Source organism: bacterium, assembly GCA_024226335.1.
In the GTDB taxonomy this organism is placed as follows: domain Bacteria; phylum Myxococcota_A; class UBA9160; order SZUA-336; family SZUA-336; genus JAAELY01.
Window position 1 is genome coordinate 1 of sequence record JAAELY010000029.1, and the last position, 57527, is coordinate 57527.

Annotated in this window: 55 protein-coding genes (1 of these 55 running past the window's edge); 35 read left to right on the plus strand and 20 right to left on the minus strand. The window is 61.1% G+C overall.

Going from position 1 to position 57527, the window contains the following annotated elements:
• Positions 1–183: 183 nt before the first annotated feature.
• A complete protein-coding gene (locus GY725_00995) occupies positions 184–498 on the plus strand; it encodes a hypothetical protein (protein MCP4002746.1) in 315 nt (104 codons plus the stop codon).
• 77 nt (positions 499–575) lie between these two features.
• On the opposite strand, the gene GY725_01000 is transcribed toward GY725_00995, so the two are convergent.
• From GY725_01000 to GY725_01010, 3 genes are all read right to left on the minus strand, one after another.
• Positions 576–1397, minus strand: coding sequence for an enoyl-CoA hydratase (locus tag GY725_01000; GenBank protein MCP4002747.1), 822 nt, complete (start codon positions 1395–1397; stop codon positions 576–578).
• Positions 1398–1524: 127 nt separating this feature from the next.
• Positions 1525–2442 carry a ribonuclease Z gene (locus tag GY725_01005; protein ID MCP4002748.1) on the minus strand — a complete coding sequence of 306 codons (918 nt, stop codon included), beginning with the start codon at positions 2440–2442 and terminating at the stop codon, positions 1525–1527.
• Positions 2443–2686: 244 nt separating this feature from the next.
• Entirely contained in the window at positions 2687–3553 is an 867-nt protein-coding gene (locus GY725_01010; GenBank protein ID MCP4002749.1) for a fumarylacetoacetate hydrolase family protein, read from the minus strand.
• 74 nt (positions 3554–3627) lie between these two features.
• On the opposite strand from GY725_01010, the gene GY725_01015 reads away from it, so the two are divergent.
• Complete coding sequence (locus tag GY725_01015) at positions 3628–5070, plus strand: thioredoxin (protein MCP4002750.1); 1443 nt, start codon at positions 3628–3630, stop codon at positions 5068–5070.
• A gap of 9 nt (positions 5071–5079) precedes the next feature.
• Here GY725_01015 and GY725_01020 read toward each other — a convergent pair whose 3' ends face one another.
• Positions 5080–6015 (minus strand): alcohol dehydrogenase catalytic domain-containing protein, encoded by a 936-nt coding sequence (locus tag GY725_01020; GenBank protein ID MCP4002751.1) that lies wholly within the window; start codon positions 6013–6015, stop codon positions 5080–5082.
• Positions 6016–6165: 150 nt separating this feature from the next.
• On the opposite strand from GY725_01020, the gene GY725_01025 reads away from it, so the two are divergent.
• Positions 6166–7242, plus strand: coding sequence for a glutathione S-transferase family protein (locus tag GY725_01025; GenBank protein ID MCP4002752.1), 1077 nt, complete (start codon positions 6166–6168; stop codon positions 7240–7242).
• Positions 7243–7274: 32 nt separating this feature from the next.
• On the opposite strand, the gene GY725_01030 is transcribed toward GY725_01025, so the two are convergent.
• The 4 genes from GY725_01030 to GY725_01045 form a co-directional block, all read right to left on the minus strand.
• Positions 7275–7958, minus strand: a complete 684-nt coding sequence (locus GY725_01030) for a glutathione S-transferase (protein MCP4002753.1) — start codon at positions 7956–7958, stop codon at positions 7275–7277.
• 52 nt (positions 7959–8010) lie between these two features.
• Positions 8011–8622 carry a colanic acid biosynthesis glycosyltransferase WcaL gene (locus GY725_01035; protein ID MCP4002754.1) on the minus strand — a complete coding sequence of 204 codons (612 nt, stop codon included), beginning with the start codon at positions 8620–8622 and terminating at the stop codon, positions 8011–8013.
• Complete coding sequence (locus GY725_01040; protein MCP4002755.1) at positions 8511–9227, minus strand: glycosyltransferase family 4 protein; 717 nt, start codon at positions 9225–9227, stop codon at positions 8511–8513. Before GY725_01040 ends, GY725_01035 begins: the two co-directional genes overlap by 112 nt.
• Positions 9228–9291: 64 nt before the next feature.
• Positions 9292–10665, minus strand: a complete 1374-nt coding sequence (locus tag GY725_01045) for an oligosaccharide flippase family protein (GenBank protein ID MCP4002756.1) — start codon at positions 10663–10665, stop codon at positions 9292–9294.
• Between the two features lie 243 nt (positions 10666–10908).
• On the opposite strand from GY725_01045, the gene GY725_01050 reads away from it, so the two are divergent.
• Positions 10909–11709, plus strand: a complete 801-nt coding sequence (locus GY725_01050) for a glutathione S-transferase family protein (protein ID MCP4002757.1) — start codon at positions 10909–10911, stop codon at positions 11707–11709.
• A gap of 208 nt (positions 11710–11917) precedes the next feature.
• The gene (locus GY725_01055; GenBank protein ID MCP4002758.1) at positions 11918–13822 is read left to right on the plus strand and encodes a DUF3604 domain-containing protein; all 1905 of its coding nucleotides are present in this window, start codon (positions 11918–11920) and stop codon (positions 13820–13822) included.
• A 16-nt stretch (positions 13823–13838) separates the two neighbouring features.
• On the opposite strand, the gene GY725_01060 is transcribed toward GY725_01055, so the two are convergent.
• Positions 13839–14960 carry a glycosyltransferase family 4 protein gene (locus GY725_01060; protein ID MCP4002759.1) on the minus strand — a complete coding sequence of 374 codons (1122 nt, stop codon included), beginning with the start codon at positions 14958–14960 and terminating at the stop codon, positions 13839–13841.
• A 155-nt stretch (positions 14961–15115) separates the two neighbouring features.
• Positions 15116–15733: a glutathione S-transferase family protein gene (locus GY725_01065; protein MCP4002760.1), complete on the minus strand. Its 618-nt coding sequence runs from the start codon at positions 15731–15733 to the stop codon at positions 15116–15118.
• A 68-nt stretch (positions 15734–15801) separates the two neighbouring features.
• Here GY725_01065 and GY725_01070 point away from each other — a divergent pair, with 68 nt between their 5' ends.
• The gene (locus GY725_01070; GenBank protein MCP4002761.1) at positions 15802–16317 is read left to right on the plus strand and encodes a hypothetical protein; all 516 of its coding nucleotides are present in this window, start codon (positions 15802–15804) and stop codon (positions 16315–16317) included.
• Positions 16318–16422: 105 nt separating this feature from the next.
• Positions 16423–16710: a hypothetical protein gene (locus GY725_01075; protein ID MCP4002762.1), complete on the plus strand. Its 288-nt coding sequence runs from the start codon at positions 16423–16425 to the stop codon at positions 16708–16710.
• Positions 16711–16717: 7 nt separating this feature from the next.
• Here GY725_01075 and GY725_01080 read toward each other — a convergent pair whose 3' ends face one another.
• Both GY725_01080 and GY725_01085 read right to left on the minus strand, forming a co-directional pair.
• Complete coding sequence (locus GY725_01080) at positions 16718–17065, minus strand: hypothetical protein (GenBank protein MCP4002763.1); 348 nt, start codon at positions 17063–17065, stop codon at positions 16718–16720.
• 70 nt (positions 17066–17135) lie between these two features.
• Positions 17136–18077 carry a cyclase family protein gene (locus tag GY725_01085; GenBank protein ID MCP4002764.1) on the minus strand — a complete coding sequence of 314 codons (942 nt, stop codon included), beginning with the start codon at positions 18075–18077 and terminating at the stop codon, positions 17136–17138.
• A 182-nt stretch (positions 18078–18259) separates the two neighbouring features.
• Here GY725_01085 and GY725_01090 point away from each other — a divergent pair, with 182 nt between their 5' ends.
• From GY725_01090 to GY725_01105, 4 genes are all read left to right on the plus strand, one after another.
• Positions 18260–19609 carry a 3-hydroxyacyl-CoA dehydrogenase family protein gene (locus GY725_01090; protein MCP4002765.1) on the plus strand — a complete coding sequence of 450 codons (1350 nt, stop codon included), beginning with the start codon at positions 18260–18262 and terminating at the stop codon, positions 19607–19609.
• 38 nt (positions 19610–19647) lie between these two features.
• Positions 19648–20883, plus strand: a complete 1236-nt coding sequence (locus GY725_01095; GenBank protein MCP4002766.1) for a thiolase domain-containing protein — start codon at positions 19648–19650, stop codon at positions 20881–20883.
• 39 nt (positions 20884–20922) lie between these two features.
• The gene (locus tag GY725_01100) at positions 20923–22800 is read left to right on the plus strand and encodes an adenylate/guanylate cyclase domain-containing protein (protein MCP4002767.1); all 1878 of its coding nucleotides are present in this window, start codon (positions 20923–20925) and stop codon (positions 22798–22800) included.
• Positions 22801–23002: 202 nt separating this feature from the next.
• Positions 23003–25030: a TonB-dependent receptor gene (locus tag GY725_01105; protein MCP4002768.1), complete on the plus strand. Its 2028-nt coding sequence runs from the start codon at positions 23003–23005 to the stop codon at positions 25028–25030.
• Positions 25031–25053: 23 nt separating this feature from the next.
• On the opposite strand, the gene GY725_01110 is transcribed toward GY725_01105, so the two are convergent.
• Complete coding sequence (locus GY725_01110) at positions 25054–27237, minus strand: glutamine synthetase type III (GenBank protein MCP4002769.1); 2184 nt, start codon at positions 27235–27237, stop codon at positions 25054–25056.
• Between the two features lie 453 nt (positions 27238–27690).
• Here GY725_01110 and GY725_01115 point away from each other — a divergent pair, with 453 nt between their 5' ends.
• The 6 genes from GY725_01115 to GY725_01140 all read left to right on the plus strand — a co-directional run bounded on the left by GY725_01115 (position 27691) and on the right by GY725_01140 (position 33931).
• Positions 27691–28164 (plus strand): hypothetical protein, encoded by a 474-nt coding sequence (locus GY725_01115; GenBank protein ID MCP4002770.1) that lies wholly within the window; start codon positions 27691–27693, stop codon positions 28162–28164.
• On the plus strand, positions 28161–29132 hold the full coding sequence (locus GY725_01120) for a hypothetical protein (protein MCP4002771.1): 972 nt from the start codon (positions 28161–28163) through the stop codon (positions 29130–29132). Before GY725_01115 ends, GY725_01120 begins: the two co-directional genes overlap by 4 nt.
• A gap of 2 nt (positions 29133–29134) precedes the next feature.
• Complete coding sequence (locus GY725_01125; GenBank protein ID MCP4002772.1) at positions 29135–31237, plus strand: hypothetical protein; 2103 nt, start codon at positions 29135–29137, stop codon at positions 31235–31237.
• Positions 31234–31767 carry a hypothetical protein gene (locus tag GY725_01130; GenBank protein ID MCP4002773.1) on the plus strand — a complete coding sequence of 178 codons (534 nt, stop codon included), beginning with the start codon at positions 31234–31236 and terminating at the stop codon, positions 31765–31767. The genes GY725_01125 and GY725_01130 overlap by 4 nt, the downstream gene beginning before the upstream one ends.
• Positions 31767–32357, plus strand: a complete 591-nt coding sequence (locus GY725_01135; GenBank protein ID MCP4002774.1) for a hypothetical protein — start codon at positions 31767–31769, stop codon at positions 32355–32357. The genes GY725_01130 and GY725_01135 overlap by 1 nt, the downstream gene beginning before the upstream one ends.
• Positions 32358–32473: 116 nt before the next feature.
• Positions 32474–33931, plus strand: a complete 1458-nt coding sequence (locus tag GY725_01140) for an FAD-binding protein (protein ID MCP4002775.1) — start codon at positions 32474–32476, stop codon at positions 33929–33931.
• A gap of 24 nt (positions 33932–33955) precedes the next feature.
• On the opposite strand, the gene GY725_01145 is transcribed toward GY725_01140, so the two are convergent.
• Positions 33956–34357, minus strand: coding sequence for a DUF2087 domain-containing protein (locus GY725_01145; GenBank protein MCP4002776.1), 402 nt, complete (start codon positions 34355–34357; stop codon positions 33956–33958).
• Positions 34358–34501: 144 nt separating this feature from the next.
• On the opposite strand from GY725_01145, the gene GY725_01150 reads away from it, so the two are divergent.
• From GY725_01150 to GY725_01165, 4 genes are all read left to right on the plus strand, one after another.
• The gene (locus GY725_01150; GenBank protein MCP4002777.1) at positions 34502–35260 is read left to right on the plus strand and encodes a glutathione S-transferase family protein; all 759 of its coding nucleotides are present in this window, start codon (positions 34502–34504) and stop codon (positions 35258–35260) included.
• Between the two features lie 324 nt (positions 35261–35584).
• Positions 35585–37228 (plus strand): ABC-F family ATP-binding cassette domain-containing protein, encoded by a 1644-nt coding sequence (locus GY725_01155; GenBank protein ID MCP4002778.1) that lies wholly within the window; start codon positions 35585–35587, stop codon positions 37226–37228.
• Positions 37229–37280: 52 nt separating this feature from the next.
• Positions 37281–38714, plus strand: coding sequence for a DUF2142 domain-containing protein (locus GY725_01160; protein ID MCP4002779.1), 1434 nt, complete (start codon positions 37281–37283; stop codon positions 38712–38714).
• Positions 38715–38983: 269 nt separating this feature from the next.
• Positions 38984–40225 (plus strand): acyl-CoA dehydrogenase, encoded by a 1242-nt coding sequence (locus tag GY725_01165; protein ID MCP4002780.1) that lies wholly within the window; start codon positions 38984–38986, stop codon positions 40223–40225.
• Between the two features lie 74 nt (positions 40226–40299).
• On the opposite strand, the gene GY725_01170 is transcribed toward GY725_01165, so the two are convergent.
• On the minus strand, positions 40300–40812 hold the full coding sequence (locus GY725_01170; protein ID MCP4002781.1) for a hypothetical protein: 513 nt from the start codon (positions 40810–40812) through the stop codon (positions 40300–40302).
• A 31-nt stretch (positions 40813–40843) separates the two neighbouring features.
• Between GY725_01170 and GY725_01175 the strand changes: the two genes are divergently transcribed.
• Positions 40844–41389 (plus strand): hypothetical protein, encoded by a 546-nt coding sequence (locus GY725_01175; GenBank protein ID MCP4002782.1) that lies wholly within the window; start codon positions 40844–40846, stop codon positions 41387–41389.
• A gap of 54 nt (positions 41390–41443) precedes the next feature.
• On the opposite strand, the gene GY725_01180 is transcribed toward GY725_01175, so the two are convergent.
• Positions 41444–42244 (minus strand): enoyl-CoA hydratase/isomerase family protein, encoded by an 801-nt coding sequence (locus tag GY725_01180; protein ID MCP4002783.1) that lies wholly within the window; start codon positions 42242–42244, stop codon positions 41444–41446.
• 162 nt (positions 42245–42406) lie between these two features.
• On the opposite strand from GY725_01180, the gene GY725_01185 reads away from it, so the two are divergent.
• From GY725_01185 to GY725_01200, 4 genes are all read left to right on the plus strand, one after another.
• Positions 42407–42976 (plus strand): histidine phosphatase family protein, encoded by a 570-nt coding sequence (locus GY725_01185; protein MCP4002784.1) that lies wholly within the window; start codon positions 42407–42409, stop codon positions 42974–42976.
• 48 nt (positions 42977–43024) lie between these two features.
• A complete protein-coding gene (locus GY725_01190; protein MCP4002785.1) occupies positions 43025–43507 on the plus strand; it encodes a hypothetical protein in 483 nt (160 codons plus the stop codon).
• 72 nt (positions 43508–43579) lie between these two features.
• On the plus strand, positions 43580–44137 hold the full coding sequence (locus GY725_01195; protein ID MCP4002786.1) for a heme NO-binding protein: 558 nt from the start codon (positions 43580–43582) through the stop codon (positions 44135–44137).
• Positions 44134–46317 carry an EAL domain-containing protein gene (locus GY725_01200; protein ID MCP4002787.1) on the plus strand — a complete coding sequence of 728 codons (2184 nt, stop codon included), beginning with the start codon at positions 44134–44136 and terminating at the stop codon, positions 46315–46317. The genes GY725_01195 and GY725_01200 overlap by 4 nt, the downstream gene beginning before the upstream one ends.
• 45 nt (positions 46318–46362) lie before the next feature.
• Here GY725_01200 and GY725_01205 read toward each other — a convergent pair whose 3' ends face one another.
• The gene (locus GY725_01205; GenBank protein MCP4002788.1) at positions 46363–47280 is read right to left on the minus strand and encodes a lysophospholipid acyltransferase family protein; all 918 of its coding nucleotides are present in this window, start codon (positions 47278–47280) and stop codon (positions 46363–46365) included.
• 163 nt (positions 47281–47443) lie between these two features.
• Here GY725_01205 and GY725_01210 point away from each other — a divergent pair, with 163 nt between their 5' ends.
• Both GY725_01210 and GY725_01215 read left to right on the plus strand, forming a co-directional pair.
• Complete coding sequence (locus tag GY725_01210) at positions 47444–47866, plus strand: nuclear transport factor 2 family protein (protein ID MCP4002789.1); 423 nt, start codon at positions 47444–47446, stop codon at positions 47864–47866.
• Between the two features lie 36 nt (positions 47867–47902).
• Positions 47903–49138 (plus strand): saccharopine dehydrogenase, encoded by a 1236-nt coding sequence (locus GY725_01215; protein MCP4002790.1) that lies wholly within the window; start codon positions 47903–47905, stop codon positions 49136–49138.
• Here GY725_01215 and GY725_01220 read toward each other — a convergent pair.
• Complete coding sequence (locus GY725_01220) at positions 49122–49763, minus strand: hypothetical protein (GenBank protein MCP4002791.1); 642 nt, start codon at positions 49761–49763, stop codon at positions 49122–49124. The genes GY725_01215 and GY725_01220 overlap by 17 nt on opposite strands.
• Before the next feature lie 233 nt (positions 49764–49996).
• Here GY725_01220 and GY725_01225 point away from each other — a divergent pair, with 233 nt between their 5' ends.
• The 4 genes from GY725_01225 to GY725_01240 all read left to right on the plus strand — a co-directional run bounded on the left by GY725_01225 (position 49997) and on the right by GY725_01240 (position 52800).
• Positions 49997–50683, plus strand: coding sequence for a hypothetical protein (locus GY725_01225; protein ID MCP4002792.1), 687 nt, complete (start codon positions 49997–49999; stop codon positions 50681–50683).
• Between the two features lie 203 nt (positions 50684–50886).
• Positions 50887–51459: a PEP-CTERM sorting domain-containing protein gene (locus tag GY725_01230; protein MCP4002793.1), complete on the plus strand. Its 573-nt coding sequence runs from the start codon at positions 50887–50889 to the stop codon at positions 51457–51459.
• A 106-nt stretch (positions 51460–51565) separates the two neighbouring features.
• The gene (locus tag GY725_01235) at positions 51566–52003 is read left to right on the plus strand and encodes a nuclear transport factor 2 family protein (GenBank protein ID MCP4002794.1); all 438 of its coding nucleotides are present in this window, start codon (positions 51566–51568) and stop codon (positions 52001–52003) included.
• Positions 52000–52800 (plus strand): SDR family oxidoreductase, encoded by an 801-nt coding sequence (locus GY725_01240; protein MCP4002795.1) that lies wholly within the window; start codon positions 52000–52002, stop codon positions 52798–52800. Before GY725_01235 ends, GY725_01240 begins: the two co-directional genes overlap by 4 nt.
• A gap of 120 nt (positions 52801–52920) precedes the next feature.
• Here GY725_01240 and GY725_01245 read toward each other — a convergent pair whose 3' ends face one another.
• Positions 52921–53829, minus strand: coding sequence for a hypothetical protein (locus tag GY725_01245; protein ID MCP4002796.1), 909 nt, complete (start codon positions 53827–53829; stop codon positions 52921–52923).
• A gap of 49 nt (positions 53830–53878) precedes the next feature.
• Here GY725_01245 and GY725_01250 point away from each other — a divergent pair, with 49 nt between their 5' ends.
• Both GY725_01250 and GY725_01255 read left to right on the plus strand, forming a co-directional pair.
• Entirely contained in the window at positions 53879–54352 is a 474-nt protein-coding gene (locus tag GY725_01250) for an FxsA family protein (GenBank protein MCP4002797.1), read from the plus strand.
• 23 nt (positions 54353–54375) lie between these two features.
• Complete coding sequence (locus tag GY725_01255) at positions 54376–55719, plus strand: glutathione S-transferase (protein ID MCP4002798.1); 1344 nt, start codon at positions 54376–54378, stop codon at positions 55717–55719.
• Here the strand turns inward: GY725_01255 and GY725_01260 are convergent.
• The gene (locus GY725_01260; protein MCP4002799.1) at positions 55716–56582 is read right to left on the minus strand and encodes an HDOD domain-containing protein; all 867 of its coding nucleotides are present in this window, start codon (positions 56580–56582) and stop codon (positions 55716–55718) included. The genes GY725_01255 and GY725_01260 overlap by 4 nt on opposite strands.
• Before the next feature lie 244 nt (positions 56583–56826).
• Between GY725_01260 and GY725_01265 the strand changes: the two genes are divergently transcribed.
• Positions 56827–57527, plus strand: the 5' portion of a protein-coding gene (locus tag GY725_01265) for a hypothetical protein (GenBank protein ID MCP4002800.1). 427 nt of this gene lie beyond the right edge of the window; 701 of the gene's 1128 nt are visible here — the first part of the coding sequence; it begins with the start codon at positions 56827–56829; its stop codon lies beyond the right edge, outside the window.

The following is a 57527-nucleotide window of genomic DNA, read 5'->3' on the forward strand; positions in this document are numbered from 1 at the left end:
ATGAACTTCCAACCCTGCGAAGTTCGGTGGAAATCACATTCAGGGTTGGGGCAGAAGGGCGGCTTGCGACAGGCCGGGAGTTCGCGCATTCCCGGTCACTACGCACACCCCGTGCCAGGTACATTCTTCGGACCACAACTCATTGCTCACCCCGTCTGAACCGACTGCTGCCGATCCGTCGGATTGGTATCGCGGGCCATCGAAGCAGCCGGAATCCCGACCGTTACCCTCAATATGATCTGGCCATTTCAACGCGTCGTCGGAATGCCGCGGGTGGCGGTGATCGAACACCCGTTCGGGCGTCCCTACGGAGATGTGGGGGATTCGAGCGGGCAGACGGCGGTCCTCGAAGCGGCGCTTTCGCTTTTTGAAAGCGCAAAGACGCCCGGGCAAATCGAGCACCTTCCCTTTGTCTGGCCTGAGGATCCCAAGGATACGAAGTGGCACCCCGCCGAGCCCTCGCCAATCAACGCATTGATGAAATCGCGCCGGTGTTGATCGTTACCGAACGGGTCTGATCGGGACAGATCGGGAGAACTACGCGGATTGCCGGGACCCGAGCCTGGATCGGTTTCCTACTTGCCTACACGTCCGAACTTCGGCGGGCGGCGCTTCACGAAACTCTGCACGCCTTCCTTGAAATCCGGTTGCTTGAGAGTCTGTTCCATCAGCCGATTGGCCTCGCGCATGGCGTCGCCAAGGGGTTGCATCAATGCCTGGTAGACCTGCTGCTTCATGATGCGAAGCGAAGTAGGCGAACAGTTTGCGGCCAGTTCTCGCACGTACTCTCGGGCGGCCTCGGCGACGTCTCCTTCGACCACGCGATTGACCAGTCCGAGTTGCAGCGCTTCCTGCGCGTCTACCTTGCGGGGATGCCAGAGCAGATCGAGTGCTCGTGAAGGACCCAGGAGGCGAGGCAGAATCCAGCTCGAACCGTGTTCAGCGATCAGTCCGCGTTGCGAGAACGAGGTGCGGAACACGGCAGTTTGCGCTGCGAATCTCAGGTCGCAGAGGCACGCGATGACCAGGCCCAGGCCCGCCGCGGGTCCGTTGATCGCGGCGATTAGCGGTTTTCGGATCGAAAGCAGATAGCCGAAGGTCACCTGGAAGTCGGGACCCATCTCGGGGTCGCCGGGATGCGCTTTCAGGGCGGGATCGTCTTGCGGGCGGTTCAACTCCTGATCACCGGCCAGAGCGTCCATGTCCATGCCTGCGCTAAATCCACGGCCTTCGCCGGTGAGCACGATCCCGACCACGTCTGCATCATCTTCCGCTCGTGCGATCGCGTGGCGGATTTCGGCCAGCAGGCGGCTGGTCAGCGCGTTGAGGCGATCCGGACGATTCAAGGTGATCGTCGCGACCGGCTCTTCTACCTCGTAGCGGATTTCCTGGTACATGCGTGGCCTCCTCGCTTCCGCGATTATCTCACGGCTGCGAGGACGTTTCCCAGTTGGTGCACCCAGGCCGTGGCCGGGCGGCCTGGAGGTCGCGTCCGGCGCTGGCTCGCGCGCAGGGAAAGGGCGCTCAGAGTCCCGCGTCTGCGAAGCCGCGGTGCATGCGATCGTCCGACGCTTTCCTCGCTCGGGTCGGCTTCGAGATAGCCGGTGTGAAACGGAAACTCTGCAGGGTCTGCCCGACTGTCATGCCGGAGACGCGCTCTGGATTCTCGCGAATCCGGCCGTGGTGAATCAATACGATTGAATCCCGCAACTCTTCCGGCAGTTCCCGGAGATCTTCGATGTGTGTGTGAACTGTGGTCTGGAAGTGCGGATCGAAACTGCACTCGTGGAACAGCAGATCGCCGCGTTCCGCATCGAAGTCGTCGAACAGCCGACTGTCGCGACTGAAGGTCGTATCACCACTCCAGCGGATTACCGGGCCTGTGCCGCGTTCGGGATCGAGTTCGAGAGTCAGGCCGCAAGCGGGGAAATCGGGGAGGTGGGGTACCGGGAACATGCTCAGATGCAGACGTCCTTCCGCCAGCTTCGCTCCTGCCTCACCGATCGGATGGGCTTCAAAGTAGTCCTTGATCGTGGCGGTGCGCGACTCGTTCTGCCCGACCTTGATCCGGCCCATCTTTCCTTCGAGGCTGGCCCAGGCAGCGTGAAGTACCGCCGAACTCGAGTACAGAGCACCGGTTCGTGGGCACTGAAAACAGCCCCGGTAGCCGAAGTTCTCGAGGCCGTTCATGTGGTCGCCATGCGTGTGGGTGAGCAGAACCCCATCCACATCGTCGTAGGTCAATCCCAGCCGATCGAGTTGTCGCCCACAGGTGCTTCCGCAGTCGATCAAGTAGCGATACAGGACGCGGGCGTCCTCGACGATTTCGATCAGGGCGCCCGTATTGGCGATCCCGAGGTCGGCATCGAACGCGGCTCCAATGCCCAGGAGCGTGAGCTTGAGTTGCCAGTCTCCCGGATTCGAGGGTTCATTCGACGCCATACGGGTTCCTTCTCCGCGGTCTTCTTCTCGGGACCGCTGCTCGGCCATCGCCGGGCAATCACCGGGCAATCGCCGTAGCGGAATTTTCGACCTCTTTCCGGGTTCCAGGCTGTGAACTGGTTCACAGTTGGAGGATTCCAGGGCGATTTTCCCGCAATTGCGTCCATGCCAAAAACCCATTCCCGCCATATTGCCCAGATCGGCCCGTCTAGGAGGCCGTCGGGTTGCTCCTGGGCCGGGATCTTCAGATCAGGCGGGTGTTCTCCGGTTCGTCGATGACCGGGTTCTCGAGTGCTCCGATTCCCTCGATCTCCACACGGCAGACATCGCCGGGCTTCAGCCAGGCCGGCGGCTGCATGTAGTGTGCGACGCCTCCCGGTGTTCCGGTGAAGATCAGATCCCCCGGTTCCAGCGTGAAGGCAGTGCTGAGATGCTCGATGATTGCCTCGGCATCGAAGACCAGTTCCCGGGTATTCGACTCTTGCCGCAACTCGCCGTTGACCCAACAACGAATATCGTAGGCGGAAGCTGCGCCGATCTCTTCGTGGGTGACGATTGCAGGTCCGATCGGCGCGTGGGTATCGAAGGATTTGCCCATCGTCATGGTCTGAACGCGGTCTTGCCAGTCGCGCACACTCACGTCGTTGCCGATCGTGTAACCGGCGATCACTTCGTGCGCGCGATTGCCAGGTACGTGACGGCAGCGGCGGCCGATCACGATGACCAGTTCGGCTTCGTAGTCCAGTTGTTCGGAAACCTTCGGTCGGTGAATCGCCTGGCCCGGCCCGATGATCGCAGTCGATTGCTTGTTGAACACGAGGGGAACCTTCGGAGTGTCGCGTCCTGTCTCCGCAATATGATCCGCATAGTTGAGCCCGACAGCCAGGATCTTCGGGGGGCGCTGAATCGGAGCTTCCAGTTCGATCTCACCGAGAGCCAGTGTCGGCCCAGAAGCGTTGCTGGCCGTTTGCAAAGCTGTCTCGCCAGCCGCAAATAGAGCGCTCATCTCGCTGGGCAACGCGGGCGCGGCGGCCGAGAGATCGACAATCTCGTCGCCGCGCTGAACTCCGATCCGAGTGCGGCCGGAATGTGTGAACGTCACGAGTCTCATGGGAACTCCAGAAGATCTGATGGGGTAGGGTTGGCGCGCTGCAGGAGGATGCCCGCGGGCAGTATACTCACGCCATGTCGAATACAGCGCCTCCTCCGCCTCTGCCTTCGGGAATTGTTGCATTCGTAAAGCGGGACTGTCCTACTTGTGAGCTGGTCGTACCCGTCCTTACTCAACTTGCGGCCAAGACGCAGCTCACGGTCTACACACAAGACGATCCCGCCTTTCCCGAAGGTGTGAACGCGAGCGACGACACATCTCTCGCGATGTCCTGGCATCACCGGATCGAGGCGGTGCCCACGATTGTTCGGGTCGAGGACGGAGTGGAGACGGAACGCCGGCTCGGCTGGCATCGCGGTGAGTGGCAGGAGCTTACGGGGGTATCGGATCTGGGAGCCGGATTGCCCGCAGAGCGACCCGGCTGCGGCTCTCTCTCCGTGGATCCGGATATCGAGGTCGAGTTGCGCGTCCGCTTCGCGGGTTCGAGCCTGCGGGCGCGACGAGTCGAGATTGCGGACCTCGAAGATGAAATGGAAGCGGTCTTCGCGCGGGGCTGGAGTGACGGGCTGCCGGTCGTTCTTCCGACAGAGAAACGAGTGTTCTCGATGCTGGAGGGAACGACGCGCGCACCCGATGAGATCGTCGCGGTCGTCCCTCCCGACCTGGTCGAGTGTACGGTCGAGAAAGTCGCGATCAACGCGGTGATGGCGGGGTGCAAGCCGGAGTACCTGCCGGTGGTTCTGGCTGCGCTCGAAGCTGTGTGCAACGACCAGTTCAATATGCACGGTGTGCTGGCCACGACCATGGGAGTGGGGCCGATCGTCGTGGTGAACGGTCCGATTCGCCGTGCGATCGGCATGAACTCGGATGAGAACGTTCTAGGGCAGGGCAATCGCGCAAATTCCACGATCGGTCGTGCGTTGCAACTGGTGATTCGCAATCTGGGTGGCGGTCGTCCGGGAGAGGTCGATCGTGCGACCTATGGAAATCCGGGGAAGCTCGGCTTCTGCTTCGCGGAGGCTGAAGAGACGTCTCCATGGCAACCGCTTTCAACGGATTTCGGCTTCGAAGTGGGTGAGAGCACCGTGACCGTGTTCGCAGGAGAAGGGCCGCGTAACGTGGTCGATCAGCTCTCGCGCGACCCGGAATCACTCGCGCGAACCCTCGCGGTCAATTTGCGAACGGTCCAGCATCCGAAGCTCGTCATGGCGTTCGACTGTATGTTGGTCATCGGTCCCGAACACGCGCGTGTTTTCAAACAGGCGGGCTGGAGCAAGAAGGACCTTCAGGCGAAGCTCCAGGAATTGCTGATGATCCCGGGTGAGGAACTGGTACGCGGAGCGGGAGGAATTGCAGAAGGTCTGCCCGAGTCCGTTCGCCCGGCGACGCTGCCGAAACTGCGCCCGGGTGGGCTCTTGATCGTTCACGCAGGTGGGGGTGCGGGTCTGTTCTCCGCCATCATAGGTGGCTGGGTGAACGGAGAGATGGGAAGTCAGCCCGTTTCCCGAAAGATCTAGGCGGCTGGCTCAGCGCGGCCGGAGCAGGACCTTCAGGATGCCGTGTTCTCGGGCGCGCTCGAAAGCGTGGACGGCGTCTTCAAGGTCGTAGCGCGAGTCGATCAAGGGGCGCGGATCGACAAGGCCTCGTTCGAGAGCTTCGATTGCGGGCGGAAACAGGCCGCAGCGCGAGCCGATGATCGTCAGTTCATCGATTACGATCCCGGCGGCCTCGACGGGCGTCGCGCCGTGGAACGTGCTCTTCAGTACCACGGTCCCGCGCGGACGAGTGCGCTCGATCGCAAGCTGCAAACCGGCGGCAACGCCCGTTGCCTCAACGGTGACATCGAATTCTCCATCGGGTACCGAGTTCGCTGCCCATGTGTGCGCTCCGACTCGCTTTGCGAACTGCAGTTTTTCGGGGTGGTGACCCGCTGCATGCAACTCGCAACCGGTTTGAGCCAGCACCATCGAGATCAGCAGGCCGAGCTTGCCGTCGCCCAGAACCAGTACCCGATCCCGTTCCGTGATCTCGACTTGTTCCAGGATCTCGAAAGCGGCTGCGAGGGGTTCGATGAAGACGGCGCAGTCGTCGTCGATCGCTTCGGGAACGACGAGCAGATTCCCGACAGGCACGACCACGTACTCTGCAAAACAGCCGTCTTTTCCCAGGATCCCGAGCACGCTGCGCTTTGCACAGTGGCGGGCCAGGCCCGTATTGCAGCGTTCGCAAGCTCCGCAGCCCAGATTGATCTCAGAGGTCACGCGTTGGCCCAGCCAGGATGGGTCCTGGCACTCGACCACTTCGCCGACGAACTCGTGGCCCAGCGTGCCGCGGAAGTCCATATAGCCGCGCACGATCTCGAGATCGGTGTTGCACACACCCGCGAGTCTGACGCGGACCAGTGCATCGCCGGGACCCGGAGTTGGCCTGGGGACTTCTTCGATCACCAGATCTGGGTGCATGCGAAGCGCGCGCACGGATTTGCTCCCTTCGTACTAGAGGTGCTCGAAGACGGAGTCTGTTCGCTGCGCTGGATTCGTCACCTCGAGTTCTAGATACTGCCACAGACAGAGCGCTCCACGGAGTCTGTTCTGAGCGGGAGAAGTCGGTTGATGGACAAGCTACGCGTTCACGGTGCTGAGGTTTCGTACTTCACGGGAAAGCTCGAGGGCTATCTGAGGTACAAGGAGATTCCTTACGAACTCGTCGTGCCCGATATGCGCGTGCTCGCACGCGAGACCGGGGCCGCACAGATTCCTGCGATCGAACTGGCGGACGGTCGTTGGCTGACGGATACGACGCCAATCCTTCACTGGCTGGAAACTCAGCACCCCAAGCCCGAAGTGATTCCCGCAGACCCTCTACAGGGGTTCTTCTCGAAACTGGTCGAAGACTACGCGGACGAATGGATGTGGCGACCGGCGATGCACTACCGCTGGAGTTACAAGCCCGACTCGATCCTGCTGCGCCGGCGCATTGCCGAAGAGTTGGGCGGGGGAGTCCCATTGCCCGGCTGGCTCAAGCGCTTCTTCATCTACCGGCGTCAACTCGGCTGGTACGTAAAAGGGGATGCGGTTACGCGCAAGACACGCGCCCACGTAGAATCCGTGTACCTGAAGACGCTCGCTCACCTGCAAGTGATCTTCGAGCGACGCCCGTTCATGCTCGGACGGATTCCGACCCTTGCCGACTTCGGTTTCTTCGCTTCGATGTGGAGGCACTTCGCATTGGATCCGACGGCGAGTGCGATCATGAGGCGTCGAGCACCGGCCGTCTCTGAGTGGACGGCGAGGCTTTGGAATGCGCGCGCCAGTGGCACACAGGGATCCCTCGTTCCGGGAATTCCGGAGGACTGGTCACCCCTGCTAAACGAAATTGGCTCAGCCTATCTTCCCTATCTGTGCGAGAACGCGGAGGCCTGGAAGCGCAAGCAGAAGCGTTTTGACGCCGAGATCCAGGGAGTTCCCTATCGTCGCATCCCGATGTCCCGCTACCGGGTGTGGTGTCTCGAGCGGTTGCGGGCAAACTTCCAGGGCCTGCCCTCATCCGAGAGCAATCGCGCACAGGCAATCCTCGAAGCGCACGGTTGCTGGGAGCCACTCTGGCGGGTCGCGGAAACGGCGTCGGGGATCGACCCGGAAAATCGCGCGCCCTTCGCGCGCAGCATCAGGGTGCACTACAGCGAATAGCCCGAACGGGTGATGCTTTCCGTCATACGGGATCAGCGTTGTAGGATGCTCGAGGCTCCCTTTGCGAAGTCTTCTCGGGCCTTCTCGTCCTTGAGCATGTTGGGTTGCTTGAAGGGCACTTCGACACCTCTACGGCATCCTGGCTTTTCCTTCATCGCGTCGAGCCAGCGGCGCAGGTTCGGCAGTTCGTCGATCGAAACTCCCGACCAGCGGTAAGTGCGCACCCAGCACCAGTTCGCGATGTCCGCGATCGAGTAGTCATCGCCAAGCCATTCACTCTGCCCAAGGCGTGAATCGAGCACTTCGAACAGTCGCCGAGACTCGTTCTGGTAGCGATCGATGACGGGTTGGAGTTTCTCGGGAAAGTAGCGGAAGAAGACATTGGCCTGTCCCATCATCGGGCCGATCCCACCCATCTGGAACATCAGCCATTGGATGACCCGCGCTCGCCCCTTCGCGTCCGTCGGCAGGAGTCTTCCGGCCTTTTCGGCCAGGTAGAGCATGATCGCTCCGGTCTCGAAAACCGCAAAGTCGTCCTCGTCGCGGTCGACGATTACGGGTATGCGACCGTTCGGATTGAGTTCGAGAAACGCGGCTTCTTTCTGCTGGTTCCGGGTCAGGTCGATGGCGTGGGTCTCATAGGGCATTCCCAGTTCTTCCAGGGTTACCGAAGCCTTGTGGCCGTTTGGAGTGGGCGAGGTGTAGAGATCGATCACGATGTCCTCCGCGTGCTGATTGCAGCGGGCGATAGTGGCACAAGCTTCGCTCTCAGGTGCTCGGCGGCGAATTCGCGATACTGGTTCCCGAGGGTTGGTGGCTTTTCTCGAGTGCTGCTTTCAATGTCTCGAGGATGCGCTGATTCGCCTGCTCGGTGCGAAATGCCGTGTCTGCGCGTTCCCAGGCCTGGCGACCCATGGCGAGTCGCAGGTCCGGATCGTTGGCCAGTGTCGCGATGCGTTCTGCCATCGTTTCGACATCGTGCTCGTCGACCAGGAATCCGGTTTCTCCGTCGATCACGCTATCGCTGATGCCTTCGTGGCGCGTAGCGACGACCGGCACTGCGGCCGCAGCGGCTTCCATTACCGCCACTGGACTGCCCTCGCGATCTCCGTTTGAAGCGACGACCGAATGTTGCAGGAACACGTCTCCATCGCGCATGAAACTCAAGACTTTGTCGTGGGGCTGAGCGCCGTGAGCGAATACCCACTGGCCGAGTTCCTGTTCCGCAATCATACGCTCCACGTCTTCGAATAACGGGCCATCGCCGATCAAGTCGAGTCGCAACGGGGGCTGCGTTTGTGCTTTGGCAAGGACGGCGGATTCAATGCAGCGAAGGGGTGTTTCTTCTCCGTCATACGACCGACGACGAGCAGGCGACATGATTGAGTGTCTGCGTGGCGTTGTGGCAGTTCATCGGGAACGCTGACACCGCAAGCGTTGACTTCGAAGTGGACGTTTTTCACCAGTTCAGAGAGTCGACGGCGCATGGCCTGGCTCACGACGAGAATTCCGTGAGCTGCCGAGAGTATGTGTTTCAAACTTTCGCGGTAGGTGTCGTTGCGGAGCGCAGCGGATGCGTCGACGCCGTGAAACTGGATCACAAACGGAACACCTGAAGATCGAATTGCCGGGAAGGCCCATGAGGCGATCGTGCCGAATTGCACAAAGATCACGTCGGGTTCGAAGGTGCGAATCTGCTCGAGGAGACGATCCTGCACATCGGGTGCCCAGGAGGCTTCGCATCCGGGGACGCGACGTTGCTCTCTCCAGCGCGCCTTCAATCGCGGTGCATTCCAGAAACCACGCGATGGTGGATCAGGTGCAAGTTCCACGACAGGTGGCAGGCCCTCGAATCGGTCCAGCAAATCGGAATCGATCTGTGTCGCCGCAATTCCCACTAGTCGATCCCCGAGTCCGCGGGCGTGCTCGATCACGAAGGTTTCGGAGAGCACTGGAAAGCGCGGGCAGAGCATCAGTACTCGCATCGAAGCTCTCGACGTCTGATTGGAATACTCAAGCGATTTCCGTTCGCTGACCTGCGCCAGACGTTCACCTGTTCAGGCCCAGCGCCGCGAGCCAGCCACTTTCGTGTAACGCAATCGCCAATCCAGCGGTTGTTGCAGCCATGGCGAAATAGCGCAGTTCGCGGGCGATGGACAGCACGCCGTGGCGACGAAGACCCGTGAAAACGACCAGGAGCGAAAGGACTCCGTAGGTGCCGATCACCCAGACGACCCATTCCAGGCCTCCTCCGGCCATCGCCGGCGCGGACAGGGCGAGAATCCAGAACGCCTGCGATAGTGTGCTGAAGAACATGTAGCGCGGCTGGCCAAGCGCAGTCAGGCCGAACTGGGCCGGCCCTGTGGCTACACCGATCAGGATTCGCAGCGCCAGGATGCGCGTCATCCAGCCGGCATCGCTCCAGCGCTCGTCCCATCCCAGATGGATGAGTTCCGGACCGGCTGCGATGAACACGAACGCCATCGGAAGTACCAGGCACTCGATTCGGAATCGAGTGCGGTAGTAGATCTCGCTCATCCGCCGGGGTTCGTCGCGGTGGACCCTGCTGAAGACGGGTAACAGGACTCGGTGTTGAAGTATCGAAACGAAACGGAGCGGCGCATCGACCAGGAAGTAGGCCAGATTGTAGATGCCCAGCGTTGCAAAAGAGACCAGACTGGCGAGGAGTAGCCGGTCACCTTGCTGGGCGAGAAAGTTCGTCGCGGTCGTGAAGAAGATCCACTTGCCGAAACCCAGTAACTCCCGAACTGCACCCGGGTCCCAGTGAAAGCGATTCCTCTGTCCGGGAAGTACCAGGTGAGTGAGCAATGCCTTGAGCGCAGCCGCCGACAGTGCACCCGCGACCAGGGCCCAGACCGTGGGGGATTGCACGGCCCAGGTGATCATCACGATCACGCTCAGAAGCTGGCAGCCCACCTCGATCAGTGTGATTTGGGTCGGCGACAGGTTGCGGTGTTGCGTAAAAACACGGGTCGAGTTCAGGCCAGCGAACAGCGGACCGAGGGAGGCGACAGCGAGCAGGCCGGCGAGTTCCGGAGTCTTGTAGAGGTGGGCAAAGGGCTGGGCCAGGGCGCTCGCGAGCAGCCACAACACGATCCCGCGCATGACCTGTGCGGTCCAGAGCGTGTCGAGGAAATGTGGATCCTCACCTCTGCGACTCTGGATTACGCTCGGGCCAATGCCCAGGTCGGACAGCTTCTGCAGGCCTTCCAGCCACACGAAGACGATCGCCATCAACCCGAACGCCTCCGGGAAGAGCAACCGTGTCAGGACCAGGTTGCTGCCGAGGCGAATCAGTTGTGACGTACCCAGGCCACCGATCGACCAGATCGAGGCGCGCACGGCCAGCGCCTTCAATCCGGAGTCGCTTGCCTCGTTGTCTGCGCTTCCTTCCTGGCTCACCCGTCTCCCCAACCGGAACTCGAACACGCGCAATCCGATCCACCGTTCAGGGAGAATGCCACCCTCATCGTCCAGGGAAAGGGGGGCGTCGGTTCAGAGTTACGTGGGTTGCGAAAGCCCCGCCAGTCTGGCTCAGATGCGCGCGATCGCGACGCTTCGTCCGGGGATTTCGGAGTTGGCCAGGGATCGCCTGGATCTGCCAGAATGGGCACAGCAACCACCTGGACCTCGCGGAGGAAGAAGATGTTGGAGCTGTATCACAACGGACTTTCGAGCTGCTCTCAGAAGGTGAGGCTCGTTCTCGCAGAAAAGGGGCTGGACTGGGAGGCCCACGACGTGGACCTGATGGCGGGCGGTCAGCACGCACCGGACTACGTGAAGCTCAATCCGAATCACGTCGTACCCACGTTGGTCCACGATGGACGCGCGATGATCGAGTCGACGCTCATCAACGAGTATCTCGAAGATGCGTTCGCCTCACCGGCCATGCGACCCGCCGATCCGGCGCTGCGTCACGAGATGCGCTTGTTCGTGAAGCGCATCGACGAAAAAGTGCATCCCGCTGCGGGTGTCCTGACCTACGGAATCGCTACCCGACCGATGTTGATGGGGCGTTCGCCGGAAGAACGCGAAGCCAGCTACGCGCAGATTCTCGATCCGGCGCGCCGCGCCGCCCGCAAGAGCGTGGTCGAAAATGGCGTGAAGGCCCCGGAGTTCGCGGGAGCCCTGGCGGCCTTCGTCGACCTGATCGACCGCATGGAAGTCGATCTGGCCAAGCACGAGTGGATCGCATCCGAAGAGTTCGGCCTGGCCGATGCCTGCGCGCTGCCGTATGTCCTGCGCCTGGACCACCTGGCCATGACGCCTCTGCTCTCGGCTTCGACTCGTCCCCGTGTCGCCTCCTGGTTCGAACGCGTACAGGCGCGAGACTCCTACGCGAAGGCCGTAACGGCTTTCCTGCCCGAGCCGATTGTTGCCATGTTCAAGAAAAACGGTGCGGCCGTCTGGCCAGACGTCGAGGCGTTGTTGCCGAAACGCAGCTGACCCAGACGGACTCGTCGCGCATTTCTACACGCTGGAAGAGGGCGAGTTGGAAAGCAGAATTTTCAGTCGGAGGATTCGCAAGCGGATTCCCCCGTTGCTGATCGGCCTGTTCGCAGTGTGTGCTTCGATCGTAAGCGCCGCGGAGCGAGCCTTCGAGCGCACCGAAGAGCGCGAGGAATGCGCGCACTACGAACCACTGCGCCGTCCGATGTTTGGAGACCTGCACGTCCACTCGAGCTACTCGTTTGACTCCTATGTTTCTTCTCAGCGAAACGACCCTTCCGCAGCCTATCGCTACGCGAAAGGGGATCCGATCCATCTGCCCGATCTCGACGGTGAACCAACCGTGCGGATGCAGCTTCGTCGACCTCTCGACTTCGCCTCGATCACCGATCACTCCGAGTTTCTGGGCGAGATGAACACGTGCACAGAGAACCCGTGGTCCCCCGCCTATTGGACGCCGGTCTGCATGATGACTCGGAGCGACATCTTTATCGTCCAACTGCTTGCGGCCAGCCACTGGGCGGACCGGGTGTCCGAAGATGCCGATCCCAAGACGCGATCCTATGTGTGCCGCTGGTTTCCGGAGCGTTGCAACGCAGGCCTGGACACGTTCTGGTCGCGGATCCAGCGCGCAACCGAAGAGCACTACGATCGCAGCTCGGCCTGCGCGTTTACGACGTTTGTCGGCTACGAATACACGGATGCCCCGGGGCTCCAGAACCTGCACCGCAACGTCATCTTCCGAAACGAGAACGTCACCGCACGACCCGTCAGTGCCTACGACACCGGTGCGCGGAACTTCCCGCGCTTGTGGGAACTGTTGCGCGAGCGCTGCATCGATTCCGGGAATGGTTGCGATGTACTCGCAATTCCTCACAACTCCAATCTGTCGGGCGGGCTCATGTTTCCAGATCCGCGCTCTGAGAAGGAAGCGCTCGACAGGCTGTTCTTCGAACCGGTGATCGAGTTGATCCAACACAAAGCGGCCTCTGAATGTCGCTTTGATCGGCTCGAAGGTCGCGGTCTCGCGACTTCGGATGAACTCTGCACCTTCGAGCAGAACCGGACCGACAACCTGGCGTCGTTGGGTGTGTTGTTCGGTGAGATGCAGACCGAGGTTGGCCGACCGGTGTCACTCGACGAGTACGGTCGGCGCAACATGGTGCGCAACGCGCTCAAGGACGGACTTGTGCTCGGGAGGAACGGTCTCAACCCGTTCAAGATGGGGTTCATCGGCAGCACGGATACGCATAGCGCGATTCCCGGTGCGACCGACGAGCGTGACTACGTCGGTCATCTGGGTCGGCGCGACGCGGGGTATCGGAATCTGCAGGATCACCTCGAGGATAATCCCGGTGGACTCGCAGTCGTGTGGGCGGAAGAGAACTCGCGCGATTCGATCTTCGAGGGCCTGCGCCGCAAGGAGACCTACGCCACCAGCGGTACTCGGCCCACCGTGCGCTTCTTTGGCGGTTGGGATTTCGAACCGACCCTCTGCGGTGCCTTCGATCTGGTGGCGCAGGGGTATCGGCTCGGCGTTCCCATGGGGTCTGATCTTCCCGACCGACCCGAGAGCGGGAGCGCTCCGCGCTTCGTGGTCAGCGCTCAAAAGGATGCTGGCACGGGAGGGCGATCGGGCTCGGATCTCCAGCGCATCCAGATCATCAAAGGCTGGGTGGATACGGCTGGAAGGGCTCGCGAAACCGTCTACGAAGTGGCGGGCAGTGCCACTGGAGACGGGGCTGTGAACGAGCAGACGTGTGAACCGGAGGGGCGAGGCTTTGATCAGCTCTGCGCTGTTTGGAGCGATCCCGATTTCGATCCCGCACAGGCTGCGTTCTACTACGCGCGTGTACTCGAGAATCAAAGCTGTCGCTGGAGCACGCATCAGTGCATGGCCGCAGGCGTGAATCCCTTTGCGTCTGATTGCCGGGAGCGCGCGCGAGAAAAGACGCTCGAGAAACAGCAGCAGGGTGCGCGCGGTGAGGTTTTCGCCGGCTGCTGCCTGCGCGAAGAGGAAGAACCGTTCTACTCTCCGTTGATTCAGGAGCGCGCCTGGACTTCTCCGATCTGGTACGAGGCTCGTGAAAAGGCTGGCCGAGCCGACTGAACCCGGCGCGACGCCGTCAGTCTTGCGAATCCAGTCGCGCCGCAGCCACGATCTTGCATACCTGGCGTTCGAGCGTGATCTCACGGGCGAAGGAGCGCGCGCTCGTACCCATGCGCTCTAGCCTTTCGGGATCGGCCAGGAGTTCGTTGGCGGCGTGCGCCATCAAAGCGGGGTCGCCCGCCGGAATCAGTCGCCCTCGGTCTTCTTCTTCTCCCAGGATTTCAGGCAGGCCACCGACCGCGGTCGCAAGCACGGGCCGTCCGAAAGCCATGGCTTCAAATGCAGTCTTGGGAACGCCCTCCGTGTGCGACGGGATCACGAGTAGGCGAGCGCTTGCGTAGCGTGCAAAAAGCTCTTCTCCAACAGATACATGTCCGTCAAAGATCACCCTTTGCTCAAGCCCGAGTTGGCTTGCGAGTTGGCGTAGCTCCGCCTCTGATTCTCCCGAGCCCACGATCCGCAAGATGGCGGGGCGCCCGTCGACCTCGATCTTCGGCAGCGCTCGCAGCAGCACATCGACACCCTTCTCGGGAGCCAGGCGACTCACGACCAGAAGATCGGCCGCGTAGTTCGGGTGCGGGCTGACTTCCTGTTCGAGTACGCGTTCGTGGATCACGCTATCAATCAGGGGAATGGCTTCGAGTCCGAATTCGCGCAGACGGTCGACCAGTTGCTGGCCGTAGGTGAAGCAGGGAACGTTCATCTTGCGGGCGCGTTTCGCGAAAGCGCGCAACTGGGTCAGCATGACTGCGCTCGCAGCTCGCCTTACAAACGCCGGTCCCGGTGCTCGCAGACCTGCATCCCGATCGTAGTTGCCGCGCAGAACCGCGAAGGGCTTCAAATGCGGTGTGCGTGAAGCCAGTGCGAGCGCGCGGTGACTCACGGGATGCCCGAAGTTCAGCCAGACGGCGTCCAGTTGCGGAAGCGTCGCACGCAGGGCTCTTTCGATCGATCCCCAGTAACGCCACGGCTGAAGATAGAGATTGTGGATGCGCGGGTAGGGCGGGAGAGCGACGACGCGGACCCCGTCTTCCGGGACTTCGTAGGGCATGTCCTCTGCATCGATCTCCGGGAACACGCGGGCGATGAAAACCAGTTCGTCGAAGTGCTCTCGGAAACCGAGTAGGAAGTGAAGCATGGGCGTTTCCGCCCGGAAACCCGTCGGAGTCCGGAACAAGGGAGAATCCACTAGAAAACCGATCCGACGCGTCATGGAGACCGGCGAGTCTAGCAGGTTGCGGAAGAACCCTGGAGCGAGATTCGCGTCAGAGGAAGCTCAGCTCCCGTTGTCTTTCAGGCCGAGGCACTCGGTCGACTCGATACGCGTTCGTACCAGCGCTCGACGTTTGAATGTGACGCCTCGGGTTTGAGCCCGTTCAGTTGCCCTGCGAAATCGAAAGTCGTGAGGGCCACGATGTCGGCCATGGTGTACGCGGGACCGGCGATATACGCACGAGTGGCCAGCTGGTCATTGAGGAAGCCGAAGTAGCGCCGCACGATTTCTCGGTTCTGTTCCGCGACCTCCTCGATCTGTTTCGAAACGATCTTGGCGGTCATCGGGCTGCCGTGGACCCAGACCAGGCTGAGCGGATTCATGAAATTGAACTCGATGCGCCGCAGCCACATGTCGATTCTGGCCCGATCGACAGGGTCGAGCCCGAAAAGAGTCGGGTCGGGATGCAAGGCCTCGAGGTAGCGGCAGATCGACAGGGACTCGGCGATATGAGTGCCGTCGTCGAGTTCGAGTACCGGTACCCCGCCCATCACGTTCACCTTTTCGATGAATTCGGGCCGGCGGTTTTCCCGTTTCACGATATCGACCTGCTCAAAGGGCACGTCGATGTCCTTCTCGGCCAGATAGATGTGCACGCGTCGCGGGTTCGGGGCCCCCGAATAGGTATAGAGCTTCATGGGTGCGATGATAGGTGATTCAGGCCCGGTAGGTGTACCCTGACCGAGCACATCCAGCGGGGGACGAAATGGCCGAAACCGATCGCAAGACCAGTCATCGCAGCTTCGTTAGCTACATCGATCGAACTCGTGAGTTCTACGCCGCTCAGGGCTACGACCAGCCCTACCAGTGGTCGACTTATCGCGAGGTGCCTTTTGCCCCGCTGACCCGGCCGCTGTCCGAATGCCGGGTTACGCTGGTGACCACCGCCAGTCCTTTTCGCAACCAGAAGGCGCAGGATGGCGTTTTGCGGGGCGCGAAGGCTGTCTGGTCGGGAGCGACCGATGCGCCACCCGACAAGCTGTTCACCGATGATCTGGCCTGGGACAAGGAGACGACGCACACCGACGATGTTGAGTCCTTCCTTCCCATCCAGCAATTACATGCGGCGGCTGCGCGTGGGCGAATCGCCGGGGCCACCGAACACTTCCACGGCGTGCCGACCGATTACAGTCAGCGGCGTACGATCGAGCAGGATGCCCCGGAGATCCTGAAGCGCTGTCGAGAAGACGGGGCGGACGTCGCACTTCTGGTACCGCTCTGACCTGTCTGCCACCAGACGGTCAGTCTGGTCGCCCGTCATCTGGAAGCGAACGGAATTCCGACCGTAGTCGTGGGCTCCGCGCGCGACATTGTCGAAGAGTGCGGGGTGGCCCGCTTCCTGTTCAGCGACTTCCCTCTGGGAAACCCCTGCGGTGTGCCCTACGACCGCGAGATGCAGCAGTCCATGGTCGCTCATGCCCTGGATCTGCTCGAGAGTGCTCGACTGCCTCGTACAACGGTCCAGGCGCCCGTCCGCTTCGGCAGCGACGAGGACTGGAAGGCGCGCTACGCGCGAATCGACGCTTCCAACCGCGAGCAATTGCGCGCCATGGGCGACCGCAGGCGCGCCCGCCAGGGACAGGCGAAGAGTGAGGGGCGCGCGAGAGAGAGTTGAGGCGCGATCAGGCCTCTAGAATCTGCCGGTAGAAACCAGAGAACGCTTCGCCAGAGCCGTCGAGTAGGACTCCGAAACCGCCGAACACCGCTTCCGGTGCTCGTCTTCCCGCGTCCTGTCGGGTCGTCCAGCGTACGGAACCGGAGATGCATACGGCACGACCGCGGAGGTCCGTGAAGGTGACGACGACAGCTTCATCGGGTGCGGGTAAGTGGTTCGCGGTCACGAACAGTCCCTCGCGACTCACGTTGCGAATGCAGCCAATCCTGCGGCCGGTGGGCGTTTCGAAGGATGCGGCGATACGCCCCACATCGCGGCGAATCGGAGCGGCATCCTGACTTTCGAGTTCCGTCACTGGGGGGTGTATCGACCGCTACAGAGTGGGCCTTTACGAGAGGTGCCGCGAGGGTGTGCGTCGATGGGGATCAGCGGATGGCCACGGGATTGATCACCATCTGCACGGCTCCGACAAAGCGCGGTTGCCCCAGTACGAACAGGAATTCCCAGGCGCGATCGGCGAGCAACTGCTCGGTGCGGATGTTCTCGAGGATGTAGACACCGTTTTTCGCCAACAGGATCTGGTGTACGGGAAACACGCGTTCTTCAGACTCGCCGGGAGACACGTCCAGGCCCCAGGTGTCGGCGCCGACTGCGACCACGTTCTTGGCAGCGAGATATTCCGCGCCCTTTTCTCCAAGTCCGGGTTCGCCCGCCAGAAAGCGCTCGGGATCCGTCTTCGCCAGCGCCTGCCAGCCCGTGTTCAGGATGACCACGTCGCCCTTGCGCAACTCCACGCCCTGCTTCTGCGCCGCTCCTGTGATTTCGGCCACGTTGATCGCGCGGCCCGCTTCGAGTCGTGTTTTTCCCAGGAATCCAGCGATGTCGAGCAGAACGCCCCGCGTTACGATCGGTGGCAACTCGTGTGTGCCGAACTTGATCAATCCGTCGGGACGCCAGAACTCGGAGATGTGTACGCCGTTGTAGTAGCGGTGATCGATTCCCAGGTGGCCGAGTCCGTCGATCTGGGTGCCGATGCCCAACCAGGTGAGCATCCAGTCATCGTTGAAGGTTCCCTTGTTCGCCCCTGAAGAAGCGCCGGATCCGTCGCCGGCGGCGACCGCGAAAAGTTCGAATGAACGGCTGCCGAAGGCGGGCGTATCGCGGCCGGTTTCTACCCCCAGAGCGTAGGTCTTGCCGGTCTTGACCAGCTTGGCCGCAGCGAGCACACCTTCCGGCGAGAGATTGTTGATCGCTCCCAGGGTGTCATCCGCGCCGTATCTGGACGGGTACCAGGAGTCTTCTGCGAGGCTCGATCCGGGCCAGTTGCAGGCTGCGACGAGGACGAGAGCGGGGAAAATGCGCTTCATGATTCATCCTTCGCTCCGGCCGATACCGGTGTTCGGCAAGCTTCTCACGCCCCCCTTGAGAAATCCCGTCGAGGCTGACAAGATCGCCTCAGACGGACTCCCCCGGCGCACCTCCGCGAGCCCTGGGGCCGGTCCCATTTTCGCCGTATCTACGGTAGGATAGAAGGACAGAGAGCAAATTTATGTCTGTTACCAGCAAGATCCCCAGCGGGGTGGAACTGCGAAAGCTCCTCTCGAGTCGAAGCATCGAGCGCGTCGTCATCCTGGGTGCCAACGGAACGATGGGCTACGGCAGCGGCGCCCTGTTCACTCAAGCCGTACCGCACGTCACCTTTCTGGCGCGCAGCAAGGCCAAAGCGGACGAGGGACTCGCGGAGGCCATCAGCCAGGTGCGCTCGCCCACGGTGGCCTCGCGCGTGGAGACCGGCGATTACGACAGCGATCTGGATGCGGCCGTCTCCAAGGCCGATCTGATCTTCGAAGCTCTGACCGAGGACTTTGCGATCAAGAAGCAGATGTTCGACCGGGTCGAAAAGGTGCGCCGCGATGACTCGATCATCGCCACCGTGACTTCGGGACTGTCGATCAACGAACTCTGCGAAGGCCGAAACGATTCCTTCCGCAGAAATTTCCTCGGACTGCACTTCTTCAATCCACCCAACGTCATCGTGGGTACGGAACTGATCGCGGGAAGCGATACAGATCCCGCCCTGGTCGACTTCATCGATGCCTTCGCGCGCTTGCGACTGGGTCGCGAGATGATCCGCACGTCCGACACACCGGCCTTTGCGGGCAATCGCGTCGGTTTCAAGGTACTCAACGAGGCCGCGCAACTGGCCGAGCAGATCAGTCCGTTGCTGGTCGACAAGATCGTCGGTCCTTACACGGGCCGGGCGATGACGCCGCTGGCCACCATCGATCTGGTGGGCTGGGACATTCATCGCGCGATCGTCGACAACGTATTCGAGAAGACCGACGACGAAGCTCACGCAACGCTCGAACTGCCCGCCTACATGGCCAAGCTCATGGAGCAGGGAGTTCTGGGCAACAAGACGGGTGGAGGCTTCTTCAAGAAAGACGGCAAGACGCGCCTGGTGCTCGATCCAGCCACGGGAAACTACCAGGCCGAGGCCGACGTCAAACTACCGAAGATGGAGTACGTCGATGACATCGCCCATCTCTACGGGCAGGCGCGTTATCGGGAGGGCATGCAGCTCTTTCTGGGCGCCGAAGGCGACGAGGCAGAGCTCGCACGCAAGGTGATCGCGGGTTATGTCAGCTACGCCTTCCACCGGGTCGGCGAAGCCACCGAGACCCTCGATGGCATCGACCGGATCATGGGTACGGGTTTCAACTGGGCGCCGCCGGGTGTGCTGGTCGACACCATGGGCGCACGCGCGGCCGTGAACATGATCGAAAAGGCCGGATTGCCGGTGCCCGACGCTCTGACCGAAGCGGTCAAGAACGGCCGGGAAGACGGTTTCTTCGACGCTCCTCACATCAACACTGGCAAGTTCTTCGTCGCGGGCTGAGCCCGCGCCTTCAAGTTTCTTCAGGAGGATTCCCCAAAATGGCAGCGACTCCAGAGGTCTACGTACTCGGTGGCTATCAGACGGATTTCGCGCGCAACTGGACCAAGGAGCAGAAGCACTTCTCCGCGCTCATGCGCGAGAGCGTGCTCGGTGGGCTGCAGAGTTGCGAGATCGCTCCGGAAGAAGTCCAGAGCGCACATGTGGGCAACTTCGCCGCTGAGCTCTACTGCATGCAGGGCCATCTGGGGGCGTTCTTCACGGAAGTCGATCCCGCTTTCTCCGGACTTCCGACCAGTCGCCACGAAGCGGCCTGTGCTTCGGGTAGCATCGCTCTCCTGGCTGCGTCCGCCGAGATCGAGGCGGGTCGTTACGACCTGCAGGCGGTTGTCGGCATCGAACAGATGAAGACGGTTTCGGCCTCCGAGGGAGGGGCCTTCCTGGGTACCGCTGCCTGGTACGCAGAAGAAGCCGACGGCATCGAGTTTCCGTTCCCGAAGCTCTTCGGCCGCCTCGGCGACGAATACGACGCGCGCTACGGACTCAAGGACGAGCATCTGGCGGAGCTGTCCAAGATCAACTACGCGAACGCCAAGCTGAATCCGAACGCCCAGACGCGCACCTGGTACATGAACAAGGAGCACGCGCTGTGTCGAACTGACGACAACGCGGCGGTTGGCGGTCGCATCCGCATCGCGGATTGCTCACAGGTCACCGACGGCGCGGTTTGCGTCTTCCTGGCCTCTCGCGAATACGCCGAGCGCTACGCCAAGGGTCGGGGTCTGAAGCTCTCCCAGATCCCACGCATCAAGGGCTGGGGCCACAACACAGCGCGCCTGCGTTTCAGCGACAAGGTCGCCGAGAGTCGGGGCAACGAATTCGTTCTGCCGCATGTGCGCAGCACCGTGGTTTCGGCCATGGAGCGCGCCGGTATTGCGGATGTGAATGGCATCGATGGCATCGAGACGCACGATTGCTTCACGACTTCGGAGTACATGGCGATCGATCACTTCGGCATCACCAAGCCCGGTGAAAGCTGGAAGGCGATCGAAGCGGGCTGGCTGGAGATCGACGGCAAGCATCCGATCAATCCCAGCGGCGGACTGATTGGCGCGGGCCACCCCGTGGGCGCAACCGGGACTCGTCAGTTGCTCGATGCCTATCTGCAGGTGACCGGTCAGGCCGGCGCCTACCAGGTAGAGGGAGCCAAGAACTTCCAGACCCTGAACATCGGCGGGAGTGGCACCACGAGTTGTAGTTTCGTCGTCGGGGTGTAGTGCGCGGGAACCCGTTTTCGAAATTCGCAGCGGGGGGCCGTGAGTAGCGAAACGATCGAACGGCGTCTGGCGGCGGTCCTCTCGGCGGATATCGTCGGCTATAGCCGGCTGATGGCCGACGATGAAGACGCAACCGTGAATACGCTGCGCTCGCGCCGCGATCTGGTTTCTCAGCTCATCCCCGATCACCGCGGGCGTTTGGTCGATTTCACCGGCGACAACTTCCTGGCGGAGTTTCCCTCTGCGATCGATGCCCTGCGCTGCGCGCTCGAAATCCAGGCCAACACCGCAGAACTGAACGAAGTCCTGCCCGAAGCACGCCGGATGCGCTTCCGCATCGGCGCCCACCTGGGAGATCTGCGTTCCGAAGGTGAGCGCATCTTCGGTGAAGGCGTGAACATCGCCGCGCGCCTGGAGGCGCTAGCGGAACCCGATGGGATCTGTGTCTCGTCGGCGATTCGAGATCAGGTGCGAAACAAGCTGGATCTGGAGTTCACCGATCTCGGACCGCGAGACTTGAAGAACATCCCGGAGCCGGTTCACGCATTCGCCGTGGGAGCGATCGAGGGGGAGGGGTCGAGACCTCGAGCGGGTACGAGGCGTTTCCTGTGGGTGGCCGCCGGTGTGTTCCTTGTGGTCGGACTGCTTCTGACCTGGGTCTATCGCGGTGTCTCGCCTGCGCTGGAGTTCGCAGCACTCGCGCCCCCTTCCAATCCGGCTCTTCCGTCCGAGCCCTCGATCATCGTCCTGCCATTCGACAATCTCAGTGATGATCCCGAGCAGGAGTACTTCAGTGACGGGATTACCGAGGATCTCACGACGGACCTGTCACAGATCCCGCGCCTGTTCGTAATCGCGCGCAACTCGGCGTTCACCTACAAGGGCAAACCCATCGACGTCGTGCAGGTCGGTCGCGAGATGGGCGTGCGCTATGTGCTCGAAGGCAGTGTGCGCAAAGCTGAAGATACCGTTCGCATCACCGCACAGTTGATCGATGCGGGCACGGGGTTTCACGTCTGGAGCGCCCGTTACGATCGAAAGATCGCGGGTCTTTTCGCCCTTCAGAGTGAGATCTCAGAAGAGATCCTCGCCGCTCTGAGCGTCGAGTTGCAGGAGGCGGAGATTCGGCGCATGCGCAGCACGCGCCCCAATGAGGTCAGTGCCTACGATGCCTTCACGCGCGGATTTGCCAGCTTTCTTCGCTTCAGGCATGCGGGGCACGAGGATGCAGCGCGCTGGTTCGAGCGCGCCATCGAGATCGAACCGGACTACGCAAGGGCGCACGCATTTCTCGGCCTGGCAACCATGCACGGGTACACGCTGGGTTGGAGCATGGACGTGGACGCGCTGGAACGCGCGGAAGCACTCGCTCAGAGAGCTTTCCAGATCAATCCGCGCCAATTGGAGACCCAGTACCTGCTGACACAACTCAATCTGGCGCGCGGCCGACCGGGGAGAGGGCTGGAAGCGGCGCGCAAGGGCGTCCAACTGGCTCCGAGAGACAACACCGCCATCTTCCTTCTGGGGTTGTCCTTGGTTGCCGCGGAAGGTGATTTGAAAAAGGGCGGAAGCTTGATTCGCGAAGCGCTGCGTCGCAATCCACGGCCGCCGGCCTCGTGGTGGACAACGCTCGCGAGCACTCGTTATCTGACGGGGCGCCGGGAAGAAGCCGTGGCGATCTGGGAGCGATCGCGCGGTGCGAATCCCGATGAGATCCACGTCCGCATCGCGCTGGCCTGGCACTACGCGACGAACGGCGCGCGGGAACGAGCCAGCGAGATCGTTCGCGAGATACGCGTCGTAAACCCGGAACTCACGCCGGAGCGCGCACGCGACTTGATCGCGCCGATAGGCACTCCGATGCGTTCAGAGGAGCTTCTGGAGGCCCTCCAGCGCGCCTTCGCATTGTCTTCTTGATCCTTCGAGCGGTGGAATAGTCCGCTCAGACAGGTTAGGCCAACGAACGCCACTCTCGACACCAGTGTTCACGATGGTCGAGCTTTCGCCAAACGATCCACCTTGATCGCTGATTGAGGCACGAAGTCTCAAGATGAGCGGAGCACCACCGAAACAGACTCAGGTTTGAATTCCTGAACTAGCTGAGGCCGGAGGGCTCGCTGTGTCGCAGTTGACAAAATTTGGCTCGTGTCGGACGTCACCCGTCTGGCTCGGTCTACTCGTCATCTCGATCGCCCTTGCAGGTTCATCGCTTTCTCGGACTGCATTTGCTGCAGATGATGACTCCGTCGATGTCCTGGCGCTATCGCTGGAAGATCTGGTCAACATGACCGTGACCACCGTCTCCAAGAAGACACAGCGCTTGATCGATTCCGCTTCTGCGGTCTATGTGATTTCTGCAGAAGACATCCGCCGCAGCGGAATGACCAGCGTACCCGAGCTTCTCCGGCTCGTTCCCGGGATCAATGTGGCGCGCTTCTCGTCCAGTACCTGGGGTGTGGCCTCTCGCGGTGCGAGTCGACCGCTCAAGAACGATCTCCTGGTCATGGTTGACGGTCGCAGCGTCTACACTCCGCTCTTTGGCGGAACCTACTGGGACATCCAGAGCGTCACCCTCGAAGACATCGATCGGATCGAGGTCATCCGCGGTCCGGGTGGAACGGTCTGGGGCGCGAATGCCGTGAGCGGCGTCATCAATATCATCCGCAAGAGCGCGAGCGTCTCCGATTCCAATTTCGTCAGCTACGCCGCAGGAAACGAAGACCGGATGACGACCAGCTTGCGCGTCCATCGGAAAGTCGGGGACGCGCAGATGCGTGTCTCGGGGAACTTTCTGACCAGAGATGAATCGCATAGTCCTGTCCGAGGAGATGCGGGGGATGGCTGGCGTCAGGGAATGATGAGCTACGCGATGGATTGGGACACATCGAGTCGCGATCGAGTCACCCTTCAGGGAGACTGGTATTCCGGAAAACCCAATCTGCGCACTCGCGTCGATACGGCTACCAGCATCTACACAAATACCGGGCAGACCGAGGGCAACTACGAGAACTCGACCCGCGGAGGCAATGTCCTGGGCCGCTGGACCCGGAAGTTCTCGGAGTCGGCTTCGACGCAGTTCCAGTTCTACTGGGATCGACGAACTCGTGAAGGCGCGAAGCTGAAAGAAGACCGCCACACATACGACGTGGACTTTCAGAACGACTTCCTTCTCGGTGAGTCGCACGCGATCACCTGGGGTACGGGCGCGCGTCTGATGCTCGACGATCTCGAAACTTCGATCAATGCGCTTTTCATTCCGAACAGCAATGAAGAAGTGGTCTACAACGGCTTCATTCAGGATGAAGTCTCTCTGATTCCGGACGAACTCAAGCTGACTCTAGGCACGAAGACCGAGTGGAATAGTTACACCGGATGGGAATTCTCTCCCAGTCTCCGAATGCTCTGGGCGCCGACTGAAACGCAGCAATTCTGGGGGGCGATCTCGCGCACCGTTCGCACGCCCTCTCGGGCTGCGCGCGAACTCAGTATCCTGATTGCTGGGGTGGTGGCCAATCCGTTCGGGCCACCCGCATACCTGCCGATGACGGTCGCAGGGCGGAAGAACCAGAGTTCTGAATACACCTTCTCCTATGAACTCGGTTATCGTACCCAGCCGATTCCTTCCCTCTCCTTCGATCTTGCGACCTTCTACAACGTGCTGGAGAACGGGAGTTCCTTTGCGGCGTCGCCGACGAACCCCGCCGCGCTTTCTTTCGACAATACGGCAGAACTCCACTTCTACGGTGGAGAACTGGCGGCCCAGTGGCAGGCGCGACGATGGGCGCGGCTGAAGGGTAGCTACACGTTCTTCCGCACCGGTCGCCAGAACTACACCGATGCGGCGCCAGCGCACAAGTTCCAGATCCAGTCTTACGTGGACTTGCCCTGGGACCTGGAACTGGACTCCTGGCTCTCCTATTACGGCCGCACCGACAGTCCTACGACTACGGATACGGACATGGACAGCCGATGGCGTCTCGACGTGAGGCTGGGCTGGAAACCGATGGAGCAACTCGAACTGAGCCTGGTCGGCCAGAACCTCCTGCACGACGAAGTCGAGGAACTCGATAGCTTCACTGAATCCGGCGGCACAGGTGCAATGGAGGTCGAGCGCTCCTTCTACGCAAAGGCCACCTGGCGTTTCTAGCGGACCGGCGGACCGGCACCTTCCTATTTGATGAAGAGCATCTCCTGGTAGGTCGCCAGCGGCCAGAGGTCATCGGCAACGATGCCTTCCAGTTGATCCGCAACCGCTCGCACGCATAGCATCGCCGGCAGGATCTTCCCGCAGCAATGCTCCGCCTGCGCCATCGTAGACTCCTCGGTAGCTTCCATTTCCGATTCGAGTGCGGATATTGCATCCTGGAGCTCTCCGACCAGATTGGTCAGCCGGTCCAGTATCCGGGTGTCGGCCTTGGCTGAGAGTTCTTTCAAGCGGGTCGCGGTTTCCGCGAGTTCCAACTGGTAGCGGATGGCGGCCGGCAGGATGATGGTGCGGGCCATTTCGACGCTGGTGCGCGCTTCGACGCCAACGCTGAGTACATACTGCTCCAGGTAGACCTCGAGTCGGCTATGCAGTTCGCGCTTGCTGAGAACGTTGAATTTTTCGAACATCGCTACGACAGCATCGTTCTCGAGAACGGGCAGGGCATCGACACTGGTGTTCAGGTTCGGCAGACCGCGTTCCTTTGCTTCCGTGTGCCAGGCTTCGGAGTAGCCGTCGCCATTGAAGATGACGGCACCGTGATCGCGAACGATCTCCATCAGCACCTGCTGGACGGCCGCGTTGAATTCGTCTGGATCGGCTGCGACTGCAGCTTCGATTCGCTCCGCAATGAAGTCGAGCGATTCCGCGAATATCGTGTTCAGGGCGACCATGGGCCCCGCGATCGATTGCGAAGATGCAACGGCGCGGAATTCGAAGCGGTTGCCCGTAAAGGCGAACGGACTCGTGCGATTGCGATCGCCTGCATCTCTGGGAAGGTCGGGCAAGGTGTCGACTCCCACTTCGAGGATCTTCTCGCGGGAATCGGCAGTTGCTGAACCTGCGACTCCGATCTGCTCGAAGATCTTGGTGAGCTGGTCACCCAGAAAGATCGAGATGATCGCAGGCGGCGCTTCATTGGCGCCCAGGCGGTGGTCGTTTCCCGCAGATGCGACGACTGCTCGAAGCAGGTCGCCGTGAAGATGTACGGCTCGGATGACCGCGGCGCAGAACACCAGGAACTGAGCGTTCGCATGCGGCGTGTCGCCGGGATCGAGCAGGTTGCCCTGCGTCGCATTGCCGATCGACATGTTCACGTGCTTGCCCGAACCGTTGATCCCCGCAAAAGGTTTCTCGTGAAGCAGGCAGGTCATACCGTACTGCTCGGCGACGCGCCTCATGGTAACCATGATCATCTGCTGGTGGTCTGTTGCGAGGTTCGCGGCCTCGAACACGGGTGCAATTTCGTACTGGCCGGGTGCGACCTCGTTGTGGCGTGTCTTGATGGGAATTCCCAGCTTGATCAACTCGCGCTCACACTCGAACATGAACGCGAGTACACGGGATGGGATCGCACCAAAATAGTGGTCGTCGAATTCCTGGCCTTTGGGAGATGCGGCGCCGAAGAGAGTTCGGCCCGCGGCGATCAGATCGGGTCGCGAGAAGAAGAAGTTGCGATCGATCAGGAAATACTCCTGCTCCGCACCTGCGAACGAAGTGATCTTGCCGATCTCCTTGTGGCCAAATAGTTCGAGGATGCGCCGCGCCTGGCGGTCGAGCGCCTGCATCGAGCGGAGCAGGGGGGTCTTCTTGTCGAGCGCCTCACCGGTCCACGAGACGAATGCGGTGGGAATGCACAGGGTCGTCCCGTTGGGATTCTCGAGGATGTACGCCGGGCTCGTTACGTCCCAGGCGGTGTAACCGCGGGCCTCGAACGTGGAACGAACGCCGCCGTTCGGAAAGCTCGATGCGTCGGGTTCGCCCTGAATCAGGGTCTTTCCCGCGAATTCCGCAATCGCGCCGCCGGATTCATCCGGGGTCAGGAAACAGTCGTGCTTTTCAGCAGTCGATCCGGTCAGAGGGTAGAAAACGTGTGCGTAGTGGGTCGCGCCCTTCTCGATCGCCCAGTCTTTCAAAGCCGCAGCGACGACATCGGCGCTGGAAGAGTCGAGCTGGGTTCCAGAGTCGATCGTTTCGACGAGTGAGTCGAAAATGGATTTGGGCAGGCGGTTCTTCATCACGCTTCGACTGAAGACGTTGGATCCGAACAGATCGCTCGCGGACACATCCGAAAACGACAGGGCTTCGGAGATTGGCTGGTAATGGGTGACTGCTTCGATCGCGTTTTGTCGGGCGCTGCTTCCGCTCATGCTCATTCCTCCATTCGTGGCTCGAAATCTGCTGGCTTGAAATCGGGGTTTCGAAGATCGACGCGGATATGTGCTGACCTTCCGGATGAGCTGCCCCGGGGGTTCGCCAAGGATTCCGGGTCCGATTCCCGAAAAGGGGCTGCTCGAATCCACCGGGTTGAAGAGCAAGTCGCGTGCCCGCGTAGGAGACGCCATGCGGCCGCGGCCGGGCCCGGGGAGTCGTCCCGTGCTGAATTCCTGGGCAACACCTGCCTGGAACGCGGGCAGGGAGTCGGGTCCGGAAGGGAAGGTCGTGACGGCGTTGATAAGAGCGACCGGCAAGCCTTGCCTACCTGCGACTTTCCAGCCCGGGCGGAGCCCGTCTGTCTCGGACGTAGTCGGACAGGAAGTGTCTCTCTCGCCGGGGGAATTCCACCGTCTAAAGCCGGTGGGAAAAAAACCGTTCAGGAGCGCATGCAACGGGATCATTCAGGCGCACCTTCCTGGCTCTACTCCTTTGTCGACCTCGCGTTTCTGCTGGTGATTGCACTCAGTCTGATGGATGTGGACTTTGGCGACGCACTGGACCTGGGCGAACTCGAGGTTCCGGAGGTGAGCGCATCTGCACCGCTCGCAAACCCTGAACACGTTCGGGATCGCTGGCAGTTGCGTGTGCATCCGAGAGCAGCGGGTGGACGGACTCCCTTTGAACTGGCAGCCGCGGATCTGGCGGCTTCGGACAGACTGAACCACGAGATCGAACGCTTTGCGGGTGACGAGCTGGAATCCAGACTCGAAAACCTCCGGGCCCAAGGCGCCAGAAAGCCGCTGCTTGCGCCGCACGAAGACTCTCGCAGTGCCGATCTGCTTGAGGCAGTCGGATTGCTCGAAGCTCTCTGGCCGAGCGGTCGTCCGGCTCTGGTGTCGGTTGCCGCGGGCGCGGAATGAACGACGACCTGATTCGCCGCAACTACGGGTACGGGGCTGGACGCATTCGCCTGTCGGTACCGTCTCATTGCAACAGCCAGGATTACTCCTTCCTGGATGCGTGGCGGCTCACGCTGCAGGAGGCACGGGATCTGGGTATCCGCGTTTTCCTGTTCCACGCGTCTCGAAACGTGGCTGTCTGTTGTCTGATCCTCGTGATCCTATCGACTCCGTTCCTGTGGTCGTTCAGCCGACCGTCGCCCGAGGTCTTCGAGCCGCTTGTGATTCAACTCATCAAGCCCGAGCCGCCACCGCTGCTAGTTGAGCCGGATCCAGTCGAGCCAGATCCTGTGCCTCTGGCGCGGCCCCTGGTGACGGAACTGGCCCAGAAAAGTGAGCCGGAACCCGTCGCCAAACCACGTCGAAGTCCGCAGGTGAGCATCGATGCGCTGGCTCCGGTCGCAGCACGAAGCCCGCGGCCGGATATCGAACCTCTACCGAGTTCCCGCAATGCGCCGCTGGTCTACGCCCGCGCGCCGATCTCTGTCGGCAAGCGAGTCGCGGTACCGGATGTGGCGGCGGCGGCACCTCGCCTCGCGCTGCCCAGCGCTCCTGTCGTGTCGCGGGCCGTTCCATCGGATCACGTCTCTGGACATCGCCGTCCCTCGCTTCCAGCGCGACCCGCGCTGGCTCCCTTCGAGGCCTCCGCGAAGGCACAGGACAATGGAATTTCCGGTGTGCCGCTGGCTTCGCTGGCCGCTTGCGAGACGGACGCCGAAGAGGATTCCCTAAAGCAGGACCTGATTTTCGCCGTTGATGTGCGCGAAAGCTGCCGCTCCGTGATGGGTGTGTATCGCTTTCTCCAGATGCGAAATGTGAACGGCTTCTTGTTGTGGGTGAGCCGGAGCCCGGATCGGCCGGAGTTGGATCGTTGTGGAGAGTTGAGGCTCGCACTGAGTTGTCTCGAAGGCGGGACGGAGGCAGATTGACCATGAGATCGACGTTGATCCTATCGATGACCCTCGCGCTGTCGTTCGCGGGTTTCGCGAACGCGACCGGGAGCGCGAATGAAACGGAAACCGCCTGGTCGGGTTACCTGGATTTTGCGTACGTCTACGTCTCGGCGGAGCCGCAGGCTTTGCGAGCGCGTCTGGAAGAGTATGCCGCCGAGGCGGGAGTGAGCCTGAGTGACTTCGCTGCCGAGAATCTCGACGGCGATGGGTTCTTGCCTCGAACGCTTGGCGAAGATGACCAACGTCGCCGCGCGGTCGCGCATCTGCTCTTGTTCATCGCAAGTGGCAATGGAGATGAGATCGAAGCGGCCGTCGCGAGCGTGCGAGAGTTGGAGAACCGGCTCGAAAGAAGCGAGAACCGATGGTGGTTCCACTACATTCTGGCGCACCACGCATTGCATCACGGAAACGCAGCCGAGTTTTCCGCGCAGATCTTCGATATCTGGCGCAATGTGGTGGCCGAACTCGAAGTGTCGTACGCCACCTACGAAGACCTCGCCCTACGAGAGAGTTCGAGCGCGGGTTTCATGTCGGCGTTGCCCTTCCTGTACGAGAACCTGGCTCGCATCATCTTGATTCGCAGCCAGGAGGCTGGAATCGATCGCGGCCTCGACGCACTCGGTGCGATCGTGAGGATGCTGGATGACGGTCGGGTGGGTGAGCACCCGAAGGAGGTGCCGATCGAGGCATCGGCGGCCGAATATCTGGACCATATCGTCCGGCGCTTGACCGGTCCGGAATCGGACGGAGAGAGCCTGACGTTCACGCTGGCGCTTTTCGAAGCCAATCGGAAGCACGAGAAGGCGCGAAATCTCCTGGCCAGCGAGGATCTGTCGGAGAGCACGCGCGAGGCGATCCGGATCAGCACGGGCGCCTATCGCGACGCTCTGCATCGCGCAAATACGATCCAGGGACGCTGTGCTGTGTACACACGCGCCTTGCGCCAGCTCGGTGAGCTCCACGCCGCCAAGCAGCGAATGAACAGCATTGCCGAGATCGAGGTTCCTTTCAGCATCCAGCAGGCGATGGCGCTCTATGAACAGATGGAAGAGGGTCTCGAGGGCGGCTGGAAGAACCACGGATACCGCAACATGGGTCGCGCGGCGTACGTAAGTGCGATGCATCGGCTCTGGGAAGAGATCCAGGAAGCGAGCTTCAACGTCGCCGAGTTCTATCTCTCGCAGGGTTCGCGTCCGGGCGTGGGCGGAAACGAGGCGGTCAGTGATGCATCTGCACACTTCGGGCGCTACTTGAACTTCTTCGAGCAACACGCGCGCCCTGGAGATCACGAAGGCGTTCCCACTTCAGCGTATTTCGCCGCCTATGTCGCCGCGAGAGGCGTGGGCGATGCGGCCTTGAGCTATCGCGCCGGCAATCCGTCGACCAAGCAGATCGAGCATGCGAGCCAGCAGTACCGCAGTGCACTCGAGATCTTCCCGTTTGACCGCGGGCTGTGGGCGCGGGTGGCGCACTCCTTCGAACAGCAGGGACGCGAACGCGACTTCCTGAGTGAAACACAGAGCGTCGCCGACCGCGTCGAGCGCTCGCGTCATCTCAACACCTGGATCGAACAGAATCGGGAACTCGGCAGTTCCTTTGGTGCGATTCGCCGCGCTCTATCGGACGATCTGGCGATCATGTATCTGGGTTTCGCGCAGCCCGACGGAGTCGCTTTGCTGGAAGAAGAGCTCACCGGGCTCGTCAGTCAGCGCGACAGCCTACAGCTCGAAGTCGAGACACTCGCCTGGGAGCGCGAAGAACTCGACATGGCTCGAGCCGAGGGGCTCGCGGTCCCGGCGCAGGAAGAGGAACTCCCGGTCGTTTCCGCAAATCCGGGGACCACAGAGATTTCCTCGAATCGGATTCTCGAACTCGCAAAGCGGATCGAACAGCTACAGACCCGTCAGGACAAGCTCACACAGCAGATCGAGCTGCGTTCGCGCGCGCTGCCTTTGTTTCAGAAGGCACTCGACTCTGCAAGTGCCACGCGTGAACTCGCCGCCCGACGGGATCACCCCGCCCATACGCTCCTGCGTCAACTCTATTTCGAGAACCTAGCTCTCCGGGAGGAGCAGTCGTGAAACGCTCTCTATCGATCATTCTCGCCATTGGTTGCGTCATCAGCATGAGTGCATGTGCAACGCGTTGGTCGGGCAATGACTATTTCAAGAAGCAACCTGTGGGCGTCGAGCCCGATCAGCAGGTTTCCGGTGAGGCACTCCTGCAACGCAAGGAGACCCTGAGGCGTTTGCATCGCGACTTGAAAAGTGTCAAGGCCACGGCTGAAAGCCTGCGACGGCATCGTGATCTGGAAGGCATCGCGTCGCTCGAAGGTTTCGTGCATCCGTATTTCGAGCAACAGATCGAGCCGTTGATTTCGGACACAGGCGAATGGCACGCGGAACTCCAGCTCCTCGAGGCGAACCTCTTGTTCGCCCAGGCGGAGGTCCTCTACGAACTGCGCGATGCTCGCCGGCTGGCCAAGATCGCCAGGCGTATTCACAACCGCTTTGCCTCGTCCAAGAGCATGCTCGTCGAATATCCGATTGGCGAGCAGAGCACCGTGCAAAACGCTCTCGAAGATCTCGAATACAAAAGGGAGATTCTCTAATGGATCCGATCTTCTCGACCTTGCCGCTCGAACTGACGTTGGCCGCGGCGATCAGCCTGGTTTCTCTGGCCGGCGCCGGATTGCCGTTCTATCGAGGATTTCGGATCTTTCTGCGCGGTCGCGCTGCCACGCGTCGCCTGCAGACTGCAGAGATGTTCGAAGAAGCCAACAGCTCGGGTATCGCACCGCTCTCTCAGCGCATGATGAGCGTCTTGACGCGCTCGTTTTCCGAGCACCCTGAACAGTCCCCGGACTTCGTTCGCGATGCGACTCGACAGTTCGTTCTGAACGACTACGACATGAGCTATGCCCGGCCCCTTTCCATGTACTCCAATATCCTGCCGCCAATCGGGTTCATCGGAACGACTCTCGGCATGATGGTGCTCTTCGTGTCGCTTCAGCTGTCGAACAACACCTTGCAAATCGGAGCGCTCTCGGTAGCTCTGAGTTCGACCATCCTCGCGCTGCTGGGCTTTGCTGCACTCGAGGGTTGTCGCATCCGGCTCTACGCTCGCCTGATGTGCTGCATCGACGATGTGTTCGATGCGGATCTCGCGGCCCAGCTCAGCGAAACCCGCCGCAGCGCCTGATCAGAATCCGCAGCAGGCCCGAACGCGAACCGCTTTCTCCGGAGGCATAGGACCGCACTGAAAATCGAATTGTGATTCCAGTGCGAAGCGCCGACAATGCCTTTCGGAGGATCCTGATGGCGCAGCAAGAGTACTCGATCGTCGACGCGGCGGATGTCGACAGTTTTTCCGATGAAGCGGATGTCCTGGTGGTGGGGCTGGGAGCCTCCGGAACCTGTGCCGCCATCGAGGCCCGCGAAGCGGGAGCGGACGTCCTGGTCCTGGAGCGCGCCAGCGCTGGCGGCGGGCTGACCATGTCGGCCGCGGGGCACTTCTACCTCGGAGGCGGGACTCGGGTCCAGAAGGCCGTGGGCGTGAAAGACGACGTCGAGGAGATGATCAAGTATCTCGAAGCCGTGACGCCTGAACCCGACATGGACAAGATCCGCGTCTACTGCGAACAGAGTGTCGAGCACTTCGATTGGCTGGTCGCACGAGGTGTACCGTTCAAGGACACGATGTACCCCGCGAAAGACGTCGTGCAGATGACCGACGAATGTCTGATCTGGTCGGGAAACGAAGAAGCCTGGCCGTTTCGCGAAAAGGCCATCCCGGCACCGCGTGGACACAAGGTGGCGAAGGAAGGGGAAGCGGGCGGCGCGGAACTCATGGATCGTCTGATCCCTTGTGCCGAACGACTGGGCGTGAGGCTCGAATGCGACGCGGGAGTCGAAGCTCTTGTTCGCGCCTCATCGGGCGAGATCGTCGGTGTGCGCTATCGCAAGTATGACGAACTCAGGACCGTGCGGGCGCGCAAGGCCGTGATCCTGGCAACCGGCCACTATACTCTCGATCCGGAAATGCTCGCGGCCAACTGTCCGCGCCTCGCAGATGACCGCATCGAGAAGCAGGGCTCGACTTTTGATTTCGGTGTCGGGCACAAACTTGGTGTGATGGCCGGTGGCGTGACACAGCATATGGATGGTGCGCTGATTACCTCCCCGTTCTATCCACCCGAATGCCTACTCAAAGGTATTCTGGTGAACAAACACGGCAAGCGATTCATTGACGAAGACTGCTACCACGCCCGTTCGAGTGCCATGTGCCTCGAGCAACCCGATGGCAAGGCGTACCTGATCGCCGACGAATCCTTCTTCGAACGGCCCGCGTACGGTTGGCAGGAACTGATCGACGCCTGGGATACGATCGAGGACATGGAACGAGATCTGAAGATGCCCGAAGGTGCGCTGCAGAAGACGATTGCGGACTACAACCAGCACGCGAAATCGGGAGAGGACCCCGAATATCACAAGGCCGCGAAGTGGCTCGTCCCCCTCGCCACGCCTCCTTACGCGGCCCTGGATCTTTCCCTGGGTTCGGCGCATTTCGTCGGTTTCGCGCTCGGTGGCTTGAAGTGCTCGATCGATGGCGAAGTCCTGGACCCACAGGACAAGGTCATTCCCGGCTTGTACGCCATCGGAGCTTGTGCTTCGAACATCGCCCAGGACGGCAAGGGCTATTCGAGTGGCACCTGTATAGGAGAATCGACCTTTTTCGGTCGGCGCGCAGGACGCCACGCAGGGGCGCCTGACTGAGCGGGCGAGTCCTGAAACGCATTTTCAGTCGTTTCCAGGCGGACGGGTGGGGCGCGGACGAGCGAGGTAGGCCGCGACCGTCGCGCGCACGTCGACGTCGTCGATTTCCAGGTCGAAAGCCATGGGGCCGGGCGGAAATCCGACGCGATAGGCGCGGCCATCGGCGGTGCGTTCGAGTTGTCCGTAGTCGATCAGCATGCGCCGTACGGTCACGTGGTCTGTCTCGATCGCCGGTGTGACCTCGGCATTCCACGCACGGATCAACTCGTTGATCTCTGCCTCCGAATAGCTGCGGCCACTGTCGAGGGTCAACAAGAAGCTCTTCATCAGAATCTGTCGATCTCGGCGTCTACGCGGAAGTCCGCGCGGGCCGCGATCGGCGCCGAGGCGGACGAGGCGCTCGATGAACTCTTCCAAGCTGATCATGGATCTTCCAGGTTTGCCAGGCGGTTTCGCAGATCCGTGAACAATAGAGCAGTTCTGCAGAGTTTCGATCCGAGCGGTTTTCGGCGCAGGGTTGGATAAGATAGGATGGATTCGATCCCTCGTCTGCAATGAAAGGCCGAGTTGATGAGCGACGTTGAATTGCATCAGTTTCCGAGTTCCCATTTCAACGAAAAGGCCCGCTGGGCGCTCGATTTCAAGGGCATCGAGCACAAGCGAATTCCGCATCTGCCCGGACCACACGCCCTGGCGATCCGCAGACTCAGTGGCCAGACCGCAACTCCGGTCCTGGATCTGAATTCCAAGGTGATTGCGGGTTCCGCACAGATCATCGCTGAACTGGAAAGGTTCAAACCCGAACCCGCTCTGTATCCAGAAGACCCCGTCCTGCGAGAGCGCGCACTCGAGATCCAGCGCTGGTTCGATAGCGAGATCGGTCCGCAGGTGCGCTGCGCTGTGTTTTCTGTGTTACTCGAGGATCTGGGCTATCTACACGCGACGTTTGCATACCCCCACGGTGCGTTGAAGCGCACCATCTATCGGGCCATGCTTCCGCTGGTAAAACCGGTGATCGCCAAGGCAAACGGCGTCACCGGGCCGGCCGCAGTCGACGCGGCGTTCGCGGGTACGACACGAGGCTTCGACTTCGTCGCGGCGGAATCGGCACAGACGGGCTACCTGGTCGGCGATCGCTTCAGCATCGCAGATCTCACCGCGGCTTCACTTCTGGCTCCAGCGATCCTCGCGCCGCATCCAGACATGGCCAAGCGGGAACCCGTACCCGCGGAAATCTCCGCCTTCGTTGCACGCTGGAAGGACCATCCGGGAGCCCAATGGGTGCACCAGCAATACCGAACACACCGGCCGGACCCGGCTACCCGCTGAAGCCCGCGTTTCATAGCGGCCGGAGGAGGGGATGAAATTCCAGCCGTCGCTTCATGACTGGCTGGAAATATTGTCTTTACTAAGGTTTGGGTATGCGAGCCAGGAGAATCAGAAGGCGGGCACGAGGAATCCTCGGTGGCCGCCTCGCGCCCGATCAGGCCTTCGATGGGGACACGTGCGTCCCGAGTTCACCCGGAGGCAAGAAGCGCTGATTCGCTGAGCGCGCAAATAGAACGGAATGGCGGCCGGCCGGGTCTTCACCTGGCGGGCCGTTTGCAATTATGGCGGAACTGACGAAGACCGGCGGCCTCAACAGAGGTTTTCATGTCGATACTCAATCTCGTCAACGTCACATTGAACCGGGGAGGGCGAACGCTCTTCACGGACTTGAACTGGTCGCTGCCCGCCGGACGGTGTTATGGCCTGGTCGGTCCCGACGGCAGCGGAAAGTCGAGCCTGGTGCGCGCGATCGCCCGAATCGATTCGCTCGACGGCGGTCGCATCGAGCGCTCGCGCAATCTGCGAATCGGCTATGTCGCTCAGGACGTCGACCTGCCTGAGGATCAGACACTGCTCGAAGTCGCTTCCGTGCTTCCTCCCGAGTTGGGCGAACTCGAAATCGAACTCGAGCGCATCGAAGCGCGACTCGCGGATCCTGCGGTTACGGGGGACGAAGCTCTGCTCACGCGCGTGCTGGAGCATCAGGAGCGGGCCCTCGAGCGCTTCGAGACTCTGGGTGGGTTGTCGCATGCGGGTCGAGTCCGTTCGGTCTTGCGCGATCTGGGCTTCTCTGAAAGTGAATTCGAGGCGCGAATCGACAGCTTCTCGGGCGGGCAGAAGAAGCTCGCTGCGCTGGCGCGTGTTGCGTTGGACGGCCCCGACGTGCTCCTTCTGGACGAACCGGACAACCACCTCGATCTCCTGTCAAAGGAATATCTGGAACGATTCGTCAGCGGGTTCCCCGGCACTGTCGTCCTGATCTCTCACGATCGCTACCTGCTTGATTCTCTCGCCGATGGGATTGCCGAACTGACCGACGGTGCACTGAGCCTGTACAAGGGAAACTACAGTGTGTACTCCGCCGAGCGCGAACTCAGGCGAGCCCGTCAGGCTCGCGAGTTCGCCCTCCAGCAGAAAGAGATCGCGCGCCTCGAAGCGCAGATCCAGCGCTTCGAACTCTGGGCGAGCATCGTCGTGAACGAGCGCCATATCAAACAGGCGCGAAGCCGCCGCAAGAAGATCGCGCGCATGGACGAGCTGGAGCGGCCGCGCGATTCGCCGCTCATGGGGCTCGCGCTCGAAGGCGGGCGAGGTAGCCGTATGGCCATCCGTACCCACGGGCTCAGCATGGGCTTTCCCCAGAAACTGCTCTTCGTCGATCTGGAACTCTCGCTCGAACACGGCGAGCGCGTGGGGCTGGTGGGCGCGAACGGCTCGGGCAAGTCAGTGTTGCTGAAGCTGATCACAGGTCAGCTTTCACCACTGGAAGGACGCATCGCAATCGGGCCCAGTTCCCGACTGGGTTACTACGCACAGGAGCATGAGACGCTGGATCGCTGGTCGTCGCGCAGCGCTCTGGAACTCGTTCGCGACTCTTCACCGGTGACTGAAGACGAGGCCGTTGGCTTTCTGATGCGTTTCGCCTTCCGCTACGACCAGATCAGGCAGCCGATCGATCGGATGTCGGGGGGAGAACGCAGCCGGCTTCAATTAGCGCGCCTGATGCTGCAGAAACCGAATGTGCTCTTGCTCGACGAGCCGACCAATCACCTCGATCTTCCTTCCGCTGAGGTCCTCGAAGCCGTGCTCGATGATTTCAACGGCGCTCTGCTGGTTGTTTCCCACGATCGCTACTTCCTGGATCGTTGCGTCGACCGCGTCATCGAAATCCGCGACGGCGAGTTACTGCCCTTCGACGGGGGCTATACCGACTATCGCGCCGCTTTGAGCGAATCCGGAGGAGATTGAGATCACTCGGCGTCGCGGGTCGGAAAGGCATAGACTCGAAAGGCGCGATCAGATGGAGTCTGAATGTTCGCTGCCACTGACGTCCGTGAATAGCCCGGCTTCAGCTGAACCCGATCCGGCCTTTCCCCGTGGCCTGTTCATCGTCGGAGCGTTGCTCGCGCTCTCGCTCGGCTTCGTCACGCCGCCGTTCGGCGTGCCCGATGAACACGTTCATTTCTACCGCGCGTACCAGATCTCAGAAGGGATCTGGGTTCCGTATTCCCGAGGAGACGAAGTCGGCGGTGAGCTGCCCGCAAGTCTGCCCGGAGCGAGCGCGGGTTTTTTGCAGATGCGCAATCGGCCGGATGCGAAGATCGAGTCGAGTTCGCTTATGCGAGCTCTCGGTTGGCCGTTGGACGCATCCGTTCGGCGTTTCGTGCGTTTCGATGCGACCGTCGCCTATTCGCCCGTCGCGTACGCACCGCAGGCGCTCGGCATCGCCATTGCGCGCACTCTCGGTCTAGGGCCTCTTCCGCTTCTGTACGGCGCCCGCCTTGCGAACCTGGCGGTCGCATTGATGTTGATCTGGTTTGCGCTCAAGCGCGCGCCGAATGCGAAATGGGTCCTGGCCTGGCTCGCCTTTTCTCCGATGGCCGCGTTCCAGTTGGGTAGCGTTTCGCCGGATGCGCTGACGAATACCAGTGCATTCGCTTTGATCGCCTGCTTGTTCGCGCGCGCCAGCTCAGACGATGGGATGACTCGCTCTGAGCTGTTTACGTGGATCGCACTCGGATTGTTGCTCTCGCTCGGTAAACAGGTGTACCTGGTTGTGGTCTTGCTGATCATCGGAATGGAGAGCCGCTGTTTCGGATCGCGGACTCGTCAGTTTGGCGTATTGGCAATCGTCCTGGCGATCGGTGCATTCGGCGTCGGTTCGTGGGCTCTGGCCTCGCGCAGTTCGACTCTGCCGGAGAGTTGGGTCGCCGGGGTGGATCCGGGAGCACAGATTGCCTGGATCTGGGCTCATCCGTTTGAACTTCTCGGTCTGCTCTTCGCCGAAGTCCGGGATTACGGTCCGCAATACATCGAACTCAGTTTCGGGCGCTACCTGGGCTGGCTCGACACAGAGCTGCCTCGCTTCGCGATCTGGCTCTTCGCGGCGTTTTCCCTCGGTATCGCGCTCTGGGATGGCGACGCGAGCCGGCCTCTGAAGCTTCGTCTTCGCGTCGTCTCTCTGGCGGTCGCGGTCATGGGTATCTCGATCGTCGCCCTCGGAGCCTATGTGTTCTCCAATCCGCCTGGCGCGGCTGAAATTCGCGGGATCCAGGGTCGATACTTCATTCCTTTGAGTCCGCTGGTCTTCCTGCCGTTGGCCGCAGCGAGGTTTCGGACTCTGGTCGACGCTCGTCTGACGGCCGTCCGAGTGCGAGCGGGTTTGCCGATCGCTCTGGGCGGATTCTCCGCGATGACTCTATACTGTGTCATTACTCGATACTACTCCGGCTAGGGAATCTCTGCACAGGGAGGATTCGAGCGAGAAGCGAGAGTCGCCGCCTGAGCAAGAAGCGTGATCCGATCGCAGATCCGTAGATCTGCAGAGGGTCGCGCGACGCAGCGCAGGTGGATGCATCGCGCTTCACAGCCGCAGCCTCCCTGTGCAGAGGTTCCCTAGAAGCCGGTGTGGCAATATGTCCGGCGCTGGCGCGGCATCCGGGCTCGGCGTAACATGACGGCCGCTTTCGGACCCACGAGTCCGAGCCCCGAAGGAGGCCCGCCGTGATCGAGTGGAGTGAACAGCATCTGATGATCCGCGATACCGTCCGTCGCTTTGTCGAGGACGAAATCGCACCCAATCTCGAGGAACTCGAGCACGGCGATCTGCCGCCCTACGACATTCTGCGCAAGCTCTACTCCACCTTTGGCATGGATGAGATGGCTCGAGCTCGCTTCGACAAGCAGATCGAGAGGGAGAAGCAGGGCAAAGCGCCGCGGAAATCGAAAGACACGCCCGATGACAGCGCGCGTGCGGATCAGGCCGCGATGTCGATCATCCCGATCATCGAACTCTGCCGTTTCTGTCCGGGCATGGTCACTGCGCTCGGTGTTTCGACCGGCCTCACCGCGGCGGCGGTCAATTCCAAGGGCACGATCGAGCAGAAGGAGCGCTGGGGAAAGGATCTGCTCACGCTAGAGAAGATCGGTGCCTGGGCGATCACGGAGCCCGGGTCCGGATCGGATGCTTTTGGCGGAATGAAGGCAACGGCTCGCCGCGAAGGCGACGAATTCGTGCTCAACGGAAGCAAGACCTTCATCACTAACGGACCCTATGCCGACACGATCGTTTTCATCTGCAAGCTGGAAGAAGACGGCGTCGATCAACGCGATCGCACGATCCTGAACTTCGTTCTCGACAAGGGCATGAAGGGTCTGGAACAGACCCGGCCACTGCGCAAGATGGGCATGCACTCGTCCCCCACCGGGGAACTCTTCCTGAACGATCTGCGCTGTGGAATGGAGCACCTGCTCGGCGGCGAGAAGGCGCTCAAGGGAAAGAAGGGCGGAGGTCGCGAAGGGGCGAAGGATACCTTCTCGATGGAACGCTCCGGTGTTGCGGCGATGGCCCTGGGCATCGTGGAGCGTTGTCTGGAGCTTTCCGTGAAGTACGCCAAGGAACGCGTGCAATGGGATCGCCCGATCGGGGAGTATCAGCTGATCCAGGACAAGCTGGCGCGCATGGAAGTCGCGCGAATGAACCTGCAAAACCTGGTGTTTCGCACGATTGAGCTGGCTTCCCACGGCCAGGGCATGAGCTTCGCGGAAGCTTCAGCCATGAAACTCTACGCTGCGCGGGCTGCGGTCGAGGTGGCGATGGAAGCCGTCCAGGTCTTTGGCGGCAACGGCTATATGGCCGAATACCAGGTCGAACAACTCGCGCGCGACGCGAAGGTTCTCCAGATCTACGCGGGTACCGACGAGATCCAGATTCGCGCCATCGCCCGCGAACTGCTCAGCAGGTAACGCTTCGGCGGAACTGGGACGGGTTTCCGGTTCACGGCTTCTGGGCCGGGTGGCCGTACTGAAAACTGATCACCTCACAAGGTGCGCATTGGAATGCGTGCACCAGAGGTCCAGCGGACGGATCCCGCGTCGACATCCATTCGTTTGCGCGGCCATCCGGGAGAGCTCAGGGAGCGTTGCACGAACGCGGCCAGGCTCAAGAGCAGCAGAAGGCCGAATCCGAAGCCAGCGCTGAGCGACCAGAGGATCACACCGGAGTATTCGATCGTCGACTCGAGCACACAGATTTCGGGTTGATCTTCCAGGAAGACGATCTTCAGGATCCGCCCGAGGTCCTCGGATTCATTGGGCCAGACCTGGACCTTGGCGGTGCACCTCTGCCCCGTCCGGGGACCGGTGCTCAACTCCAGAAGGGCCAGTCCCGGGTTGAACCTTTGGACCAGTTTCGCATCTGCTCGCTGCCCGTCCTCGTGGAGCAGGTAGCACCGCCAGGCGCGCACCATGGGACCGGTTGCGACCAGCAACATACCCGCAACGATCAGGGAGACGATCGACCAGAGCAGCAGGGACTGTCGGCGCGTTGTCATGAGCGCCTGATCGGCCCACCAGATGACATTCTTGAAGTCCCTATACAGGGAGTACGTATCGGCCTTTCATGCACCCGGGGCGCTCCCCGGTGAGATCTGCCAGACCACCGGTTGTCTGAGTGTGACGGAGAATCTCGACCTGTTGACGACCCGAGTGTTTGACGACGGAGGTGACGGGTTCGCGGATGTCGGAGACACCATCGACTACACCTACAATGTCATGAACAGCAGTCTGGTCACAGCTGCCAATGTCTCCGTGGGAAGCAGTGGGCCAGCCTCTGCGAGTTGTACGGGAGGAAACCCGATCCCGTCGATCGCTTCGGGCGCCTCGGTTGTCTGCACCGGTCAGTACGTGCTAACGCTGGTCGACGTCGACGCCGGGCAGTTCTTTAGTTCAGCGGTAGCCGTGAGCGGTTCCAACGCCGCGCAACAACACAACGACCTGATCCTTCTGCTCCCGGCGGCCCCGGCGGTCCCTTTACTGGGTGCGTCGTTGCTGACATTCCTGGCTGTGGGATTAGGCGGCATCGTTCTGGTTGGAGCGGCGAAGCGGGTTCGAGATGGAGGGGTAGGGTAAGAAGAAGCCCCTTCAGTACTGGTGGTATAGCGAAAGCGGTTCGGCGAGAGTTCGTCATTCACCCGTGAATTTGGGCCGTCGCTTTTCCAGGAAAGCCCGCATGCCTTCCTGCTGATCCTTCGTACCCATGGTGCGCATCACGGCGCGCCTTTCTTCCGCCAGACCTTCGACGAGAGAGCGCTCACCTGCCCCGACGACGGCGCGAAGAACGCCCGCGACAGCGATCGGTGGCATTGCCGCAAGTTCGTGAGCCAGAGCGCGCGCGCGTTGCTTGAGTTCGGCGATCGGCCAGACCTCGTTCACCAGTCCGATGCGCAAGGCTTCCGGCCCCGAGATCTTCTTCGCGCGCAGAATCATGTCCAGTGCGTGATCGCGCCCCACGCAACGCGTGAGCCGGGCGCTGCCGCCCCAGGCGGGTACGGAACCCAGGTCCATTTCGGGCAATCCGATTCGGGCGCCTTCGCTGGCCGCGAGGCGGAAGTGACAGGCCAGGGGAAGTTCGAGTCCGCCGCCCAGGCAGTAGCCGTAGAGCGTTGCGATCGTGGGTTTCTCGAGGTTCTCGATCGCCGAAAGAACGCGCAGGCGTTGATCGAATACCGCCTCGATGCTGCCCTTGCGTTGGACTCCCTGGGGCAGTTGTTTCAGGTCCATGCCGACCGAGAAGTTGTCTTCTCCGACGGCGGAGAACACCACGGCTCGTATCGAGGAGTCGGTCGCGACTCGCGCGACCTCGAGTTCGAGAGCGTCCATGTAGTCGAGGCTCATACGGTTTCGCGGTGCATCGTTGATCAGGAGACTGACGACTCCTCCGTCGCGTTCGACAAGCAGAGCGGGGCGATCATCGGAATCGGACATGTCTTCCTCCATTTCGTGTGGGCATTTTATCAGGAAGATGCTTCTTCTCGCACGCCGGACGTGGCGCGGTGAAGCCTGTTAGGATCCTCGCGTGTATATGATTCGAACGTACCCAGGCGCAGAACTATGTCGCTCCTGCTGATTCGTCACGGAGAGACGGCGATGAACGCAGCGCGCGTCATGCAGGTGGCCGGGACGCCACTGTCCGAAAAAGGTGTGGAGCAAGCGTCGCGCCTGGGCCGGCGTCTGGTCGATTTCCCGATCGGCCGGCTCGTATCGAGCGATCTTCGACGCGCAGAGATGACGGCCACGGGAATCGCCGAAGCCACGGGACTCGAGGTGGAATTCGAACCGCTGCTACAGGAGCGGAACTTCGGAGATCTTCGCGGCACTCCGTACGCCGAGCTGACCAGTGATCCGTTCGCGGTCGATTTCGTTCCGCCAGGCGGCGAGTCCTTCGCGGAATTCGACGTCCGTGTGGATCAGGCGTGGCAGCGCATTCTAGAACTGACCAGCAGTACCGATGGCGACCTGGCGATTGTCACCCACGGGCTGGTCTGTCGGTCACTTCTGATCCGCCACCTGGATTTCGACGGTCTCGAGGATCCCACGGCGTTTCACAACACGGGCCTCACTGTGATCGGTGAGGGGGCTCCGTGGAGAGTCAGCCTGTTCAATTGCACGACTCATCTCGCCGAGCTCGCCTCCGATCGGTATTCTGCGCCCGTCTGAAATCCAACGCCCCGGTTTCCCGAATCCATTTCCACAGGAGATCGATACGTGAAACGTGCACTGAAGTTCGTCGCGGCTCTGCTCACCATCAGCGTAGTAATCGCCGGGATCGCCTATCTCTTCCGAACCGATCCCATCGGGCCGATCTCGGGCCGCAAGCTCAGCGGCGACGAGGTCTCGTGGCCCGACAACTGGGACTTTACCCGCGAAATCATGTTCGCTGCGATCGAAGTCCGCCCGGATGATCCCCATTCGGTCACTACGATCGTATTCGTGTACGAGGGTGCGCTTTTCATTCCCGCAAAGAACGGTTCGAGCAAACGCTGGACACAGTACGTAAGTGCGGACCCGAGAGTCCGTGTGAAGCTCGGTGATCAGATCGTTCCCGGTCGCGCGATGCGTATTGAAGACGACAGCCAACGCGAGGCGATGACTGACGCCGCGCGTACCAAGTACGCTTCTTTGTTGCCCGCTGGGGAAGATCCTCCGCAAGCGGAAGACGTCTGGGTCTTTCGCATCGACCCCCGCTAAAGCGCCCGTATAGAGATAACGCTGCTCTGCCGAAGGAAAAGGTGCATTGCCTTCTATCTTCGGAGACAAAGCGTGTACGGACTGGTCAATCAAGCCCTTGAAGATCTGGTTGTCAAAACGGCAGATGATTCCGTTTGGCAATCGGTGAAGCGCACGGCGGGCATCAGCCTTCCGGGTTTCGTTTCAATGGAAAACTACGAAGACGCGATTACTTTCGATCTCGCGGCCGCCGCGGGCTACGAACTCGGGATGACTCAGCAGGAATTACTGCGCGCGTTTGGCAAGCACTGGATCACATTCTCTGCAAGCCAGGGCTATGGAGCTCTGTTGCGCATGGTCGGGAAGGACATTTCCGAGTTCATCGCCAATATCGATGTTCTGCACGCCCGCGTGAGCATGAGCTTGCCCGATATGGCACCCCCGTCATTTCGTGTCTCCGAGGAGTCCGGCGGAGAACTGATCGTGCGCTACTACTCCGAGCGTTCGGGATTGACGCCCATGGTCATCGGTGCGCTCGAGGGTCTGTGTGAGATGCTCGGTACTCCTTATGCGGTAGAGCATGTCACCATGAAGGGAAAGGATTGTGACCACGAAGTCTTTCGCATGCGGCCGTCAGGTTGCGCGTCTTGAGACCGAAGCCGCTTGGACTCGACAGCGAAGCGCTCTCGCGGTGCTTTCCCTTTCACTTCGCGATTGATCGGAGCTTGAAGATTCTTCAGGTCGGCCCCTCCCTGGTGAAGGTCCGGTCTCGGTTCACTCCAGGTGCCGATCTGGCTGATCTTCTGTCGATCCAATCCCCGAAACTGGAACTGGAATTCGAGAGCCTGGTCGCGCAACCGCGTTCTCCGTTCATGCTTGAACTTCGCGATCCCACCCTCTGTCTCCGCGGGCAATTCCTGGAGATCGAAGCGGGAGAGGTGGCGCTCTTCGTCGGGTCTCCCTGGGCCCATTCCATGACCGAGCTGGCCGATACGGGTCTTATCCTGGGTGACTTTGCAGCTCACGACAGTACGATCGAGCACCTCTTTCGGCTGAACACACAGAATGCCGCCGTGGCTGACGCGAGGCGGATCCAGGAGAGATTCCAGACGGAAGCCGCCGAGCGTGCGCACCTCGAACGGGTAGGACGCGCGCTGGAAAACGATCTGGATGCTGCAGGTGACTTTCACCTACACGCTTCCCGCACCGGGCAGATCCTGAATTTGCATGCGACTCCCACACTCCGCGCGCTCTCAAATTCTGAACTGGCCGGGAAGCGACAGGTAGGTGAAGTGCTGCCTGCACTCGGCGAGATGCTCGACGAGATCTTCGAGAAGCTGGACGAGAACGAGCTACCCCATCCGTTTGAGCTCTCGGTCGCGCAAGCTGACCGGATGCTCACCCTCGACTGTCGCGCAGCCGCTACGTTGTCCGGAGGAGCTCTCATCGTCGGTCGCGACGTGAGCGATCGCCGCGAACTCGAAACCCGGCTTGCGCATAGCGTGCTACACGATCCGCTCACGGGGCTGCCCAATCGATCGCTGCTCGCAGATCGGCTCGAGCATGCTCGAAGTGTCTGTCGCAGTGACAGGAACTCATCACTTCTGGGTCTACTGTTCATCGATCTGAAAGAGTTCAAGGACATCAACGATGCCATGGGGCATGCGGTGGGAGATCAACTCCTGAAAGCCGTAGCGCGCAGGTTGTGCGAAAACCTTCGTCCCAATGATACGGCTGCCCGTCTAGACGGGGACTGTTTTGCCGTTCTCCTGGACGAGATCGCTCATCCGAGTCAGGCCCTGGAGATTGCATTTCGTCTGCGGGAAGAGATTTCTCAGTCGATGAAACTGAGCGAAATCGAAGCTCATCTCGACTGCAGAATCGGAATTGCGGTCAATGACGGTCAGGCCAGTGTCGACAAACTCTTTGCCCAGGCGGGCATGGCCATGCATCGGACAAAGTCCGAAGGCGAGGATGATGTCGGCCTGTTTGAAGGGAGCATGCAAGAGCGGGCGAGTCACAGACTGGAGGTCAAGCGCGATCTGGCTCGAGCGCTCGAGGCGAATGAGATCGTCGTATTCTTCCAGCCGATCGTCGCAATCGATACGCTGCAACTCGTAGGTGTGGAAGCTCTCGTACGCTGGCAGCATCCCGAACGAGGCCTGTTAGGTCCGTGGGCCTTCATCGATGTAGCCGAGGAGTCCGAACTGATTGTGCCTCTGGGTGCCCGCGTCATGGAACTCGCACTCGAACAGACGGCCGCCTGGCACCGACTGGGCGGACCGGTCAGCAAGTTGAAGATCTCTGTCAATCTCTCACCCAAGCAGCTTCTGCAAGACGATGTGCCCGCGACATTCCAGCGCTGCGTCGAACGCGCAGAAATCGATCCACAACGCGTGACGCTTGAAATTACGGAGAGTCACGCAGTCGCGGATCTGAAAGCAACGGTTGCAGTTCTCGATCGCTTGCGCGTATTGGGTGCCCGCATCGCGATGGATGACTTTGGTACGGGCTTCTCTTCGCTGAGCTATCTGGAACAGCTTCCGATTGATGTATTGAAAGTCGACAAGGCGTTCATCGACCGGCTCGGTTCCGGGAAGAATGCGCCTCTGGCGGAGTGGGTCATCTCCCTGGGCCAGACTCTCGGTATGGCCGTCGTTGCGGAGGGGATCGAAGAAGCGGACCAGTTGGAGATCCTTCGCGAACGCGGTTGCGAATTCGGTCAAGGCTATCTGTTCGCTCGTCCGCTCCCTGCGGCCGAACTGACCGCGCAGATCGTGTCCGCCGCAGGGCCGATGCCGGTCTACACCATCAAGACGGAAGAGGACTAGCCGGGACATCCACCGGTAGAGAAAGACACGAATTCGCTCCCTTTGTTACTTGTAGAGCGCCTCGACGTTTTCGATGTCTGGACTGTGGCGGAAGCGACGATGTCCCCACATCCACTGTTCCGGATTCTGGCGGATCAGCGCTTCCATGCATTCATTGCAACGCGCCGTCACGTGTTCGATGTCCCGTTTGCGATCGCCGCTCAACTCAAACTCCAGTTCGGGTAGAGCCGTGGTTCTGTGTCGGTCCGGGCCATCCGGTAGCACGTAGAGCGGAATGATGGCCGCCTTGGCGCGCAGGCCGAGCGTGGCGATGCCTGCCGAAGTAGAACAGCGCACGCCAAAGAAGGGAACGAAGACACCGCGCGAGCGACGGGAATACTGGTCCAGGAGGACGCCCACGCCCTGGTTCTTGCGCAGCGCGCGCAGGATCTGCATCCCCGCCTTGTTGCGATCGATCAGTTGGGTTCCCGCGCGGGTTCGGGTGCGTTTGAGGCGCTCGTAGATGCGCTGGTTTGCCATCGGTCGACCTACGACCGCGGATCCGTGCTCGCGGAGCGCGATACTCGCCGCTTGCGTGCCGACCTCGAAAGCGCCCAGGTGCTGAGTCAAGAGGATCGCCCCTTTGCCCCGAGAGAGAGCGGCTTCCACGTGTTCCATGCCGACAAACCTGCAGTTCTGTTCGACCTCGGCATCACTCCAGTATTCCGAGTGAACGAAGTCGACCATATTGCGTCCGAAATTCGCGTAACTCTCCCGGCCGATCGTCTCGCGCTCTGCTTCGCTGCGTTCGGGAAAGGCGATGCGAAGATTCGTGAGCGCCCAGCGCACGCGTTTACCGCGCTGGTCGAAATAGCGACGAGCCGCCGCGGCTGCGATCCGCTTGCCCGTCGAACGAGGAACCGAGCGCACGAGTCGAGACAACGCCAGGTAGCCGCCGTACTCCAGGCGGTCATCAATCTTCACGTGTTCTCCCCCAACGCCCGGTTCCGGAACCGTCGCGAGATGATAGCGCCCAGAATCGACTCGGGAGACGTTGGCCTCCGCGGGTCGAGTGCAGAACGCAGTCTGTTTCGGTTCTGACAGTACCGGTGGTTTCGGCGATACTACAGAACACTGGAGGCTCCTAATGATGGAAAAGACGCTGGAACTGTGGCATCAGGCCGTCCGCGGACAACTCGCGGGTGGGCTGGATGAGATTCTTCACGAAGACGTGGTGTTCTATTCGCCGATCGTCTTCACTCCCCAGAAGGGCCGTGAGGTCACGAAACTCTACCTGAGCGCCGCCGGTGTGACGCTTGGAGGCGGCGAGAGCAGTGGCTCCGGGTCCGGCGGTGCGTTTCGATACACCAAAGAGGTGGTTCTGGGCAACCACGCTGTGCTCGAGTTCGAAACCGAGATGGACGGCAAGTACGTCAACGGAGTCGACATCATTACGTGCAACGACGACGGCAAGATCGTCGAGTTCAAGGTCATGATCCGACCCCTGCAAGCCATCAATCTGGTGCATCAGCAGATGGCGCGAATGCTCGAAAAGCTCGGAAAGAACTGAAACAACAGCGCGGCAACGCGAAGAAATGGGGTTCCGGTGACATCAGTGGATCGCGAGCTCGATCTCATCGTCTGGGGAGCGAGCGGGTTCACAGGAAGGCTGGTCGCCGAATACCTTCTCGAGCGTTATGGCGCATCGGGAGACCTGCGCTGGGCGCTGGCCGGACGCAACCGCGCCAAGATCGAAGCCGTGCGCCGGGAGCTGGGTGAGCCGGCGGCGAAACTCGAGATCCTGCTGGCCGATGGCGACGATACTCCGAGCCTCGAAAGGCTGGTGAACAGAACCCGCGTCGTGTGCACGACGGTGGGGCCCTATGCGATGTACGGATCCAAGCTCCTGGCGGCCTGCGCGTGCGCGGGGACCGACTACTGCGACCTGGCGGGAGAAGCCCATTGGATGCGTCGAATGCTCGACGCGCACCTCGATGAGGCGGCCGCCAGCGGCGCGCGTATCGTTCACAGCTGCGGCTTCGATTGCATTCCCTCGGATCTGGGCGTGTTCTTGATGCAACGCGAGATGCGCAGTCGTCACGATGTGCCCTGTGCGCGCATCAAATTCCGCGTCAAGGGATTCAGCGGTGCGGCGAGCGGAGGCACGATCGCCAGCATGACGAATATGATGGATGAGGCCGAGAGCGATCCGGAAGTGAACCGCGTCATGAACGATCCGTACGCGCTCAACCCCAAGGACCGGCGTTCCGGTCCCGATGGGCAGGAGCGCGTGATGCCCGCATACGATCTGGATTTTGCGGAATGGACCGCCCCATTCATGATGGCCGCCATCAATACCAAGATCGTGCGTCGCTCCAACGCTTTGCTCGACTACGCCTACGGTCCGGAGTTTCGCTACGACGAGGCCATGCTCATGGGATCAGGCCCCATCGGCCTGGCGAAGGCAGCGGGAATTTCGGCAAGCATGGGCGCGATTCTGGCCGCTGCGTCTCTCGGTCCGCTGCGCCGTGCATTCTCTTCTCGTTTGCCCGCACCTGGCGATGGGCCGACGCGGGAGCAGCGCGAAGCGGGCTATTTCGACATTCGGTTGCTAGGCGAACACCCCGACACGCCTGCGAAAAATCTCCGCGCACGCGTCACGGGAGATCGAGACCCGGGCTACGGGTCTACGGCCAGGATGCTGGCTGAAAGTGCTGTGTGCCTGGCGAAGGATCCGCGCACCGTTGGTGGAGGAATCTGGACGCCGGCCGCGGCCATGGGCGATCCCTTGCTCGAGCGACTTCAGCAGAACGCGGGACTCAGCTTTACGATCGAGGCGTGAGTTCGGTGATCAGGTGTGCGTCGCACCAGCGTCGCACGGAGTTGATCGCGAATAGGCGCGTCGCCCGGGCGAGAGCAGCGATGGGGAGCACCGCTTCTTCGATCTCGCCCCTGGCCAGCAGGTGCGCGCGGTAGGTCCCGGGCAAGAGGCCCGACGAGGCCGCCGGAGTGAGGCGCCGGGAATCGATTTCCAGCACGATGTTCGCCGCACAGCATTCGGTGAGTTCCCGTCGTTGGTTCCAGAGCAGCACGTCACCCGCCTCGGGATGGGAAGCCAGGGCCCGCTGGTAGGTCTCGCGCCTCGAAGTCTTGTGCTGTAGGAAGACATCGTCGCTGGCCACTGGCCGATCGCCGAGCGCGAGCAACACGGGCGAACTGGGCTTCGGAGTCTGGTGTTCCAGCCAGATCGATCCATCGCGCGAGAGTTCCAGGCGAACTTTTCGCGCTTCGTCGGGCAATTCTGTGGCCAGTGCTTCGAGCCTCGACCGGGCCTCTCCGGCGTCAAAAGCGAAGCCAAAATTCGCCGCCGCCCGGGCCATCCGGGCCAGGTGAAGATCCAGCAGGAGGTAGCCGCGCGGGGGCTCCCAGAGCAGGGCCTCGTAGATTTCGAAGCGATCGAAATTCATCCTGGGACGAATAGCACAGCTCCAGACCGTTGTATCTCTACCCGCTGATGACTGCATTAGGTTTGCAAGTTATTGAAATAGCTCGCGAAATCGGATTCAACGGGCGGAATGCGGGGGGCGCTCGTCGAGCACCGGCAGAACGGGGATTTTTTGCAACGAATACGGGGGTTTTCCCCTGTAGTTGCGTCGGGCTGACAGGGTATGGTCCGGTTCTCTTGGAGGGAGACAGGGAAATGGCACGAATTCTGATAATGACTCTCGGGCTTTTCGGAATGCTGTCTGTGGCACTTCCGGCATCCGCGGCGCCGACGACCTACAACTTCACCTCAGGTGATGCGACGATCACGGCCGACACGACACCCGGTGGTGTATCGGTTCTGGCGTCCGCCTCGTATCCACTCGACGGAATCTTCGTCGAGTTCGACGATGCGCTACCGGCGCTGACCGATTTCGCGATTTCGGTTGCGCCCACGGGCGTTATCGCGATGGCCAATCCGTACGGCGGCTACGATCAGCTCGAAATCGTCTCCGCGATCCTGACGCCCGGGGTTGGATACACGAACTTTTTCGTCGCCGGCGGTCCGACGTCATACTCGTTCGCCGTCGGTCCGGTGGAGGTCAACGCGGTCTATAACGTCACGGATTCGACCCTGACCAACCCTCCCCAACTCGGCGTTCCGCTCACGTTTTCCAATAGCTCCATCAGCGGCACGATCGACATCAGCCTGATGCAGCTGGAACTTTCCGGCCTGACCCTCGGCGTTCTGAGTGGCGCAGCATTCGGCGAAGCTGATGACCTGGTCATCAAGGCAGACATCACGCTCGAGGGAACGGCCGTTCCCGAACCTGGTCTGGGTGTTCTGCTCGGAATGGCCATTGGAACCTTCATCGCCGTTGCCCGACGGTCGAATCGAGGCTAAACCTCCACATTCTAAGCGCCGCCTCCCCTCCAGGAGATCCCCTTTTTCGAAAGAAGACATTCAGCACAGCCCGTAGAATCGTCCGCGATGCGCTTTCGGTCGTCGCGGTTCTGAGCCTGTTTTTCGGCATCAGCGGATCTGCCAGCGCAGCCACAACCGTCGCCGTCATCGGCGGAGCCGGTCTCGATCTGGCTCATGCTTGCGTGAGTCCCGCTGGTGGTGTCTGCACCGCCGGCTCCAGTGCGTTCACGGGCACCGGTGCGGTCGTGACGCTGGGCCAGGTCACCTTCAGCCCTGATCCCGGCACTGTCGGTATGGGAACCGCCGACGTGCAACTCTCGCTACAGGTGCCGCTGGTACAAGCTGGTAGTGGCGGTGGAGTCTCCAATGTCATGTTCATCGGCATGACCTACGAGGTCACCGGCCAGACGGTTTTCGCAAACAACGCGGGCGGCGGTTACACGAATTACATCGGGCTGGGAACGACGGCAGGCACGATCAACGGTCAGTATATGCAGGACGCCAATCCCGCGATTGCGATCAACAACCTGCCGGGCCAGCTCACCGCGCTCAATTGTCTCGTCGATATCAACGGTGCGGGGGCCTGCGGATTCACTTTCGGACCGACTGACTTCACCTTGGCTGTTGGTTCCGAGACCTACGACTTCCAGCACACGTTCAACGTGCTCGTTCCTGAACCCGCCACTGCGAGCTTGCTCGGCGTGGGCCTGCTGGCATCGATCATCGCTGCCTCGCGGCGACGCCACAGCCTCTAGAACGGCGAGACCGCTGCGGGACGGCAGCTTGTCGTTCTTGCCGGGTGTTGCATCTCCGGAAAGCGTCGTTTCTGCCCGTACATCGCTGTCCTGATATCCTGTCCCCATGGAAGATATCGAACGACTGCTGATCGAGCGTGAGTGCGAACGACTGGTGACCGCGTATTGCCATTACGTGGACCATGGCGAAGCCGCCCGAATCGCCGAGTTGTTCACCGAGGACGGTGTCTGGGCGAGTCCCCAGGTCACCATGAAAGGCCGCGCGGAACTGGAACAAGGTTTCCAGGCGCGACAGGACAATGCGGCGCGCATGTCGCGTCACATCTGTCACAATTTTCTGTGCGACGTCCAGGATGCGAACCGCGCCGAGGGTGTGGTCTACCTGACGTTGTACCGTCATGACGGCGATCCCGAACGCGCGATTTCTCCGCTCGAGGGGCCCGAGATGGTGGGTGAGTATCGCGATCGCTTCGAGCGAACCCCGGAAGGCTGGCGGATCGCCGAACGCCGTACCGTCGTCAGCTTCTTTCGAGGTGCGAAGTGAGCGAGATTGCACAACGCCACAAGGGGCGTCGGGCGCTGGTCACTGGAGGCGGAAGCGGTATCGGACGCGCTGCCGCTCTGCGCCTGGCCGCCGAGGGTGCCTCGGTCGCGGTGTGTGACAAACGGGGAGAGACCGCGAAGGTCGTCGCTGCGGAGATCGCTGCGGCCGGTGGCAAGGCGCTGGGCATCGAGTGCGATGTAACTGTCGAACATCAGGTCGAAGACGCCGTGCGGCAGACCGTCGAAGCCTTCGGGGGTATCGATTCGCTGTTTGCCAACGCCGGAACCGCCGGTGCGGGCTGGATTCACGAAACCGAACTGGCCGACTGGGAGTTCGTGCTGCGGATCAATCTTACGGGCGTGTTCCTGGCGGCGAAGCACGTGATTCCGCACTTGCTCGAAGCGGGTGGGGGAAGCGTCGTCACGACGGCTTCGATTGCGGCTCATGTGATTGGCGCCGGGGGATCAGCAGCCAGTTATGCCGCATCCAAGGGGGGAGTCCTGCAGCTTACCCGTCAGATTGCGGTGGACTACGGTCCGCAGGGGATTCGCGCCAATTGCCTTTGCCCGGGAGCCGTGAAGACCGGACTCGGAGCGAACGTGATCGAGGATCGCGAGCAACAGTCGACGCCGCTTCCCGAAGGCGGTCGTCTACCGCGCGGAATGCCGCGGCCGCCTCTGGCGCGAGTTTCGGAACCGGAAGAACAGGCCGCGGTGGTCGCCTTCCTGCTCTCGGATGAAGCTTCGTTCATGACGGGCAGTGCCGTGATGGTCGACGGCGGCTACACCGCGATCTGAGCTAGACGAGCAAATACGACATCGATCCCGACTTTGCCACGCTTCTTCCGTTACTCCCGACGGCCATTGATCTGTCGACGCTCGACAGAGTTCGCGGGATTCCCTAGCGGGTCGGGGCTATCAAGAGCCTGCCTTTTGGCAGCGCTTCAATACCGCCTGTGCAAAGCGATCGGCCGCGAGGGGATCGACCTTAAGGAAGAGGCAGGGCTCGAAGAGTTCGGCTTCCAGAAGAGCGGCGGAGCCATCTCCGAGGTGGATCACGTCTAAACGGGCGTAGAGTAGCGGCTGCTCGATTCCGAACTGGCTCGCGAGCAGCGCGCGGATTGCCGTCGAAGCTCGATTCGCCACTGCGCGTTCTTCGACAGAAGGTTCGCGCGAAGAGATATCTTCGAGGTACTCGCCAGCGACGAATCCACCGCCGACGGCCAGAAGTTCGCCTTTTCGGAATCCGTGTGAGTATTCTCCGGAAAAGAAGACCAAAGATGTCTCGCCGATCTCCATGACCGAGGCGGCGTATTCCTGGATCATGACCGCGAGGTCTTCGCCGATGATCCGTTTGGCGAGTTTCATGGCCGCCGGGTCGTCTGCGAAGAAGCGTCCGGTGTTGCGACTGCCCGCAGAGATGACTGGCTTGACCACGATCTGATTCGATCCGAGATCTTCCAGAGCCTTCGCGCACTCGTCCAGTCCGTTTGCGAAAACCGTAGGGACCACGGGAACGCCTTGTTGCCCAAGCTGCGCAAGATAGTGTTTGTCGAGGTTCCAGCGCACGACGGCGGGCTCGTTGCAGATCGGCACTCGAGCCTCGAGGCCCTCCAGCCAGTCCAGGAATTCAGGGAGACGTTCGGTGTAGTCCCAGGGAGAGCGCAGCACCACCAGGTCAAAGCTCTGCCAGTCCACTCCGGGGTCGTGCCAGACCGGGTGGAGTAGAGGTACGCGTTTACGGGCAAATGCTGCATCGTGCAGCGGTCGATCGTGATCGGCGTCCTGGATCATATCCAGATCCGTCGTGACGAATGCGATCCTCACCTGTCTTCCGAGCCTCCTTGGCGCTCTCCAGACACTGTGCCATCTTCAGATGATGGCGCGCCTGCTTCTCCTGTTTATCGTCTTGCCCGCAGTCGAACTCGGTTTGTTGATCGAGATCGGCGGCTACATCGGAACCCCGGCAACGATCGGACTCATCGTGGTGACCGGTATCGTAGGTGCCGCCCTGGCCCGACGACAAGGGCTTCGCGTGATCGGTGAAATCCAGAGAGAACTCGCCGAAGGTCGCCTTCCGGCTTCTTCGCTGATGGACGGCCTGATGATCCTGATCGCGTCTGCCCTCCTGGTGACGCCCGGCGTTTTGACGGACGTGTTCGGATTTCTGTGCCTGATGCCCGGCTTTCGTTCTCTGGTCAAACGCTCTCTGAAGGCTCGTTTCGAGGCTGCGGCGCGCGAGGGCAGGGTGCACGTCAATATCGCGGGAATGGATCTTGGGCGTTCCGAGGACTACGGCGACGAACCTATCATCGACGTGACGCCCGGGCGTTCTGATCGAAAACCCTGACCCCGGGCGAGGGACGCCACTTCATGTACCGACTCTTCTCCTGGGAACACAGCTATTTCTCCGGCAAGGTTCGCGCGTATCTGCGTTTCAAACAGCGACAGGGAGCGCTCGGACCGGGGTTCGAAGACATCCTGGCAACGCCTGAGTTGATCCAGGGCCTCTTGCTTGCCCGTTCCGGGAGCGGTGCGGTTCCGCAACTCTGCGCACCGGATGGAACCTGGGTACAGGACTCCAGCGAGATCATCGACTTTTGTGAGGTCGCACATCCTCAGATGGCCATCGTTCCAGATCCGGCTCAGGCTCCGCGTCAGTGCCTCACTTCCTACCTGATCGAACTATTGGCCGACGAGTGGATGGTGGTGCCCGGGTTCTGGGAACGCTGGTATTTTTCGGAAGATGGGCGAGAGCTGAGTCACCGCGGTTTCAATGAACAACAATGGGGAGCTGCAATCGCCGCAGGAGCGCCGGGTGAAGTGCGGCGAGCCGTTGGCGCGGCGTTTTTCGAAAACGCTTTTGGCATTTCGGAATCCCGCACGAATCCGAGGGGCGTGTACGCGGGGCTGGTCCATCTTGGAGTCGACGAACGCACCGAGCCCGCATGGCAGGCGAGCCAGCAACAGATCCTGGAGCTTCTGGAACTGCACTTCGCAAAACACGATTACGCACTCGGCGGACGGCCGAGTCTGGCGGACTACGGTCTGCTCGCGCCGCTGTACGCGCATCTCTACCGCGACGCCGTTCCGGGGTTCGCGCTTCGAACGCATTTCCCGTTGGTATGTGAGTGGGTTGAACGCACCAACGGTGAAGGCGCGCTCAACGCGCGAATGTACGGGCAGAAGCTCTATTCACTCGACGAGGCGGGCCAGCTCGTGGGGCGAGAGGCGACCAGCGACGGCGCAGCCTGGCTGGAAAGCGATGAGATTCCAGATACTCTTTTGCCGCTGCTCGGCGTCTTCTTCGAGGAGATGTGGCCGGTCCTGCGCGACGCGATGCAAGTGCTCACTCGGTTCATCGCAAGCGACATGCATCGGTCCGATGGTGAACTTCCGGGCAAGACCTTTACGGCCACCCCGGGCTTCGAAGCACATCAGACCGGGGAAGGGGCTCTGACGCAGGAGTTCGAGATTGGCGGCGTGCGCGGTCGACGCATGGTCGTTCCCTATCAGATCTGGATGCTCCAGCGCCTGGAGCGCGTACTCGCATCGTGTACGTCAACTCCCGATGCTCGAGAACGCGTCACTTCGCTCCTCGCCGAAATTCCGAACGGTCTTGAACTCCTGGAGCTCGGCAAGAAGCTCGCCGGGTGTCGCGTGCGCAAAGAGGGAGCGCTTTTGTACGCGGAACGCGGCAGTGAGTGCAGCGCTTAGAACAGTTCGCTGACCTGCGTTTCCAGGTTCTGGAACTCGTCCACGTAGGATTCGTATTGCTCGGGTCGAATCTCGAGGGCTTTCATGCTCTGGGCGCCCTCCTTTCCCTGCTCGGCCGCAGAGAACGCAGAGATGCCGATCTGCTCGCACAGTCCACCGGATAGTCGGATCACGTGGAGTTCGAGCGTGTCGGGTGCCAGAGGCGGATCGGCGGCGTGATGCTCCTGGGCCACACCGATCACATGATCGGGCATGCCCGCCTTTCTCAGATAGTCCGCACCAACGGACGCGTGCAGAGTCGAGAGAACGCGATTGACTTCATCGAGCGACGGATGCGCATCGAGGCGCCCGCGTACCAGCCCGCTGGCCAGGGTCTTCAGAATCAAGAGGCTGCCGACGTCCCGGAACAGAGCGCCCAGGAACACGCGCCCGTCGTCCCCGATCTTGAGTTTGTGCGAGAGCCAGCGCGCTCCAAAGGCGCAAACCATCGATTCGTGCCACAGCGGTTGCCAGAGATCGGCGAACACCTCGAACTCAGTTCTCTCCCTCAGGTCGTAGAGGCTTCGACAGGCCGAGGCCATGGCGATCTTCGCCGTCTCACTAAAGCCCATGCGCATGATCGCGGTGTCGAGCCGATCGATCGAAGACACCCCGCGGTAGATCGGGGAATTGGCCGCGCGGATCACGTCGGCTGCAATGGCCTGGTCCTGATGGATCAGCGACTCGATCTCGGCGATCTCCACGTCTTGTTGCTCCAACGCGCTGACCAGGCTTCCTGCGACGCGCGGGAACGACGGAAGTTCACCGGGGTGCTCCTGAATGCTCTCGTGAACCCACACCATCAATCGATCGTCACCGTTCATTCCACGCTTGCCTCGAATCGTCTTCAGGGAGAATCGGCGCCCGGGCCGCGGGACTCAAGTTGGGGGTGCGATCGAAAGGCGAAAGGAGTGCCGGTTCGAAGACCATCTCTGGAGTCTCCGAATGTTGTGCGAGAAGAAGAAACTAATCGACTCCTGAGCCATCTCCAAGTAGCATGAAACGCGAGAACCAGCGTCGGTAGAAGGGCATTTCGCAACGTTGAAAATCTCTTGGAAGGAGAACGCCATGGGTTGCAAGCCGTTTTCTCGCCTCGCGGCCTGGATCTTGGCCGTCAGTCTGATCGTTGCTCTGCCCAGTTCGGTCGGGGCCAAGATGTACCGAATGTTCGTCACCGGTGAGGACGGGGCCACCGATGTGATCTTCTCGGTCACCTTCGACCCACAAGTGCCCGGAAGTGCGGTTGTGTTTCCGATCCTCGGTACCTCGATTCGAGTTGACGGCATCGACTTCGTTCCCGGAACCACCAGCGAAGTGGTCGTGGGGGCGCAGTTAGAGCCGGGGCCTGGCGGTGAGATCACACACTACGATCCGATCGCGGGTACGACACTGGCCTCCTACGTTCCTTCGACGGGTGGCAGTAGCAAGCCGTCCACCATATTGAGCACGCTCTCGCACGCCTACTACATCCTCAACCAGTTCGGATTTGCGGGCACTACGCACCGCATCATTCGAACTCCTTTTGCGGGGCCCGCTGGAACGACCGAAATCGTATTTGACGGTTCCGACCCGAATGCGGGAAGTCTCGTGAACCTCGAAGGCCTCGAACTCGTTGGCTCCACGCTGTACTTCTTCGCACTCGACAATGCGGCTGCACCGGGACGCGCGCTGTACAGCATTGGCTTGAGCGGTGGGCTCTGGGATGGCGCACCACCCGCAAAGCTTCTTTCTCCTCTCGCGGGTGCTCCGGTCGGCGATGGCTCGGATGA

Excerpts from the sequence above, each read along its gene's own strand:
- GY725_01000 (MCP4002747.1), bottom strand. The coding sequence starts at position 1,397 with ATGTACCAGGAAATCCGCTACGAGGTAGAAGAGCCGGTCGCGACGATC.
- GY725_01005 (MCP4002748.1), bottom strand. The coding sequence starts at position 2,442 with ATGGCGTCGAATGAACCCTCGAATCCGGGAGACTGGCAACTCAAGCTC.
- GY725_01010 (MCP4002749.1), bottom strand. The coding sequence starts at position 3,553 with ATGAGACTCGTGACGTTCACACATTCCGGCCGCACTCGGATCGGAGTT.
- GY725_01015 (MCP4002750.1), top strand. The coding sequence starts at position 3,628 with ATGTCGAATACAGCGCCTCCTCCGCCTCTGCCTTCGGGAATTGTTGCA.
- GY725_01020 (MCP4002751.1), bottom strand. The coding sequence starts at position 6,015 with ATGCACCCAGATCTGGTGATCGAAGAAGTCCCCAGGCCAACTCCGGGT.
- GY725_01025 (MCP4002752.1), top strand. The coding sequence starts at position 6,166 with ATGGACAAGCTACGCGTTCACGGTGCTGAGGTTTCGTACTTCACGGGA.
- GY725_01035 (MCP4002754.1), bottom strand. The coding sequence starts at position 8,622 with ATGTCGCCTGCTCGTCGTCGGTCGTATGACGGAGAAGAAACACCCCTT.
- GY725_01040 (MCP4002755.1), bottom strand. The coding sequence starts at position 9,227 with ATGCGAGTACTGATGCTCTGCCCGCGCTTTCCAGTGCTCTCCGAAACC.
- GY725_01050 (MCP4002757.1), top strand. The coding sequence starts at position 10,909 with ATGTTGGAGCTGTATCACAACGGACTTTCGAGCTGCTCTCAGAAGGTG.
- GY725_01055 (MCP4002758.1), top strand. The coding sequence starts at position 11,918 with ATGTTTGGAGACCTGCACGTCCACTCGAGCTACTCGTTTGACTCCTAT.
- GY725_01060 (MCP4002759.1), bottom strand. The coding sequence starts at position 14,960 with ATGCTTCACTTCCTACTCGGTTTCCGAGAGCACTTCGACGAACTGGTT.
- GY725_01065 (MCP4002760.1), bottom strand. The coding sequence starts at position 15,733 with ATGAAGCTCTATACCTATTCGGGGGCCCCGAACCCGCGACGCGTGCAC.
- GY725_01070 (MCP4002761.1), top strand. The coding sequence starts at position 15,802 with ATGGCCGAAACCGATCGCAAGACCAGTCATCGCAGCTTCGTTAGCTAC.
- GY725_01085 (MCP4002764.1), bottom strand. The coding sequence starts at position 18,077 with ATGAAGCGCATTTTCCCCGCTCTCGTCCTCGTCGCAGCCTGCAACTGG.
- GY725_01090 (MCP4002765.1), top strand. The coding sequence starts at position 18,260 with ATGTCTGTTACCAGCAAGATCCCCAGCGGGGTGGAACTGCGAAAGCTC.
- GY725_01095 (MCP4002766.1), top strand. The coding sequence starts at position 19,648 with ATGGCAGCGACTCCAGAGGTCTACGTACTCGGTGGCTATCAGACGGAT.
- GY725_01110 (MCP4002769.1), bottom strand. The coding sequence starts at position 27,237 with ATGAGCGGAAGCAGCGCCCGACAAAACGCGATCGAAGCAGTCACCCAT.
- GY725_01115 (MCP4002770.1), top strand. The coding sequence starts at position 27,691 with ATGCAACGGGATCATTCAGGCGCACCTTCCTGGCTCTACTCCTTTGTC.
- GY725_01120 (MCP4002771.1), top strand. The coding sequence starts at position 28,161 with ATGAACGACGACCTGATTCGCCGCAACTACGGGTACGGGGCTGGACGC.
- GY725_01125 (MCP4002772.1), top strand. The coding sequence starts at position 29,135 with ATGAGATCGACGTTGATCCTATCGATGACCCTCGCGCTGTCGTTCGCG.
- GY725_01135 (MCP4002774.1), top strand. The coding sequence starts at position 31,767 with ATGGATCCGATCTTCTCGACCTTGCCGCTCGAACTGACGTTGGCCGCG.
- GY725_01140 (MCP4002775.1), top strand. The coding sequence starts at position 32,474 with ATGGCGCAGCAAGAGTACTCGATCGTCGACGCGGCGGATGTCGACAGT.
- GY725_01145 (MCP4002776.1), bottom strand. The coding sequence starts at position 34,357 with ATGATCAGCTTGGAAGAGTTCATCGAGCGCCTCGTCCGCCTCGGCGCC.
- GY725_01150 (MCP4002777.1), top strand. The coding sequence starts at position 34,502 with ATGAGCGACGTTGAATTGCATCAGTTTCCGAGTTCCCATTTCAACGAA.
- GY725_01155 (MCP4002778.1), top strand. The coding sequence starts at position 35,585 with ATGTCGATACTCAATCTCGTCAACGTCACATTGAACCGGGGAGGGCGA.
- GY725_01160 (MCP4002779.1), top strand. The coding sequence starts at position 37,281 with ATGGAGTCTGAATGTTCGCTGCCACTGACGTCCGTGAATAGCCCGGCT.
- GY725_01170 (MCP4002781.1), bottom strand. The coding sequence starts at position 40,812 with ATGACAACGCGCCGACAGTCCCTGCTGCTCTGGTCGATCGTCTCCCTG.
- GY725_01180 (MCP4002783.1), bottom strand. The coding sequence starts at position 42,244 with ATGTCCGATTCCGATGATCGCCCCGCTCTGCTTGTCGAACGCGACGGA.
- GY725_01185 (MCP4002784.1), top strand. The coding sequence starts at position 42,407 with ATGAACGCAGCGCGCGTCATGCAGGTGGCCGGGACGCCACTGTCCGAA.
- GY725_01210 (MCP4002789.1), top strand. The coding sequence starts at position 47,444 with ATGATGGAAAAGACGCTGGAACTGTGGCATCAGGCCGTCCGCGGACAA.
- GY725_01220 (MCP4002791.1), bottom strand. The coding sequence starts at position 49,763 with ATGAATTTCGATCGCTTCGAAATCTACGAGGCCCTGCTCTGGGAGCCC.
- GY725_01225 (MCP4002792.1), top strand. The coding sequence starts at position 49,997 with ATGGCACGAATTCTGATAATGACTCTCGGGCTTTTCGGAATGCTGTCT.
- GY725_01235 (MCP4002794.1), top strand. The coding sequence starts at position 51,566 with ATGGAAGATATCGAACGACTGCTGATCGAGCGTGAGTGCGAACGACTG.
- GY725_01250 (MCP4002797.1), top strand. The coding sequence starts at position 53,879 with ATGATGGCGCGCCTGCTTCTCCTGTTTATCGTCTTGCCCGCAGTCGAA.
- GY725_01255 (MCP4002798.1), top strand. The coding sequence starts at position 54,376 with ATGTACCGACTCTTCTCCTGGGAACACAGCTATTTCTCCGGCAAGGTT.
- GY725_01260 (MCP4002799.1), bottom strand. The coding sequence starts at position 56,582 with ATGAACGGTGACGATCGATTGATGGTGTGGGTTCACGAGAGCATTCAG.